Annotated in this window: 51 protein-coding genes and 2 pseudogenes (1 of these 53 running past the window's edge); 17 read left to right on the top strand and 36 right to left on the bottom strand. The window is 66.3% G+C overall.

Annotation, left to right across the window (positions count from 1 at the left end; genetic code table 11):
- Nucleotides 1-449 (bottom strand): annotated as a pseudogene (locus NG1_RS01575) (cytochrome P450); the annotation flags it as partial.
- 300 nt (nucleotides 450-749) lie between these two features.
- On the opposite strand from NG1_RS01575, the gene NG1_RS01580 reads away from it, so the two are divergent.
- The 7 genes from NG1_RS01580 to NG1_RS01610 all read left to right on the top strand — a co-directional run bounded on the left by NG1_RS01580 (nucleotide 750) and on the right by NG1_RS01610 (nucleotide 8,067).
- Nucleotides 750-2,219 carry an aldehyde dehydrogenase gene (locus NG1_RS01580; protein ID WP_062967248.1) on the top strand — a complete coding sequence of 490 codons (1,470 nt, stop codon included), beginning with the start codon at nucleotides 750-752 and terminating at the stop codon, nucleotides 2,217-2,219.
- Between the two features lie 33 nt (nucleotides 2,220-2,252).
- Nucleotides 2,253-3,005, top strand: coding sequence for an SDR family oxidoreductase (locus tag NG1_RS01585; RefSeq protein WP_040866630.1), 753 nt, complete (start codon nucleotides 2,253-2,255; stop codon nucleotides 3,003-3,005).
- On the top strand, nucleotides 3,002-3,880 hold the full coding sequence (locus tag NG1_RS01590; RefSeq protein WP_062967250.1) for an NAD(P)-dependent oxidoreductase: 879 nt from the start codon (nucleotides 3,002-3,004) through the stop codon (nucleotides 3,878-3,880). The genes NG1_RS01585 and NG1_RS01590 overlap by 4 nt, the downstream gene beginning before the upstream one ends.
- Nucleotides 3,877-4,281, top strand: coding sequence for a carboxymuconolactone decarboxylase family protein (locus NG1_RS01595; protein WP_062967252.1), 405 nt, complete (start codon nucleotides 3,877-3,879; stop codon nucleotides 4,279-4,281). The genes NG1_RS01590 and NG1_RS01595 overlap by 4 nt, the downstream gene beginning before the upstream one ends.
- 14 nt (nucleotides 4,282-4,295) lie before the next feature.
- A complete protein-coding gene (locus tag NG1_RS01600) occupies nucleotides 4,296-5,765 on the top strand; it encodes an FAD-dependent oxidoreductase (protein WP_062967710.1) in 1,470 nt (489 codons plus the stop codon).
- Nucleotides 5,766-5,796: 31 nt separating this feature from the next.
- Nucleotides 5,797-6,375 carry a TetR/AcrR family transcriptional regulator gene (locus NG1_RS01605; RefSeq protein WP_062967254.1) on the top strand — a complete coding sequence of 193 codons (579 nt, stop codon included), beginning with the start codon at nucleotides 5,797-5,799 and terminating at the stop codon, nucleotides 6,373-6,375.
- 105 nt (nucleotides 6,376-6,480) lie between these two features.
- Complete coding sequence (locus NG1_RS01610; RefSeq protein ID WP_062967256.1) at nucleotides 6,481-8,067, top strand: GMC family oxidoreductase; 1,587 nt, start codon at nucleotides 6,481-6,483, stop codon at nucleotides 8,065-8,067.
- Between the two features lie 22 nt (nucleotides 8,068-8,089).
- Here NG1_RS01610 and NG1_RS01615 read toward each other — a convergent pair whose 3' ends face one another.
- A complete protein-coding gene (locus NG1_RS01615) occupies nucleotides 8,090-8,437 on the bottom strand; it encodes a DoxX family protein (protein WP_062967258.1) in 348 nt (115 codons plus the stop codon).
- Between the two features lie 93 nt (nucleotides 8,438-8,530).
- Between NG1_RS01615 and NG1_RS01620 the strand changes: the two genes are divergently transcribed.
- Nucleotides 8,531-9,403 (top strand): sigma-70 family RNA polymerase sigma factor, encoded by an 873-nt coding sequence (locus tag NG1_RS01620; RefSeq protein WP_062967260.1) that lies wholly within the window; start codon nucleotides 8,531-8,533, stop codon nucleotides 9,401-9,403.
- A gap of 18 nt (nucleotides 9,404-9,421) precedes the next feature.
- Here the strand turns inward: NG1_RS01620 and NG1_RS01625 are convergent, their stop codons facing one another.
- From NG1_RS01625 to NG1_RS01630, 3 genes are read right to left on the bottom strand one after another with little or no spacing between them, the layout of a single operon-like run.
- On the bottom strand, nucleotides 9,422-10,387 hold the full coding sequence (locus tag NG1_RS01625; protein ID WP_062967262.1) for a helix-turn-helix transcriptional regulator: 966 nt from the start codon (nucleotides 10,385-10,387) through the stop codon (nucleotides 9,422-9,424).
- Nucleotides 10,388-10,396: 9 nt separating this feature from the next.
- Nucleotides 10,397-10,528, bottom strand: coding sequence for a hypothetical protein (locus NG1_RS38740; protein WP_281218022.1), 132 nt, complete (start codon nucleotides 10,526-10,528; stop codon nucleotides 10,397-10,399).
- Nucleotides 10,529-10,540: 12 nt separating this feature from the next.
- On the bottom strand, nucleotides 10,541-11,017 hold the full coding sequence (locus NG1_RS01630; RefSeq protein WP_062967264.1) for an HAD-IIIC family phosphatase: 477 nt from the start codon (nucleotides 11,015-11,017) through the stop codon (nucleotides 10,541-10,543).
- Between the two features lie 356 nt (nucleotides 11,018-11,373).
- Between NG1_RS01630 and NG1_RS01635 the strand changes: the two genes are divergently transcribed.
- Together NG1_RS01635 and NG1_RS01640 are read left to right on the top strand one after the other, a co-directional pair.
- Nucleotides 11,374-12,594 (top strand): PucR family transcriptional regulator, encoded by a 1,221-nt coding sequence (locus NG1_RS01635; RefSeq protein WP_062967267.1) that lies wholly within the window; start codon nucleotides 11,374-11,376, stop codon nucleotides 12,592-12,594.
- A gap of 664 nt (nucleotides 12,595-13,258) precedes the next feature.
- Nucleotides 13,259-14,620 (top strand): phosphatase PAP2 family protein, encoded by a 1,362-nt coding sequence (locus NG1_RS01640; protein ID WP_439956377.1) that lies wholly within the window; start codon nucleotides 13,259-13,261, stop codon nucleotides 14,618-14,620.
- On the opposite strand, the gene NG1_RS01645 is transcribed toward NG1_RS01640, so the two are convergent.
- From NG1_RS01645 to NG1_RS01675, 7 genes are all read right to left on the bottom strand, one after another.
- A complete protein-coding gene (locus NG1_RS01645) occupies nucleotides 14,536-16,023 on the bottom strand; it encodes an AMP-binding protein (RefSeq protein WP_084498629.1) in 1,488 nt (495 codons plus the stop codon). The two genes, NG1_RS01640 and NG1_RS01645, sit on opposite strands and share 85 nt — an antisense overlap.
- On the bottom strand, nucleotides 16,016-16,618 hold the full coding sequence (locus NG1_RS01650) for an energy-coupling factor transporter transmembrane component T family protein (protein ID WP_062967271.1): 603 nt from the start codon (nucleotides 16,616-16,618) through the stop codon (nucleotides 16,016-16,018). The genes NG1_RS01645 and NG1_RS01650 overlap by 8 nt, the downstream gene beginning before the upstream one ends.
- Complete coding sequence (locus tag NG1_RS01655; protein ID WP_062967273.1) at nucleotides 16,615-17,295, bottom strand: energy-coupling factor ABC transporter ATP-binding protein; 681 nt, start codon at nucleotides 17,293-17,295, stop codon at nucleotides 16,615-16,617. Before NG1_RS01655 ends, NG1_RS01650 begins: the two co-directional genes overlap by 4 nt.
- On the bottom strand, nucleotides 17,292-18,419 hold the full coding sequence (locus tag NG1_RS01660) for a thiolase family protein (protein ID WP_062967275.1): 1,128 nt from the start codon (nucleotides 18,417-18,419) through the stop codon (nucleotides 17,292-17,294). Before NG1_RS01660 ends, NG1_RS01655 begins: the two co-directional genes overlap by 4 nt.
- A complete protein-coding gene (locus NG1_RS01665; protein ID WP_062967277.1) occupies nucleotides 18,416-19,537 on the bottom strand; it encodes a class I adenylate-forming enzyme family protein in 1,122 nt (373 codons plus the stop codon). Before NG1_RS01665 ends, NG1_RS01660 begins: the two co-directional genes overlap by 4 nt.
- Entirely contained in the window at nucleotides 19,530-20,114 is a 585-nt protein-coding gene (locus NG1_RS01670; protein ID WP_174315389.1) for a biotin transporter BioY, read from the bottom strand. Before NG1_RS01670 ends, NG1_RS01665 begins: the two co-directional genes overlap by 8 nt.
- Before the next feature lie 95 nt (nucleotides 20,115-20,209).
- Nucleotides 20,210-20,965, bottom strand: coding sequence for an NUDIX hydrolase (locus NG1_RS01675; protein WP_281218024.1), 756 nt, complete (start codon nucleotides 20,963-20,965; stop codon nucleotides 20,210-20,212).
- A gap of 76 nt (nucleotides 20,966-21,041) precedes the next feature.
- On the opposite strand from NG1_RS01675, the gene NG1_RS01680 reads away from it, so the two are divergent.
- A complete protein-coding gene (locus tag NG1_RS01680) occupies nucleotides 21,042-22,778 on the top strand; it encodes a DUF3556 domain-containing protein (protein ID WP_062967714.1) in 1,737 nt (578 codons plus the stop codon).
- A gap of 24 nt (nucleotides 22,779-22,802) precedes the next feature.
- On the opposite strand, the gene NG1_RS01685 is transcribed toward NG1_RS01680, so the two are convergent.
- The 4 genes from NG1_RS01685 to NG1_RS01700 form a co-directional block, all read right to left on the bottom strand.
- Nucleotides 22,803-24,848: a TerD family protein gene (locus tag NG1_RS01685; RefSeq protein WP_062967281.1), complete on the bottom strand. Its 2,046-nt coding sequence runs from the start codon at nucleotides 24,846-24,848 to the stop codon at nucleotides 22,803-22,805.
- Nucleotides 24,849-25,231: 383 nt separating this feature from the next.
- Nucleotides 25,232-26,065: an aminoglycoside adenylyltransferase domain-containing protein gene (locus NG1_RS01690; RefSeq protein ID WP_062967283.1), complete on the bottom strand. Its 834-nt coding sequence runs from the start codon at nucleotides 26,063-26,065 to the stop codon at nucleotides 25,232-25,234.
- Between the two features lie 179 nt (nucleotides 26,066-26,244).
- Nucleotides 26,245-27,462 carry an FAD-dependent oxidoreductase gene (locus NG1_RS01695; RefSeq protein WP_168434044.1) on the bottom strand — a complete coding sequence of 406 codons (1,218 nt, stop codon included), beginning with the start codon at nucleotides 27,460-27,462 and terminating at the stop codon, nucleotides 26,245-26,247.
- A gap of 22 nt (nucleotides 27,463-27,484) precedes the next feature.
- Nucleotides 27,485-28,060: a TetR family transcriptional regulator gene (locus NG1_RS01700; RefSeq protein ID WP_210749893.1), complete on the bottom strand. Its 576-nt coding sequence runs from the start codon at nucleotides 28,058-28,060 to the stop codon at nucleotides 27,485-27,487.
- Between the two features lie 173 nt (nucleotides 28,061-28,233).
- Between NG1_RS01700 and NG1_RS01705 the strand changes: the two genes are divergently transcribed.
- Nucleotides 28,234-29,748: an MFS transporter gene (locus NG1_RS01705; protein WP_062967289.1), complete on the top strand. Its 1,515-nt coding sequence runs from the start codon at nucleotides 28,234-28,236 to the stop codon at nucleotides 29,746-29,748.
- 140 nt (nucleotides 29,749-29,888) lie between these two features.
- Here the strand turns inward: NG1_RS01705 and NG1_RS01710 are convergent, their stop codons facing one another.
- The 10 genes from NG1_RS01710 to NG1_RS01755 all read right to left on the bottom strand — a co-directional run bounded on the left by NG1_RS01710 (nucleotide 29,889) and on the right by NG1_RS01755 (nucleotide 43,187).
- Complete coding sequence (locus tag NG1_RS01710) at nucleotides 29,889-30,881, bottom strand: alpha/beta hydrolase (protein WP_062967290.1); 993 nt, start codon at nucleotides 30,879-30,881, stop codon at nucleotides 29,889-29,891.
- Nucleotides 30,882-31,226: 345 nt separating this feature from the next.
- On the bottom strand, nucleotides 31,227-32,219 hold the full coding sequence (locus NG1_RS01715; RefSeq protein ID WP_157113810.1) for an AfsA-related hotdog domain-containing protein: 993 nt from the start codon (nucleotides 32,217-32,219) through the stop codon (nucleotides 31,227-31,229).
- Nucleotides 32,220-32,242: 23 nt separating this feature from the next.
- Nucleotides 32,243-32,782 carry a carboxymuconolactone decarboxylase family protein gene (locus NG1_RS01720; RefSeq protein ID WP_062967294.1) on the bottom strand — a complete coding sequence of 180 codons (540 nt, stop codon included), beginning with the start codon at nucleotides 32,780-32,782 and terminating at the stop codon, nucleotides 32,243-32,245.
- A 109-nt stretch (nucleotides 32,783-32,891) separates the two neighbouring features.
- On the bottom strand, nucleotides 32,892-33,548 hold the full coding sequence (locus tag NG1_RS01725; RefSeq protein ID WP_062967296.1) for an HAD family hydrolase: 657 nt from the start codon (nucleotides 33,546-33,548) through the stop codon (nucleotides 32,892-32,894).
- Nucleotides 33,549-33,655: 107 nt separating this feature from the next.
- Entirely contained in the window at nucleotides 33,656-35,281 is a 1,626-nt protein-coding gene (locus tag NG1_RS01730) for an FAD-dependent monooxygenase (RefSeq protein ID WP_084498631.1), read from the bottom strand.
- Nucleotides 35,282-35,355: 74 nt separating this feature from the next.
- Nucleotides 35,356-35,835 (bottom strand): MarR family winged helix-turn-helix transcriptional regulator, encoded by a 480-nt coding sequence (locus NG1_RS01735; RefSeq protein ID WP_063910234.1) that lies wholly within the window; start codon nucleotides 35,833-35,835, stop codon nucleotides 35,356-35,358.
- 88 nt (nucleotides 35,836-35,923) lie between these two features.
- Nucleotides 35,924-37,510 (bottom strand): MFS transporter, encoded by a 1,587-nt coding sequence (locus NG1_RS01740; protein WP_245659750.1) that lies wholly within the window; start codon nucleotides 37,508-37,510, stop codon nucleotides 35,924-35,926.
- Nucleotides 37,511-37,778: 268 nt separating this feature from the next.
- Nucleotides 37,779-38,243, bottom strand: coding sequence for a cupin domain-containing protein (locus NG1_RS01745; protein ID WP_062967302.1), 465 nt, complete (start codon nucleotides 38,241-38,243; stop codon nucleotides 37,779-37,781).
- Nucleotides 38,244-38,349: 106 nt separating this feature from the next.
- Complete coding sequence (locus NG1_RS01750) at nucleotides 38,350-39,195, bottom strand: dienelactone hydrolase family protein (RefSeq protein ID WP_062967304.1); 846 nt, start codon at nucleotides 39,193-39,195, stop codon at nucleotides 38,350-38,352.
- Nucleotides 39,192-43,187: a type I polyketide synthase gene (locus tag NG1_RS01755; RefSeq protein ID WP_062967306.1), complete on the bottom strand. Its 3,996-nt coding sequence runs from the start codon at nucleotides 43,185-43,187 to the stop codon at nucleotides 39,192-39,194. Before NG1_RS01755 ends, NG1_RS01750 begins: the two co-directional genes overlap by 4 nt.
- Before the next feature lie 483 nt (nucleotides 43,188-43,670).
- Here NG1_RS01755 and NG1_RS01760 point away from each other — a divergent pair, with 483 nt between their 5' ends.
- Nucleotides 43,671-44,450: an AfsR/SARP family transcriptional regulator gene (locus NG1_RS01760; RefSeq protein ID WP_168434042.1), complete on the top strand. Its 780-nt coding sequence runs from the start codon at nucleotides 43,671-43,673 to the stop codon at nucleotides 44,448-44,450.
- A gap of 165 nt (nucleotides 44,451-44,615) precedes the next feature.
- Here the strand turns inward: NG1_RS01760 and NG1_RS01765 are convergent, their stop codons facing one another.
- The 4 genes from NG1_RS01765 to NG1_RS01780 form a co-directional block, all read right to left on the bottom strand.
- Nucleotides 44,616-45,521 (bottom strand): toll/interleukin-1 receptor domain-containing protein, encoded by a 906-nt coding sequence (locus NG1_RS01765; protein ID WP_062967308.1) that lies wholly within the window; start codon nucleotides 45,519-45,521, stop codon nucleotides 44,616-44,618.
- A 181-nt stretch (nucleotides 45,522-45,702) separates the two neighbouring features.
- The gene (locus NG1_RS01770) at nucleotides 45,703-45,909 is read right to left on the bottom strand and encodes a DUF5988 family protein (protein WP_062967310.1); all 207 of its coding nucleotides are present in this window, start codon (nucleotides 45,907-45,909) and stop codon (nucleotides 45,703-45,705) included.
- Between the two features lie 824 nt (nucleotides 45,910-46,733).
- Nucleotides 46,734-47,219, bottom strand: coding sequence for a hypothetical protein (locus tag NG1_RS01775; RefSeq protein WP_062967312.1), 486 nt, complete (start codon nucleotides 47,217-47,219; stop codon nucleotides 46,734-46,736).
- Nucleotides 47,216-47,926 (bottom strand): hypothetical protein, encoded by a 711-nt coding sequence (locus tag NG1_RS01780; RefSeq protein WP_084498633.1) that lies wholly within the window; start codon nucleotides 47,924-47,926, stop codon nucleotides 47,216-47,218. The genes NG1_RS01775 and NG1_RS01780 overlap by 4 nt, the downstream gene beginning before the upstream one ends.
- A gap of 142 nt (nucleotides 47,927-48,068) precedes the next feature.
- Here NG1_RS01780 and NG1_RS01785 point away from each other — a divergent pair, with 142 nt between their 5' ends.
- The 3 genes from NG1_RS01785 to NG1_RS01795 are packed head-to-tail and all read left to right on the top strand — an operon-like array spanning nucleotide 48,069 to nucleotide 50,982.
- The gene (locus NG1_RS01785; protein WP_062967316.1) at nucleotides 48,069-48,629 is read left to right on the top strand and encodes a hypothetical protein; all 561 of its coding nucleotides are present in this window, start codon (nucleotides 48,069-48,071) and stop codon (nucleotides 48,627-48,629) included.
- An 8-nt stretch (nucleotides 48,630-48,637) separates the two neighbouring features.
- Nucleotides 48,638-49,972, top strand: coding sequence for a Dyp-type peroxidase (locus tag NG1_RS01790; RefSeq protein WP_062967318.1), 1,335 nt, complete (start codon nucleotides 48,638-48,640; stop codon nucleotides 49,970-49,972).
- On the top strand, nucleotides 49,969-50,982 hold the full coding sequence (locus tag NG1_RS01795; RefSeq protein ID WP_062967321.1) for a hypothetical protein: 1,014 nt from the start codon (nucleotides 49,969-49,971) through the stop codon (nucleotides 50,980-50,982). The genes NG1_RS01790 and NG1_RS01795 overlap by 4 nt, the downstream gene beginning before the upstream one ends.
- 312 nt (nucleotides 50,983-51,294) lie before the next feature.
- Here NG1_RS01795 and NG1_RS01800 read toward each other — a convergent pair whose 3' ends face one another.
- Nucleotides 51,295-51,933, bottom strand: a complete 639-nt coding sequence (locus NG1_RS01800) for a TetR/AcrR family transcriptional regulator (protein WP_062967323.1) — start codon at nucleotides 51,931-51,933, stop codon at nucleotides 51,295-51,297.
- Nucleotides 51,934-52,325: 392 nt separating this feature from the next.
- On the opposite strand from NG1_RS01800, the pseudogene NG1_RS39295 reads away from it, so the two are divergent.
- Nucleotides 52,326-52,700, top strand: a pseudogene (locus tag NG1_RS39295) (bifunctional 3-(3-hydroxy-phenyl)propionate/3-hydroxycinnamic acid hydroxylase); the annotation flags it as partial.
- 141 nt (nucleotides 52,701-52,841) lie between these two features.
- On the opposite strand, the gene NG1_RS01810 reads toward NG1_RS39295, so the two are convergent.
- The 5 genes from NG1_RS01810 to NG1_RS01830 all read right to left on the bottom strand — a co-directional run.
- Entirely contained in the window at nucleotides 52,842-53,930 is a 1,089-nt protein-coding gene (locus tag NG1_RS01810) for an ABC transporter ATP-binding protein (RefSeq protein ID WP_062967327.1), read from the bottom strand.
- Nucleotides 53,931-53,943: 13 nt separating this feature from the next.
- On the bottom strand, nucleotides 53,944-54,810 hold the full coding sequence (locus tag NG1_RS01815; RefSeq protein WP_062967329.1) for a carbohydrate ABC transporter permease: 867 nt from the start codon (nucleotides 54,808-54,810) through the stop codon (nucleotides 53,944-53,946).
- Nucleotides 54,807-55,649, bottom strand: coding sequence for a carbohydrate ABC transporter permease (locus NG1_RS01820; RefSeq protein WP_062967721.1), 843 nt, complete (start codon nucleotides 55,647-55,649; stop codon nucleotides 54,807-54,809). The genes NG1_RS01815 and NG1_RS01820 overlap by 4 nt, the downstream gene beginning before the upstream one ends.
- A gap of 5 nt (nucleotides 55,650-55,654) precedes the next feature.
- Nucleotides 55,655-56,962 carry an ABC transporter substrate-binding protein gene (locus NG1_RS01825; protein WP_062967331.1) on the bottom strand — a complete coding sequence of 436 codons (1,308 nt, stop codon included), beginning with the start codon at nucleotides 56,960-56,962 and terminating at the stop codon, nucleotides 55,655-55,657.
- 327 nt (nucleotides 56,963-57,289) lie between these two features.
- Nucleotides 57,290-57,671: the 3' portion of an esterase/lipase family protein gene (locus tag NG1_RS01830; protein WP_062967333.1), read on the bottom strand. Its footprint extends 818 nt past the window's final position; only the last 382 of its 1,200 coding nucleotides appear in the window; the start codon falls outside the window, past its right edge; the stop codon is at nucleotides 57,290-57,292.

Below are 57,671 nucleotides of genomic sequence, written 5' to 3' on the forward strand. Positions count from 1 at the left end.
AACTCGGAGATCACATCCATCGGCAACTTGCCCGCGACCTCATCGATCCAGTCGAACGAGCCACCGGCCAGCGCCGGTTCCAAATACGACAGCGTCAGCTCCCGGATCCGCACTTCCATCTCCGCGACCCGCTTCGGCGTGAACCCCTTGAACACCAGTCGCCGCATCCGCATATGCCGCGGATCGTCCATCGCCAGAAACGACATCACCCGATGCGCATGCGGCCCCCACGCCGCCGGATCCAACGACACTCCATTGGCACTCGACAAACGCACACTGTCCCGAAACGCCGCGACCACATCCGCGTGCCGCGACAACGCCCAGAAGCCCAAAGCCGCATTGTGATACAGCGGCGCCTCGTCTCGCAGCCGCCGATACGTCGGATACGGGTCCTCGTGAAACCCATAGTCATACGGATCGAACGTCACCGGTTCCACCGCGGCGGTCATCGTCCACACTCCGAAACCGATAACACGTTCCGCCTCGCGGCAGCGTGCCGCAACCGGGGCGAAGACAGATAGCTGGACATGTGTCTGGACAGTACCACTGCCCCACTGTTCCCGACAATGCCCCTCGGAACACCAACCGTTTCGCCGTGCTGCACTCGACCCTCTCGCGCACACCCGGCCGGAGCACACCCCTTCCCGCTCGGCCCCGTCGAGAATGGCAGAGTTAGAACCTGTTATTGCCACGGATCGACGTCCCAGACTATATTCCGTACACGTGTCCAGACAGTATCGGAGTAATCCATGAGCAGCCTTCTGCCCGCCGACGGGTCCCGCCTGCTGATCGGCGGCAAGCTGGTCGAGGGCGCCGACGGTGTCTTCGCGACGGTGAACCCGGCGACCGAGGAAGTCCTGGGCCTCGCCGCCGACGCGAACGCGGCCGATCTCGACGCGGCCGTCGCCGCCGCGCGCACCGCGTTCGACGAGACGGACTGGTCGCGCGATCACGCCTTCCGCGCCCACTGCCTCGAGCAGTTGCGCACCGCGTTGCAGGCCCACGTCGAGGACCTGCGCGAGATCACGATCGCCGAGGCAGGCGCCCCGCGGATGCTGACCGCGGGCCCGCAGTTGGAAGGCCCGGTCGCCGACCTGGGTTACGCGGCCGGACTCGCCGGAACCTACGACTGGGAAACCGATCTGGGCGTGGCCGAACCGATGGGCATCAAGACCCGCCGGTTGCTGCGCCGGGAGCCGATCGGCGTGGTCGGGGCGATCACGCCATGGAACTTCCCGCATCAGATCAATTTCGCCAAATTGGGTCCCGCGCTGGCGGCGGGGAACACCGTCGTGCTCAAACCCGCCCCCGACACCCCTTGGTGCGCGGCGGCGGTCGGCGCCGTCATCGCCGAGGAGACCGACATCCCGGCCGGGGTCGTGAATATCGTGACCTCCGCCGACCACACGCTCGGCGCCCGGCTGACCGCCGACCCGCGCGTCGACATGATCAGTTTCACCGGCTCCACGGCCACCGGCCGCGCCGTCATGACCGGTGCCGCAACGACTTTGAAGAAGGCGTTCCTCGAACTGGGCGGCAAATCGGCGTTCATCGTGCTCGACGACGCCGACATCGCCGCGGCCTGCTCGGTCGCGGCGTTCTCGGTGTGCGTGCACGCCGGCCAAGGCTGCGCGCTGTCCACCCGGCTGCTGGTCCCGCGCGCCGCCTACGACCAAGCGGTGCAGGCGGCCGCGGCCACGCTCGGCGGGATCAGGCCGGGCGATCCCACCGACCCGCGCACGGTGTGCGGGCCGCTCATCTCCGAACGCCAGCGCGCCAGGGTCGAACGCTATGTCGACATCGCGCGCGCCGAAGGCGGGCGGATCGTGGTCGGCGGCGGGCGGCCGACCCGGCACGAACGCGGGTTCTTCGTCGAACCCACATTGATCGCGGACGTCCCCAACAGCTCGACCGTCGCCCGCGAAGAGATCTTCGGCCCGGTGCTGGTGATCATCCCGCACGACGGCGACGAGGACGCCGTCCGCATCGCCAACGACTCCCCCTACGGCCTGTCCGGTTCGGTCTGGGGAACCGACCCCGAGCGCATCCGGCGCGTCACCGAACGCGTGCGCACCGGGACGCTGGGCGTCAACGGCGGGATCTGGTACTCCGCCGACGTCCCCTTCGGCGGCTACAAGCAATCCGGCCTCGGCCGTGAGATGGGCATCGCCGGTTTCGAGGAGTACCTCGAGACCAAAGTCATCGCCACCGCGGTCTGACCGCCGCGGGACAACACAGAGGAGCTGAACTCCATGGCCCGTTTCACGGGAAGATCCGCCATCGTCACCGGCGCCGCTCAGGGCATCGGCGCCGCCTACGCGCAGGCGCTGGCCGCCGAAGGCGCGAACGTCGTCGTCGCCGACAAGAACGCCGAGAGCGGCGCGGCGGTCGTCGAGAAGATCGTCGCCGACGGCGGCACCGCGGTGTTCGGACAGGTCGACGTGTCCGATCCCGACTCCGCCACCGCGCTGGCCGATCTCGCCGTCGCCGAGTTCGGCGGCATCGACCACCTGGTCAACAACGCCGCCATCTACGGCGAGATGAAACTGAACCTGCTGCTGACCGTGCCGTGGGACTACTACCGGAAGTTCATGAGCGTGAACATGGACGGCGCGCTCGTCATGACCCGCGCCGTCTGGCCGCACATGTCCAAGCGTGGCAGCGGATCGATCGTCAACCAGTCCTCCACCGCCGCGTGGCTGTATTCCAGCTTCTACGGCCTGGCGAAAGTCGGCGTCAACGGGCTCACCCAGCAACTGGCCTTCGAACTGGGCGGGTCGAACATCCGCGTCAACGCCATCGCGCCGGGACCGATCGACACCGACGCCACCAAGGCGGTCACCCCGGAGGTGATCGTCGACGACATCGTCAAACGCCTGCCGCTCAAGCGGATGGGCACGCCGCAGGACCTGGTCGGCGCCTGCCTGTACCTGCTGTCGGACGAGGCGAGCTGGGTCACCGGGCAGATCTTCAACGTCGACGGCGGACAGATCGTGCGGTCATGAGCGCCCGCATCGGATTCCTCGGCCTCGGCAACATGGGCGCGCCGATGGCCGAGCGCCTGCTGCGATGGCCGGGCGGGCTGACGGTGTGCGACACGCGGCCCGAGGCGGTCGAGCCGTTCCTCGCGGCCGGGGCCGAAGCGGTCGCCTCCGCAGCCGAACTCGCCGGGCAGGCGGCGGTCATCTCCATCACCGTGGTCAACGATGCCCAGGTTCGCGACGTGATCACCGGTCCGGAGGGCATATTGCGCACCGCCGCGGCCGGCACCGTGGTCGCCGTGCACTCCACGATCAGCGATCGCACCGCCGAAGAGCTCGCTGCGGTCTGCCGCGACCGCGGCGTCGAACTGGTGGACGCGCCGATCAGCGGCGGCGCGCCGGGCGCGAAACGCGGCGCGCTCGCGGTCATGGTCGGCGGCAGCGACGCGGCGTTCGAGCAGGTGCGCGAACCGTTCGGTTGCTTCGCCGATCTGATCGTGCACGCCGGGCCGGTCGGCGCGGGCACGCGCATGAAACTGGCCCGCAACCTGTTGCACTTCGTCTCCTTCACCGCCGCCACCGAGGCGCAACGCCTGGCCGAGGCGGCAGGTCTGGACCTCACCGCGCTCGGCAAGGTGGTGCGCCACTCCGACGCGGTCACCGGCGGGCCCGGCGCCATCATGCTGCGCGAGACCACCGCCCCGATCCAGGACGGCGACTTCTGGCTGCCGATCCTGCGGCACGTGCGCGAGCTCGGGGAGAAAGACCTCGGTCTCGCCCTGGAATTGGGCGAACGGCTCGGCACCGAGTTGCCGCTGGCCGCACTCGCCATCGACCGGCTCGGTCCCGGACTCGGCGTCGGTACGGGCACCTTCGCATCGGAAAGGCAAACTTCATGAGCGACAACGGTTCCGGCGACACCGTGCGGCAGCGCGGTCTGGCCAAGATGGCCGAGGTCTACGGCACGGAGTTCCAGGAATACCCCGGCGCCCACTTCGCCGTCACCGCCGACCACCTCTTCGCCGACATCTGGTCGCGGCCCGGACTCACCATCCGCGACCGCAGGCTGCTGCTGCTCGGCGCGCTGGCCGCGCAGGGCGCGATCGACACCGCGGGCATCCAGATCGGGGCCGCGCTGCGCAACGGCGAACTCACCGAAGACCAGCTGCACGAGATCGCGGTGTTCCTGTGTCACTACGTGGGCTGGCCGAACGGCAGCAAACTCGACATCCTGGTGGGCACGATTGTGGCGCAGCAGAAGAAGGCCGCCCGCGCGCAGTCCGCGCCCGCCGAGCAGTGAAGGACTCGTTGACCATGTCTGACGCCACCACCATTCGCCCCCTGCGCGCGAGCCGGGTCGAGACCTGGGACCACCGGGCCGACGTCGTCGTCGCCGGATACGGCATCGCCGGGGTCTGCGCCGCCATCGAGGCCGCCCGCGCGGGTGCGGACGTGCTGGTCCTGGAGCGTACCGGCGGCTGGGGTGGCGCCGCCGCCCTCGCGGGCGGCTTCATCTACCTCGGTGGCGGCACACCGCTGCAACGGGCCCTCGGTTTCGAGGACACGCCGGAGAACATGGAGACCTTCCTGCTCGCGGCGCTCGGCCCCGGCGTGGACAAGGCGAAGATCGCCGACTATTGCCGCGGCAGCGTCGAGCACTTCCAGTGGCTGGTGTCCTGCGGCGTGCCGTTCCGCGAGGCGTTCTGGGGCGAGCCGGGGTGGGAGCCGCCGCACGACGAAGGACTGATGTACTCCGGTGGCGAGAACGCCGCGCCCTTCAACGCGATCGCCGAACCCGCTCCGCGCGGCCATGTTCCGCAGATGGCCGACAAGCGCACCGGGGAGAAGGGCGGCGGCTACATGCTGATGAAGCCGCTGGCCGACACCGCGGCAGCGCTGGGCATCCGGGCGGAGTACGACATGCGGATCGGGCGGCTGATCGTCGACGACGACGATCGGGTGGTCGGGGTGCTGGCCCGCCGCTACGGCAAGCCGGTCGCCATCCGCGCCGAGCGCGGCGTCGTGCTGGCCACCGGCAGTTTCGCCTACCACAAGGAGATGATCGAAGGATATGCGCCGCGACTGATCGGCAGGCCCGCCGCGGCGATCGAGGAACACGACGGCATCGGCATCCGGCTGGCGCAGGCGCTCGGCGCGGAGCTGGCGCACATGGACGCGACCGAGGTGGCGTTCTTCGGGGATCCGCAGCTGCTGGCCCGCGGCATCCTGGTCAACGGGCGCGGCCAGCGTTACATCCCGGAGGACACCTACCCCGGCCGGATCGGCCAGGCGACGCTGATCCAGCAGGACAATCAGGCGTTCCTGGTGATCGACGAAGCGTCCTACGAGGAGGCGCTGACGACCGAGACCTCCACGCCGTTCTTCCGCCAGCCCCCGACCTGGGTGGCGGAGACCATCGCCGAGCTGGAAGCGGAGATGGGCCTGCCCGGCCAGGCGTTGCAGGCGACCGTGGAGTGCTACAACCTGCACGCCGCCGACGGCGCGGACCCGGTGCTCGGCAAGAAGCCGGAATGGGTGCGCCCGCTGCGCGGACCGGTGGCAGCCTTCGACATGCGCGGCTTCACGGCCGGTTTCACCCTCGGCGGACTGCGCACCGACCTCGATTCGCGGGTGCTGCACGTCTCCGGAGAGCCGATTCCGGGATTGTTCGCGGCAGGCCGGTGCACCTCCGGCCTGTGCGCGGGCGGCTACGTCAGCGGCGCGTCACTGGGCGACGGCAGCTTCTACGGGCGCCGGGCCGGCATCGCGGCGGCCAAGAACTGACCCGCCCCGGCCGCTAGTAGGATCCAGACACATGTCCGAACCCGATTCCGTCATTCTCGAGGCGACCCGCCGCAGGCTGTCCGGCAAGCAGGCCGACACCGTCGACAAGCTGACCCGCGCGGCGGTGGAAGTGCTGGCCCGGGAAGGATTTGCGGGCATGACCATCCGGATGGTCGCCGCGGCGGCCGGGGTCGGGACGGCCACCGCGTACACCTACTTCTCGTCCAAGGAGCATCTGGTCGCGGAGATCTTCTGGCGGCGGCTGGTCGCGTCGCCGTCGCCGGTCAGCGAGGACGAGGATCCGACCGTCCGGGTGATCGCCGAGCTGCGGAACATCGCCATGCTGGTGGCCGACGAGCAGGAGCTCTCCGGCGCGGTCACCAGCGCCCTACTCGGCCGCGATCCGGACGTGGAGCATCTGCGCGGACGGATCGGGGCCGAGATCCGCAAGCGGATCATCCGCGCGCTCGGTCCGGATCCGGACCCGGATGTGGTCGAATCGCTGGAATTGCTCTACGCGGGCGCGCTGGTGCGGGCGGGCATGGGTTACGGGTCCTACTCCGAGATCGCCGACCGCATCGAGACCTCCGCGCTGCTGATCCTGCGATAGCGCGGACTTCGCCGCACGACTTCCCGCCGGGTTGCCCGAAATCGGCCACGCGACGCGGGCATGCTCGTATCTTTGCCGTAGTCGGTGCAGATCGGAGTGGGAACAGTGCAACCTGGTGAGCTTTCCGCGGACTACGTCGTCGTCGGCTCGGGATCGGCGGGCGCGGTGGTGGCCAATCGGCTCAGCGCCGATCCTGGCACCACGGTGGCGTTGCTGGAAGCGGGCCCGCCGGACAAGAACAAGTTCGCGCACATCCCCGCCGGGTTCGCCAAACTGTTCCGCTCCGAGGTGGATTGGGACTACCTCACCACGCCGCAACCGGAACTGAAGAACCGCGAGATCTACTGGCCGCGCGGCAAGATGTTCGGCGGCTCGTCCTCGATGAACGCCATGATGTGGGTGCGCGGATTCCGGGCGGACTACGACGAGTGGGCGCTGCTGGCGGGCGAGGAGTGGGGGTTCGCGGCGGCGGTCGAGCAGTACCGCCGCATCGAACGTGTGGAGAACGCCCAGTACCCAGACGAAGGCACCGAGGGTCCGCTGCACGTCTCCCGTCAGCGCAGCCCGCGCGGTCTCACCGCCGCCTACCTGGCCGCGGTGCAGGAGGCGGGCTACCAGGTGGAGCCGCCCAACCGTCCGCAGCCGGAGGGGTTCAGCGAGACCATGGTCACCCAGCGCGCCGGCCGCCGCTGGAGCACCGCCGACGCCTATCTGCGGCCGGCACTGCGTCGTCCGAATCTCGCGGTGCGCAGCGAGGCGCTGGCCACCCGGGTGCTGTTCGACGGCACGCGCGCGGTGGGCGTGGAGTACCGCCACGGCGGCGGCACGCACACGGTGACCGCGCGGCGTGAGGTCGTGCTGTGCGGCGGGGCGATCAACAGCCCGCAACTGCTGATGCTCTCGGGCATCGGCGATCGCGACGAACTGGCCCGCCACGGCATCGAGGTGCGCCACCACGCGCCGGAGGTCGGCGCGAATCTGCAGGATCATCTCGTCGCCGGCATCGGCTACGGCGTCGCGGGCGATTCGCTGTTCGGCGCCGAGCGGCCGCGCCAGCTGCTGGCCTACCTGATCCGCCATCGCGGCATGCTCACCTCGAACGTCGGCGAGGCGTACGGGTTCGTGCGCAGCAATCCGGATCTGGAGTTCCCGGACCTGGAGCTGGTGTTCGCGCCCGCGCCGTTCTATTACGAAGGACTTCAGGACCCGACCGAGCACGGGGTGATCCTGGCGACGGTGCTGCTGCGCCCGCAGAGCCGAGGACGGATCACCCTGTCCGGCGCGGACCCGTCCGCCAAACCCGTGATCGATCCGCGCTACCTGTCCGACAGCGCAGGGGCCGACCGCGCCGCCATCATGGCCGGATTGCGGGTGTGCGCCGCCATCGCCGCGGAGCCGTCGATGAAGGCGGTGCTCGGCCCGCTGATCTACCCGCCGCAGGCGCCCGCGGAACCGGAAGCCGTGCTCGAACTGACGCTCAACTCCTACGCCCACACGCTCTACCATCCGGTCGGCACCTGCCGCATGGGCACCGACTCCGCCAGCGTCGTCACGCCCCGGCTGGAAGTGCGTGGCGTCCAAGGGCTTCGGGTGGCCGACGCCTCGGTGATGCCGCTGCTCATCCGGGGCCACACGCACGCGCCCGCGGTGTTCATCGGCGAGCAGGCGGCCCAGTTCATCCTCGCGGCGTAGTGCCACGCGCGTCGCGGCGCCTCTACGCCGCCACGGACAGTCCCAGCGATGCGGCCGCCAGGGCCAGGTATGGCAGCGGGTAGCCGATGTGCGTGTACTGCCGCGCACGGACCACTGTCACCACCGCGCCGACGAAGTAGCCGACCAGCCCGGCCGCCGCGGCAACCGCGATCGGCGGGACCGCCAGGCCCACCAGCAGCCCGGCCCCGCCGACCGCTTTGACGACCGCGAGAGGCGTCAGCCACGACTGCGGAACGCCGTAAGCGCGCATGTTCGTCCGCACCCACTCGGCGCGGACCACGTCTATACCCGCCGCGAGCAATGCGGCCGCGGCCGCCAGCACGGTGGTGACGACGTAAGCGATGTCCATGGCAATACCCTTTCGTCAGGTGGCGCGCCCGGTCACCTGGGCGCTGTCCGATCCGTCATCTCGATGACGGACCATGGAGCGGAAAGGTGACCGATGCCCACCGAAGACGGTTTCGCGCGGGAATTCCAGGCCCAGCGCGGCCACCTGCACGCGGTCGCCTACCGCATGCTCGGCTCACCCAGCGAGGCCGACGACGCGGTGCAGGAGACCTGGCTGCGGCTGGCCCGCCACGACGTCGAGGACGTACGGAACCTGCCGGGCTGGCTCACCACCGTCGTGTCCCGGATCTGCCTGGACCTGCTGCGCGCCAGGGCCGCGCGGCGCGAGGAACCGCTCGACCACTCCGCCGTGCTGGAAAGCGGCGCCGACGAGAACGAACCGGAGCACGAGGCAGTCCTGATCGACTCGGTCGGCCGGGCACTGTTGGTGGTGCTGGACCGGCTCGGCCCCGACGAGCGGGTCGCGTTCGTCCTGCACGACCTGTTCGCGGTGCCGTTCGACCAGATCGGGCCGATCGTCGGACGCACGACGCCGACCACCAAGAAGCTGGCCAGCCGGGCTCGCCACCGCGTGCGGGATGCCGATGCCACCCCCGAACTCACCGCGCAGCGGCATGTCGTCGACGCGTTTCTCGGCGCGGCACGCGACGGCGACCTCGACGCGCTCCTGGCCGTCCTTGCGCCCGATGTGGTCCGCACGGCCGACGCCGCCGCGCTTCCCGCCGGAGTGGCCACGACCGTACGCGGCGCGGCCTCGGTGGCCGAAGAGACCGTGCTGCTCCGGCGGCGTGCACAGGTGGCGGCGCTCGCGCTGGTGGACGGTCACCCGGGCGTCGTGGTCGCGCCGCACGGCAGGCTGCTGCTGGCGCTCACCGTCACGGTGCTCGGCGACCGGGTGGCGGGATACCGGGTGATCGCCGACGCGGCCCGGCTGCGCGGCCTGTCGATCAGCCTGCTGCCCGGCTGATTCCGGATGCCCTCCGGTTCAGGACGTGGGCACCGGCTCACGCGCGTCGCCCGGCAGGGCGCGTTCCGCCGCTCGGCGCCGCCGGAAGTCCCGCGGCGTCTCACCGAAGCGCGCCTTGAACGCCGCGGAGAACCATGCCGGGGTGAACCCGGCGCGGACCGCCAGCGCGCTGATGGGATCGTCCCCCCGCGCCGGGTCCTCGAGCAGGTCGCGTGCGGCGCGCAGGGCTTCGTCCCGCCGCACGTCGCGGTAGGTGGTGCCGGCCTGCTGCAGTACCGCGCGCAACTGCCGGGGCGACCAGCCCAGCGCGTGCGCCACCGCAGGCAGGCGCACGTCACTCCGGCCGACATTGGCTCTCACGTACTGCCGGATCTGCGCGACGACATGGGCGTGATGGGTTCGCTGCGGACCGGTCTCGCCGAGCGAGATCAGGCTGAGCAACTCCGCGATCCGGTCGCAGACCGCGTTGAACTCCAGGTCGGACAGATTCGCCTGTTCGTCGTGGGTGCTGCGGATCATGGCCTGGGTGATCCGGCCGAGTCCGGAGTTCAGGTCGATCGTCATACCGCGTTCGGCGAGCGGTCCCGCGCGATGGTCCAGTTCGGCACGGGGCAGCTGGAACGCGTAGGCCGACAACAGCGGGATGTGGATCTGGCACAGATCGTCGAGCGCGGTCACCGCCGCCTGTTCGGGTCGCGCTCGCGTCTCCTCCCCGCGATAGCGCACCGAGTACACGCCCCGCTGGGGGACGACGACCCAGTAGAAGTCGTCACAGGGACCGTGGCGGATGTTCGTCCGGGTGCGGTAGGAGGTACTGGTTCCCCGCTGCTCCCAGCGCAACAACCGGTAGACGGCCGACTCCTGAACCGTCAGTCCCGAATACCATCGATCCGGATCGCCGTAGCGATAGTCCATGGGAACGAAGCTGTTGGCGATCTCGGTCCACGATTCGGCATCGCTCGCGGTTACGCCATAGCACTTCATGGTGACAACCTATCGCCGCCGATTCACCGATACCGCATTGTCCATCAACACGATACGACTCCAGCGCGCCTCCTCGCGCAGCTGGGAAGCCTCCGGTGCGGTCACGCGATCCCGCAGGCCGGGCGCGTATTTCATGGTCACACCGCGCTCGTCTCAGCGCGCGGGCACCCTGGCGAACCCGAGCGGCGGCGTGGGAGCGGGACCGGTGCGCAACACCGGGCGGAAGTCCGGCAGCACCGGCAGGACATCGGCGTTGCGGGCGGCGTAGCAGCGCACGGCGGGCAGCGCACGGGCGACCTCGGCGCGCTCCACCGGCTCGTGGTCGATGAAACCGATGGCCTCCGGCCCGAGTCCGAGGGTGCGCCCGATCCGCACGATCGCCGAAGACTTAGGGCCCCAGCCGATCTCGATGGCCGAGAACATCTCGTAGACGCCGTACCGGTACAGCTTGTCCAGCGTCCACTCGCGCTCGCCGCGGCTCGCCACGGCATGCCAGATCCCGCGCTCGCTGAGCACGCGCAGGGTGCGCAGGGCGGCGGGTCGCAACGCGCCGACGGTCGCGTCGCACACGGCGCCGTCCCACAAGGTGTTGTCCAGTTCCCAGACAAGACATCTCAGAGCCGGTGTCATCGCCCTGCCCCTATCGTTGCGTCCGCACTGCCTTTCCGCCGTGGCGTGCGCGACGGATGGGCACTGCACACCATCCAGGACACGACACGTGCCGGACAAGACCCTCGTTACATGGCCATGCCCGGCGCGGGTGATCCTACCGGCATGTCCGTCCGCGCTCGCGGCGACGACCGAACCCGGCGCCGCTCGCCGCGGGGTCGGTGGCCGCGGTCCGGCCCGGTCCTGTGACCGCTCACAACCCCGCACCGACCGGTCCCTCCCAGCTCTCACAGAACCGGTCGATCGGGTCCGCGAAGGAGATCTACCGATTAGTGTGAATGCGCTGCACACCAATCGTGGGCGGAAGGGAGTCGCCAATGTCCGTCGACAGTTCGGCCCGGCCGAGCCTGACCCTGTCGGGGAAGCCGATGTCGTCCCCGCTGAAGGATGTCCGCGGGCTATCGCGTCAGATGGTCGGGCACTTCGTCGAGAACGTCATCCCGTGCGGGACGCTACCGGGTGACGCGATCGCCGGCGACGTCACCACCATCACCCGGGTCTGCCTGGAGCTGGCGGTGAGCATGCTCGACGGGAAGGACCTTCCGGAGAAACTCCAGCGGCTCGGTGACGCGGCCGCGGGGTGGGCGCGGGAAGGGGTGCCGATCGACACCATCCACCACTCGATCCACGAAGGCTTCAAGATGGGCCTGGACCTGGTGGTGTCCGACGCGACGATGAAGGACTACGACGATCTCGTCGACGGCGCCAAGATGGTCGTCGAGATGCTCGACATGATCAACTCCGCTGTCTCCATGGCATACGTCCGCGAGCTGCGCGCGGTGGTCAGTGAGCACCACACCGCCGTGCACACGCTGACCTCCGCGCTGCTCGGCGGGCACAGCACCTCCACCATGGCGCGCGAGTGCGGCATCGCCATCGCGTCGTCGTACGCCGTTCTGGCCGTGGCGATCCCGCCGCACCGCGAGGAACACAACCCGATGGTGGACGGCAAGGTCGTCGCGCGCCGGAAACTGCGCCGGGTCCAGGCCGAACTGGCCACACGCTGCGGCGAGGCCGTGCTGTCGCTGCTGAGCGTCGACGGCGGCACGGTGCTCATCCCGTCCGGCCATCTGGACAACGAGCAGTTGGACGCGCTGGTCACCCAACTGTCGCACGCCGCGCAGGTGGGCGTCACCGCGACCATGGTCGAGGCGACTCCCGAGAAGATCCCCACCGCCGCCGATCAGGCGCACGAACTGCTCGATATGGTGCAGCGATTGCAGGCGGTGGCCGGGCTCTACCGCTTCGATGAACTGGCACTGGAATACCAGCTGACCAGACCCGGGCCGGGCCGCGAGTATCTCGGCTCGCTGCTGGACCCGCTGGACGCGCATCCCGAGCTGCTGGAAACGCTGCAACGCCACATCGGCAACAACCTCAACCGGCAGCGCACGGCACGCGTGCTGCACGTGCACACCAACACCGTGGACTACCGGCTCAAGCGGATCGGACAGCTCACCGGTTTCGACCCGTCCCAGCCGTCGGGCCTGTGGTACCTGCGCTCGGCACTCGTGGCCCGCACCTATCGCACGACCTGATCATTCGGCCCCGATCGTCGCGGTTCCCGGCCCGCGAGCGCGGGACCGCGGCGATCTCCGGCGCGACATGCTCTCCGTCCGGACAAGCTCGCCTGCGTCGAGAATGCGAGGTACTCCCCTGTGTCGCGCCGCTCGTTCCCGTGCGCGGGAACGACAGCGCTGGTCGTTGTGGGTTCACCCGTCGGCGATTACCGTGGGCGGCGAGTCGCGAAGGCCGGTGGCGAGACCACACTGCCGGCGGTCGCCGCACAGCTGGAGCGGATTCGTCCGTGGCAACGGCACGCTCCCCTCGGCGACGAGGCGATCCGTTGAGCGACCGCTACGCCTGAGCGGCCCCGGGGCTCCCACTGGTCTCCGCCCACAGCGCCGTGGTTTCGGCGGGTGCGGTGTCGAACCTTCCGGCGGCGGCGCACATCGACAACGCGGTGTGCCCGCCCGCCTCTCGGATAGCCGCGGTCGAACGGGAATGCCTCCAGCACACCTTCCCGGGGCGGCAGCACAGTCATCGCGGGTGTCCGTGCACAGCCCCCTTCGCGATTTCAGCGCCCGTCGTTCCGGTTGATCCGGCCGCGCATCGCACGCCCTCCGGCACGGCGCCCGTCGGCGTGTAGGCATCTCCCCGTACATGCGTCGTTAATGTCGTGTTTACGATGTCTCGGTGCTTGTGAACGACGTGCGAGGGAGCTTGACCCCACCGGGCGAGCGAGTGGGTATCGAAGAGCTCCGAGAGCGTCGGTTCCGGCCGGTGGTCGTGTGGTGCGGTATCGCGGCCATCGTGCTCGCGCTGGTCGGTGGTGAGCTGATGGCCGCGCACATCGGGGCGCTGGGGCCGCTGACCAGCCTGCTGCGGGACTACGCCGGAACGCCGAAATCGGCGACCACGCCGTGGGCCGGGTTCCTGCTGGCGTTGGTCGGGATCACGGCTCGCGCACGGGTCGGCGCCGTCGCCGCGGCGATCGCCATCGACCTGGTGTTCGTTCTGATCAGGGCGGCCGAGGGACGGCCGTTCACCGTCGGCAACGGTCCGACCCTCGTGCTGACCGCACTGGCGGTGATCGCGTTCGTGCGGTGGGACGAGCAGCGACGCCGCACGGCGTTGCGCACCATCGCCTTCGGCGCCCTGCTGATCTGCGCGACGAAGGTCAGCGAGATCTGGTTGGACATCACCGCGTGGGCCTGCCCGATGGTTCTCGACCCGTACGTGCAAGTCGCCGACCGCGCTCTCGGCAGCCCGTCGTGGCTGGTCGGGCACGCGCTCGACGCGGCGGGACCGCTGGCCACGGGCGTGGTGCGCTGGGTGTACTTCGAGCTGCCGCTGGCGGCCGTGCTGGTCGCGGCGTGGCAGTTGCGCGGCGTGACGACCGGTGCGTGGCCACGGCACTACCTGGTGCGAACGTTCCTGACACTCGGAGTCGTCGGGCCGATCTGGTATGTGGTGTTCCCGGTGGTGGGGCCGGTGCTCGCGTATGGACCGCAGGGGCTGGGTTTCGAGATCGTCGACGTCTGGCCGAATGTCGTTCCCGCGGTACCGTCCTCACTCGAAGCGCTGCGCTTCGACGGCATCACGCCGCGCAATTGCATGCCCTCGCTGCACACCGCCTGGGCACTGTCGCTGTTCATCCACTCCCGGAGCGGCCCGCTGTGGTTGCGCTGGGGCGGCGCGTTCTGGCTGGTGTGCACGCTCATCGCGACACTCGGCCTCGGCGCCCACTACGGCGTCGACCTGATCGTGGGCGCGGCACTGTGCCTGACCGTCGAATCCGCGCTGCGCGAACCCGACCGGGGCTGGGATCGCCCGCGCGTCCGGATCGTCGCCATGGGGGTCGCGGTCTGCACCGGTGTGCTGCTGTGCATTCGGTTCCTCGCCGCGCAGATGGCGGCGTACCCGATTCCGTCCGGAATCGCGCTCGTTGCTTCGCTCAGCGCGCTGGCGATCATGTTCTACACCACGTGGTTCGGCGCGTCATCGGTCGAGCCGATACAGGCGAGCCCTTGTCCATCGGAGCGAAGCGCCGACGGTCGGTGATCGGCCTCGGCAGCGCGGCCGCCACGACGGTGCGCGGCCAGCGTCGAGGCCAGCGCGGCACGATCCAACTTGCCCCGCGGGGTGCGCGGCAGGCTGTCCACGACCAGTACCTGCACCGGCATACTCGGACTCGGTAAGGTGGCGCGCAGCCGCCGCCAGATCTCCTCGGCGCCCGGTGCGGCCGCGCCAACCACGATCGCCGCCGCGGGCGCCTCCCCCATGCGTGCGTCGGGCACGCCGACGCACGCGGCCTCGGCGACACCCGGTATCGCCATGAGCGCCGCTTCGACAGCGGCGGGTTCCACATTGAGACCGGCCCGGATCAACATGTCGCTGTCCCGGCCGAACAGCCGCAGCTGGTTGCCGATCACCTCGCCCCGGTCGCCGACCGTCATCCACCCGTCCACCGGACCGCCGACCACACCGTCCTCGGTGAGATAGCCGTCGAAGAGCATGTCACTGCGCACGTACACCAAGCCGTCGCGAACGCGCGCCCGGACACCGTGGAACAGTTCACCCGCCGACTTCTCGTCCGTGCTGCCGAGCCCGCGATCGAAGGAGACGAAGCTCAATTCGGACGCACCGTAGAAGTGCACGAGCGAGGCGTTCGGCAAGACCTCCTGCAACGCTTCCCGGCCCGTGCGCGGCCACCGGGCCGCCGAGGACAGCACTTCCCGGACACCGCCGAACCGGCCGGTAGCCGCCCGCACCACGTCCCCCGCGATCGTCGGCACCGCATACAGATGCGTCGCACCGTCTTTCAGCGCATCGCCCACCGGCCGCAGATCGACCGTCGCGCCCCGGCTCAAGGCGTGCAACGCGCCGTAGAGGAAATGGGTGTGGTCCAGCACACCGGGCACCGAGACCCGGTCACCGGCGCCGATGTCGAATGTTCGGTCGGAGCGATCCGATGTCGTGGCCCACGACCGTTGGTCGCGCACGAAGAGTTTCGGTTCGCCGCTGGTGCCGGAGGTGATGCCGACCAACAGTTCGGCACCCGGCTCCACCCGGCCCACCGCACCATCGGATTCCAGTGTGGCGGCGGTCCGCACGATTCCGTCGTATCCCAGCCGCCGTAATCGCCGGTGCTGCTGCGGCGCGGCCACGACGGCTCCCGGCTCGGCGAGCGCGAGTACCCGGCTCAGCTGGGCGGGCAGCAGATGACGATGCAGCAGCACGACGCTCACCCCGGCGTACATCGCCGCCGTCACCGCCACCAGCGATTCGACATCGGAGGTGGGGAGCACGGCCACCCGGCGCATGCCGCCGAGCCCGGCCGCGACCCGAACGACCTTCGACCAGAACCGCTCGTAATCCACCCGCTCGCGTCCCGAGATCACCGCCGACGCGGCCGGGTTCGCGGCGGCCTGCCGGGCGATCCGCGCGGCGAGCAGTTCAGTCATCGTCCACCCCTCGTGCCGCGAGGGCGTCGCCCATCGCGTCGGCCGTCCGCAGCGCCCGCACCAGCACCGGGGTGACCAGCGCCGTCATAGACCATTGCAGGCCACGCGCGCGCCGCGCCTCGGCGACGTCGTGCACGATCCCCGCCAGCAACGGGACACACCGGATGGCCAGCGCCAGCAGCAGGCCGATCCGCTCCGGATCGACACCGGCCCTGCGTAGCGGCCCGAGCCACCGGGTCACGGCGTCGAGCATGTCGGTCACCCGCGTGGTGAGGGTGAACAGCGCCGCGAGCGCCACCGAGACCACCAGCGCCCCGCACACCACCGCGGCTCGCGCGGGCGAGGTGATCAGCACCTGGAAAACGGCGATGAGCAGCAGCATCCACACCAACGGACGCAGTTGTGCCAGCGCGACGCGCCAAGGGATCCGGGCCACCGCGAACAGGACCGCCACCGCCCCCGCGGCGGCCAGCACCTGGAGCGGAGTCCGCGCGAACACCGTGGTGGCCAGGATCGATCCGAGCAGCAGCACCAGCTTCACCCCGGCCGGTATCCGGTGCAGCGGCGAATCGCCCGGACAGTACAGGCCGATCATTCGACCGCTGCCCGGTATGCCGCGACGGCGCCGCCGGGTGTTCCGTCGAACGCCACGGCGCCGTCATCGATCACGATGACGCGTTCGAAGCTCGCCAGCAACGACAGCTGATGGGTCACGACGATCACCTGCTGATCCACGTTGTCCAGCGCGTCGGCGACGACCCTGGCGTTGCGCAGGTCCAGCAGCGTGGTCGGCTCGTCCGCCACGATCACCTCCGGCCGCCGGATGAGAACGGCGCCGAGGGCGAGCAGCTGTTTCTGGCCGCCGGACAACAGATGTGCGGGGTGCTCGGCGTGGCCCGCGAGCCCGAACCGTTCCAGGATCTCCTGGACGCGCGCCGCGATCTCCTGCTTACTCGACCCCGACCGCCGCAGGGAGAAGGCGAGATCCTCGGCGACCGTGGGCATCACGATCTGGGTGTCGGGGTCGGTGAAGACGAACCCCACCTTCCGCCGCACCTGCGCGCCCTTGCGGGAGGCGTCCACGCCGTCCACCGTGACCGTGCCGGAACTCGGCGTCAGCAGGCCGTTGATCATGCGCGCCAAGGTCGATTTGCCGGAACCGTTGGACCCGATGATGCCGACGCGGCGCTCGGTGATCCGCAGGTCGATGTCGCGCAACACCTTCCGCTCACCGAAACGGTGGTGCACCGAGTCGAAGACGATCTCACTCATGACACTCGCTCCACGAGCACGGCGATTCCCTGCCCGCCGCCGATAGCGCAGGCCGCGAGACCGAGCGCCGGGCCGTCCGCCCGCAGCATCCGACTCGCCAGGCGCACCAGCAAGATGGCTCCGGACGCCCCCCACGGGTGTCCCATCGCGATGGCACCCCCCTGCGGGCAGATCGTGGACTCGTCGAGGCCCAATTCGTCCGCCACCGCGAGCACCACCGAGGCGAACGCCTCGGTGATCTCGATGACGCCGAGGTCCGCCACACCGGCGCCGGTCCGGCGCAGCAGTTTCCGGATCGCGGGCACGGGCCCGAGACCGGGAAACGCGGGATCGGATCCGGCGACCGCGCAGCCGAGGATGCGCAATGCGGGCAGCCCGGCGGCCATCGACTCGCTGGTGACCGCCATGACCGCGGCGCCGTCGGAGATGCCGCAGGAATTGCCCGCGGTGGCCGTGCCGTCGACGCCGAAGCTCGGGCGAAGGCGCGCGAGCCGGGCAGTGGTCATGCCCGCGCGGATACGTTCGTCGCGGTGCACGTCACCGATCGGCACGATCTCCGCGGAGAAGTCGGCGGCCGCGGCGAGCGTGTGTGAGCGGGCCGCGTAAGCGTCCTGCCGTTCCCGGCTGATGCCGCGCGCTCGCGCGAGATCGTCGGCGGCCGCGCCCATGTCCGGATCCGGAAAGCCCGGTGGTGCGAAGGGAGCCCGCGTGTACCGCACGGGCTCGGCGCCGGCCACCGGCGGCCAGAAGCGCCACGGAGCGGTACTCGCCGATTCGACGCCTCCGGCGAGGATCAGTTCGTCCGCGCCGCTGCGCACCCGCAACGCCGCCTGCATCACCGCGTCCAAGCCCGACCCGCACTGCCGATCCACGGTGACGCCAGGGACGTGCACCCCCAGCCCCGCCCGCAGTGCTGCGACCCGAGCGGGATCGCCGCCGGGTCCCAGGCAATTGCCGAGCACCACGTCGTCCACGTCCGCGTCCACGCCCGCGCCGCGCAGCGAGGCCAGCACGTCGCGCAGGACCGGAGCGGCGAGGTCGGTGACGGTCAGGTCCGCCAATCCATGTCCCGCGTTGCCGATCGGCGTGCGGCGCGGCGCTACCAGAACGGGAACCGGGCTCATGTCAGCAAGTCTTTCAGCCTGCCCCTGGCGACCTTTCCCGCGGCGGTTCGCGGCAGCGCGGGCAGTGGCACCCACCGGCGCGGCATCGCCTCCTTGGCCAGCACGCGACGCGCTCGCACCCGGATCTCGTCGAGTCCCGCGCCGTCGTCCAACTGCACTGCGGCCGTGACGGTTTCACCGAAAACGGCATGGGGCGAGCCGATCACGGCCACCGCGACGATGCCGTCGAGCGATTCGAGGACGCGCTCCACCTCCTCGGCGACCACGGTGGTGCCACCGACATTGATCGCGCAGTCGCCCCTGCCCAGGACGGTCAGCTCGCGATCGGGGCCCAGTTCGGCCAGATCGCCGACTCCGAACCAGTCGGGCGCGCCGAGCACACGGTAGGGCGATCGAACGAAGAGCAGTCCGTCGCGCACTTCGGCCTCGACTCCGTCGAGCAGCCGCATCGGCTCGGGAACGCGGCGTGCCGCCACCAGCGAGACCTCCGAGGACCCGTAGTACTCGACCACCTCCACCTCGCCGGCCGCCGACAAGGCGCCATCGTCCAGCGCGATGCCCGCGACGATCGCCGTACGCAGGCGCGGGCAGGTGCGCACCACCGCACGCAGTACCGCGGGAACCGCGTGCACCACCGTGGCTCGCGCCGGATCGTCGGTGACGCACGCGCCGCGCCACAACGCGTGCAGTGCGCCGAACAGGTGCATGGTCGCGTGCAACGGCCCGGTGATCAGGACGCGGTCGGCCGGTTCGACGCCGGTGAGCGCCGTGAACGCCGGAAAGCTGTCGTACCAGGAGGCGGCCGTTCGCGCGAGCGGCCTGGGACGGCCGGTCGAGCCCGAGGTCGCCACCAGCAAGAACGCCGCCGGCGGTATGCCCGTCCGGTGCGGGCGGGCTTCGGGATTCTCCACGAAGACCGGGATACCGCGCCGTGCCGCGGCGCAGACGCAGACCAGCGCGTCCGCGACGGGTAGGGCCGACGCGTCGTAGACGGCCGCGTCCGGATCCCGGGCGATCCATCGCTCGATGGCCCGGTCGAGTTCGCGGTAGGTGTAGGCGTGGCCGTCGAAGTCGAGGGCAGGCGCGTCGCCCGCGCCGCCGAGTTCACGGCTAGGCACGGATCACACCGGGATACGCGCGGTGCACTCCTTTGGCCACGACGCTCGCGACGACGACTTTGAGCAGGTCACCGGGAATGAACGCCCAGTTGGTGGTGATGGCCGCTCCGACCCCCAGGTCGGTGCGCAGCAGCAGGCCCACCGCGCCGAACAGGTAGATGATCAGCAGACCGCCGATGGCGTTGATCAGCAGACCGAGCGCGATCGGGTATTTCGGCAGGATGCGGGCGGTGCACAGTCCGATGAACAGCGCCGCGGGGACCCAGCCGATCAGGTACCCGGCACTGGGACCGGCCAGTGCCGTCAGACCGGTACGGCCGCCGGACAGCAGCGGCAGGCCGATCATCGTGAGCGTCAGGAAGACCACGACCGCGGCCGTCCCTTTGCGTGCGCCGAGCACCGCACCCGCCAGGATCACACCGAGGGTCTGCACCGTGATCGGCACACCACTGAACCCGACCGTGATGGCGCCCGGCAAGCCCAGCGCCGCGATCAGCGCCGCGAAGACGGCGATCTGCGCCATGTCCCGCGCGGAAATACCGACCCTCGGCTCCCGAGAGTCCTCGACACCCTCCACGACAACCCTCCGCATAGAACTTGAACGACGTTCAAGGTAGCAGGCCCGAGATGCTCCCGCGCCGTGGACCTCCCGCGCCGGACCTGGCAGGAGGCCTACCGATGCGTCCAATCGGGCTGGGTGAAGTGAGCGACTCGGGCCGCAGCAGGCGCTGTACCGAGCAGGACGACTTCGCGGAACTGCCACAGCAGTGCGCCCGTCGGTGCGTGGATGGTCATCTTCGGGCCGAGCCGCATCTGCAGCAGGCCGGCTTCGTCGGCAGGCGCGGCATCGTCGCGCAGTTCCGCCTGCCGTACCGCGTCCTCGGCCCGGACCCAGCGCGGGGTGTCCTCGGCGGCGAGCCGGGCGAGGTCGACCAGGTGCACCGAGTGGACCTCGTCGGGGTTCGGCCGCAATCGCGTGGCGTCGGTCAGCACCAGAACGAGAGGTGTGATGGTGAAGCCGGACGCGGCGGGAAAGTCGTCGAGCGCGCCGAGCAGATCTTCGGGACGCGCGCGCAGCCCCAATTCCTCGTGCAGTTCACGCAGGGCCGCTTGTTCCGCGGTCTCGCCTTCGTCCAAGCGGCCACCGGGCAATCCCCACTGTCCCGCGTTGCGGCCACGGTAGGCCCGCTTGATGACGATCACCGCCGGCGGACCATCGGGCTCTTCGACCACGCACAACACCACCGCCGCGCGGCGCACACCGGGCGCGTCGGCGACCTCGATGCGCGGGAATCCCGCCAGCCGGGAGGTCGCGAGCACGCGGAATTCGTCGATGCTCCTGGGCAGCGGCGCTTTCGGAGTCGGCTCCATGGCCTCGATCTTGCCCGAACCGGACACGAGGGGCGACGCGGGAGTCGTTGACAGCAAATGCCGCACCTGTCACCGTATCGGGAACCTCGGGGCCCCGGCCGTGCCCCGGGCGTTCGCGATCGGAGCGTGCTTGATGGGGTTTCTCGAGCCCGACCTGCCCGTGGTCGACCTGGCGGAATGGAGCAAGGGCACGCGCGGCGAGCGCATCCGCCCCATGGCCCGGCACTGGGCCGAAGTGGGCTTCGGGACACCCGTGGTGCTGCACCTGTTCTACGTCGGCAAGATTTGCCTGTATGCGCTCGGCGGCCTGCTGGTCGCACTGACCACCGCGGGCATCGACGGATTCACCGACATCGGCGCCTGGTGGACGGAACCGATCGTCTTCCAGAAGATCGTGCTGTACACGCTGCTGTTCGAAGTGGTGGGGCTGGGCTGCGGCTTCGGCCCACTCAACAACCGATACTTCCCGCCGCTGGGCTCGATCCTGTATTGGCTGCGCCCCAACACTATTCGGCTGCCACCGTGGCCGGATCGGGTACCGCTCACCAAGGGCGACAACCGCACCCCGGTGGACATCGCTTTGTACGCGGCGCTGCTGACGACGACAACGGTCGCCTTGCTGTCCGACGGCACCGGCCCGATCCCGGAACTGGACACCACCGTGGGATTGTTGCCGCACTGGCAGGTCGCGGCGATTCTCGGGCTGCTGGCCGTCATCGGCCTGCGCGACAAGGTGATCTTCCTGGCCGCCCGGGGCGAGGTCTACGCCACGCTCACCGTCGCCTTCCTCTTCCCCGGAGCCGATTCGATCGTCGCCGCGAAAGCGGTTTTCGTCGTGATCTGGATGGGCGCGGCCACGTCGAAACTGAACAAGCACTTCCCTTTCGTGGTCTCCACGATGATGTCCAACAGTCCGGTGTTCCGGCCGAAACCACTCAAGCGCGCGTTCTTCGAACGCTTCCCCGACGATCTGCGGCCAGGGCGGTTGTCCCGCGTGTTCGCCCACGGCGGCACCATCATCGAGATGTGCGTTCCGCCGGTGCTGTTCTTCTCCCACGGCGGGTGGCCGACCGCCGTCGCGGCGTTCGTCATGGTGTGCTTCCATCTGGCGATCCTGACCGCCATTCCGATGGGCGTGCCGTTGGAATGGAACGTCTTCATGATCTTCGGCATCGCCGCGTTGTTCGTCGCGCACGCCGACCTCGGCCTGAGCAGCCTGCGAAATCCGGTACCGGTCGCAGTGCTGTTCGGCGTGGCCGCGAGCATCGTGATCGCCGGGAACCTGTTCCCGCGCAAGATCTCCTTCCTGCCGGGCATGCGCTACTACGCGGGGAACTGGGACACCACGATGTGGTGCATCAAACCCTCGGCCGCGCAGAAGATCGGCACGAGCATCGTCGCCATCGCGAGCATGCCGCAGGCGCAGTTGGAGCGGTACTACGGAAAGGACCGCGCGCAGATTCCGATGTACCTGGGATACGCCTTCCGAGCCATGAACACCCACGGCCGCGCACTGTTCACGCTCGTCCACCGCGCCATGCCGCCCGGCCGCCAAGACGAGTACACCGTCACCGACGGCGAACGCATCTGTAGCACCGCCGTGGGCTGGAATTTCGGCGACGGCCACATGCACAACGAACAACTCATCGCCGCGATGCACCGGCGCTGCCACTTCGAACCCGGCGAAGTACGCGTGGTCCTGCTGGACGCCCAGCCGATCCACAAGCAGACCCAGCAATACCGCCTCGTCGACGCGGCCACCGGCGAATTCGAACGCGGAGAGGTGAAAGTCGCCGACATGGTCACCCGCCAGCCCTGGGCCGACGATGTACCTGTGCGGGTGCACTACAGCGCCAGTGACCCGGGCTAGCGATTCACCTGGCGGCGAGTAGGTTCAAGCGTCGACTGGCGCCGAGCCATCGGCGTCGGACAGCTCCGGTTGTTTCGGGGCAGGCGGCACCCACCCGCGAAGTGGCTGCACAACCGCTCCGTAGAAGGTGTCAGTAGCGGCTGTCACACTGGCGATGAACGTCGCGGCGGTCCCCGAACCGGATCGCCGGTTCCCCATGGGAAAAGTCTTCTCCAGTGAAAATGACACGATCTCGCCTGCGCGGCCGTCCGTGAGCAATTTCGGATTACCACGCACTGTGTCGAGGTGCTCACATGCTTCATTGCCGCGCACCGAGAACACCGCTTCGACCTGCAGGTCACCCGGAGCGTCCGCGAGTTGCCTGAGCAACCACGACAGCCGACGACCCGAGGCACCCTCGTTCGGCGCGTCGACGCTGGTACGGCAGCGAATCCTATTCGTTCGTACGTCTGCGATCACCATCAGATCGCCGGCGGTGTCCGGGATGCGCAACACAGTCTCGAAAATGCCCTCGCCCGCCAGTTTGTCGGCGACAGCGGCACTGCGTGCCGCCGGATCGGCGCGGTGCCGACGGGAAAGGACGTGTTTGACGCCCACTCCGAGTTCGGCGGTCAGTCGCAGGGCGAGGTGACGTGACAGCGACATCCAGGCATCCGCGACGGTGAGAACCTTTTGGTCGCCGGCGCGAAGAGTACCTGCCATCACCGCGTCACGGACCGCAACCCAATGCCGGCCCATGTCGACGAACTCGCTGGCCCCGGAGCGGGGATGGCAGAGGTAACGCAGGAATTCGCTCAGGATCCAGATCTGCAAGTCATCATCGATACCGCCGTGCGACAGCAGCATTCGCGCTTCATGCATCACCTCCGCCCACGACAAGTGCCGCAAGGCGACCTTCGCGAGCTTACGGCGATCCACCTGGACGGGAAGTTCTCCCGGCCCGGCGGGTACATCATTCGACAGGCTGACCACCACGTCGTACTTGTTCTTGCGCGCTACTTCGAGGTAGCTCTCGAGCTGCTCCCGCCTCAGCTTTCCGCTGCCCGTTTTGACCTCGAGCATGCCGGTCCAAACACGGCCTCCTCGAACCACTTTGAGCACCGCATCCGGGATGACCGTCGATTCTCCCCGTTGATACTGCACCTCGACGTACCCCTCGAACGAACCCGCCGGAGCTCCCATCCGGGCACACAGCGCCCGCGCGAAGGGACGCACGGCCTGCATCGTGGCGATCAACGCCGAGGTGGCGCGCCGTTCCTGCTCCTCTCCAGCGCCGACACCGAAGACCGAGAACAACCGAGCCGGCTGCCACGCCTCATGTTCGGCGAGTTTGAACTCCATCGGCTTTGCTTTCCTGGCAACCCGTTTCGCAGTGCGCACACCTTTGCTCCGCGTCACCGCAGCATCCACTGGGGCGGAATTTCCGCCGTTGACCTCCGGCGGGGCGAGATCACCCGGCCCCACGAGCGCGGGAGCGGCGGGCTCCTGTTCCGGCACCGGCGTGCCGCCGAGTGACTGCTCTGTCGGATCCTGCTCGGAATCGTCGTCGACTTCGACACCGAAATCCATCGCCAATCCGGCCAGCCCGGACTCCCAGCCTTGGCCCACTGCCCGGACCTTCCACTGAGCACCACGGCGGTACACCTCACCGAATACGAACGCCGACTCGCTGGTGGCATCGGCGGTGATGTACTCGGCGAGGGAATGTCCCGCGCCATCCACCACCCGGAACGCGAGTTTGCCGAGTTGGCCGAAGGTGCCAGCACCGATACTCCCGGCAAGCGCCACGGTGTGAACGGTGTCCGCAACCATCGACAGGTCGATCGCGATTCGGGCCTGCGTCCCTTCCTCGGTCGCGCTCGTTCCCAAGAAGCGCACCGAACCGTCCGGTGATTCGGGCTGATTATAGAAAACGAAATCGCTATCGGAGCCGACCTTCCCGTCCGCCCTCAGCAATAGCGCGGACGCGTCGACCTCGATCTCCGCCTCGGTCCACCCGAGCACGACATCGATGCGGACGACATCATCCGGCAGCGACACGTTCTGCCCTTTGGCCAGAATCGACGACATCAAGGCTCCACCCTTCTACAACCCGAAACGCGCAGTCACAGGCAATTTCGCGATCGGCCGGTCCAGATCCGGCCCCCACTGCATCGCAGGCACACGAGGTGCGACTCAACTGCTATTCGGGTGCCACAATCCCGCTGTTACAGGTACGCGACGGACGGCCAGGGTGCCGCGGAGTTCCGACCCGCATGGACGCTGTTCCGCCTCCTTGTTTTCGCAGATCGCGATAGTCCGGCTTGCGGCAGTCAGGCGCGGTCCTTAACACACATAATCAGATATGCATATCTATATTGCTTCATTATTTAGCCACGCCAGTCCAGAGCCCGAGGCGAAATGCAAATCTCGGGCCTTCTGAGCCGGGCTCGACGCCCGGGCAACGGCAGCTCTCAGCTGCCGGGGCGTGCACCACCCTCGCGATCGCCGGACCCTGCGTGGATCGCAGCTTCCTCGACGCGCTCCCCCACCCAGGTGAGGAAAGTTCGAACGTCGGTCGCGGGCAGCGGAAGCGCTGCCGAGCGTGGGTGCTGGAAGCTGCGCAGCGCGGTTTCGACCAGGGGGCGGAAATTCTCCTCGGATGTGGTGATCATCTGTGCCGCTTCGCGTTTGGCCGTCCAGCGACCAGTGCGGCAGAACGCTGCCGTCCGGCAGCCGTTCAGCACCCGGTTGTCGCTCAGATGCCCCGCTCCCCCGGCGTGCTCCCGGACCGAAGCCCGCATCGCCGCGTACAGGTCGCGCTCCGACGGTGCCGCGAGGACCTGCCGTACAGGGGTGCCGTACAGGAGACGCCCGGCCTGGTGAGCGATGGAACGATCGATGACGTACCAGAAGTCCGATGATTCCGCCGGATCGAAGCTGACGCGGTTCGGCAACATCGGGCCGGTGTTGAGGTCCATGAGGTAACCAGCCGCGCCGGATGGTTCGGCGACGAAGTCCGCGCCGTAGACCACCAGCTCCAGCCCGGCCGCAGGGCAGGGCAGCGAGGCGTGGGCGAGCGATTCGGCCAGTTCCCGCAGTACCCGTACGGAGATCGATGGGTCGGCGACGATTGTCACGTCGACGTCGCTGCGCCCGTGCCTGTAGTCGTCCAGCGCGATCGACCCTACCGCGAAGACGCTGACCAGATGACCTCCACAGACGGCGCGGGTGCGACGCACGAGACCATCCAGATAGGGACGCAACTCAGCCGGCAGGGAGTGCGAGTCCACCAGGGCATCGGTCATGCGGGCCAGTATCCGCCACGGCCGGGTTCCGGGCCTACCGCCTGCCGCCGGACCGGAGCTTCACAATTTCGGAATCGGACCATTCGACACCGGCGCATTGCTCGCTCCTGTGCGGATCGCCGAGACTTACCCGATCCCGATGCCGGATCGAGCTGCATTGATCGAGAAGCCCAGAGCATTCAGGCGATCATGCAGTGGCACCGCTTGGTACTCGAGTTCGGCCATGCTCGATTCCGGTGCACGCGAAGGTGGCGCAAGGCGGAGCCCGGGGCGTCGGGCGCTACCGCGTGGTCGAGGCCGTCGGCTGCCCAGACTTGTAGATCGCGGCTGCGGGTGAGCATCGACTCTTCGTAACCGCGCAGGGCCGCATCGAGACTCGTTCCCCGGTGCAATGATTCCGCTATGCGGGTGCCGGCCTCTGCGCCGTCGAGCATCGCGAGGTTGGCTCCCTGGCTGAAGAAAGGTGCCGTCATGTGCGCGGCGTCACCGACCAGCGTCAACCGCGGATGGCCGCGCCAGGTGAACGATGCCGGGAGCGCGTACGCAGGGTGGATGTCGAACGCGATCCGTCCGTCGAGGAGCTTGCGGAACGGAGGCGCCCAGTCGTAGAAGATCGCGTGCAGGGCAGCACTGGCCGCTTCGCGTCCGGCCTGTTCGAACGGACCGTCTATCAGCCAATTCATCCCCGCCCGGAACCCGGCGACGACGCGGGTGGCACCGCGGGCCGGGCGATAGACGAACAGTGCCTTGTTGTCGGACAGGGCGAAGGTGTCACCGTCCCCGATCAGCTCGTCATCGAGGAGACCGCTGTCCTCGCACCATCCCACGGCGAACACGACGCCGAGATAGCTGGGATCGACCGACGCTACGGTCTCGCGAACCCGAGACCAGCCGCCGTCGGCACCGACCACCGCGGCGACCCGCACCGAGCGGCCGTTGTCGAACCGCAGCAGCAAACCGTCATCTCGCTCGTCGCGGATGGCGGTCAGCCGGTGCGACCATCGAACAGTCCCGGGAGTCAGCGAATCGAGCAGGGTTGCTTCGAGAACATGTTGTGCGACCTCTGGATTCGCCCGTGCGTCGCGGCCGCCGTCGTCGGCGTAGTGAACGGTTCCGTCTCTGCCGAGCAAGCGCACACCGGTGCGTTCGGGTACGGACTGCGCCACGATCGTATCGAGCAGGCCGGTATACCGCATGGCGCGCCGACCGGAATCAGGGTGCAGGACAAGGGTTTCGGATGCACTGCCCGAAAGCCCAGGGCGACTGTCGAAGACTGCTGCCGAAATGCCGTGACGTTGCAGTACGCGGGCCGCGGTCAGTCCCCCCGGGCCCGCTCCGACGATACCCACCACCGCACGCTCGTCGGTCGCGCCGACGCTCGGTCCCGTCGAACGCACGTCCCTTCCCTTCATATGATGCCTACCCCGACGACGGCTGGGCGCCGAAATCCGCCCAGCCATGGCGGAGTTTGCCGAAGACGGCCCGCAAATCCGCCGGCGAATGCGCACCGTACGTGGCGAGGAACTCGGCGTCGAGAACGTAGCGAGCCAGGGTGGTAGCCAGCAGGTCGTCCGGCGGCAGGCCCGCCTCGTCGGCGAGGGCGACGGCGAGGGCGGTCTCCCATCGGTGGCGCATCCGAGCGGCGTAGTCGAGCAGCGCCGGGGTGGCCTTGACCAGCTCGACGAACTCCGCGCCGGAGGGGCCCTCGACGGCCGGCTGTTCCGGCGGCGCCAGGTGCTGCTCGAGCGCGTCCAGGATCGAGACGCCGGCATCGCGTTCGCGGACCGCCGCGGTCAGCGCCTGCTCATAGGCGTCGCTTTCGTCGAAGACGAGCGCTTCCTTGCTCGGGAAGTAGGCGAACAGCGTGCTCACCGCCACTTCGGCGGCGTCAGCGATCTCCGCGACGGTCACATTGTCGAAGCCTCGCTCCCGAAACATCTCGAACGCGGTGTCGGCCAGCCGCTTACGCGTCTGCGCCTTCTTCCGTTCTCGCAACCCTGGCACCTTGCCAACCCCTCGTGTGTGCAGACGTCACTACCTCGTTGTCGCGCCGAGTCTACCGCGACCGCGAACCGACTATCGAAGACGATCGACTCCGTATTGACACTTTCACTAAATCAGTATTCACTACAAACTCGTAGTTACTATGATAGTCTGAGAGGACTTCGATGGAAGTGACACCACTGCGCCGATGGCTGGCCCTCGGTGCGCTCGCGCTGGCGATGTTGACCGTCGGGCTGGACATGACCGTGCTCAACATCGCGTTGCCGACACTCGCGCAAGATCTGGACGCCGGTACCGCTGCGCTGCAGTGGTTCAGCACCGCCTACACGCTGGCGGTCGCGGCCGTGATGCTGCCCGCCGGTGCACTGGGTGACCGGTTCGGACGGAAGAAGTTCGTGTTCGGCGCCCTGCTGCTGTTCGGCGCGGCGTCCGTCTGGTGCGCGCTCGCCTCGACTGCCGGTGAGCTGATCGCGGCGCGTATCACCCTGGGAGTCGCCGCGGCGGTGCTGATGGCACTGTCGATGGGGATGATTCCCGTCCTGTTCCCCGACCCCGCGGAACGCACTCGGGCGACGACGGTGTGGGTTACGGCGGTCACGCTCGGGATGCCGCTGGGCCCGATCGTCGGGGGCCTGCTGCTGAAGAACTTTTGGTGGGGCTCGGTATTTCTGATCAACATTCCTATGGTGCTGATCGGTGCGGTGGCGGTCGGCCTGCTGATACCCGAGTCCCGCAGCCTGGTGCGCCGTCCCATCGATCCCATCAGCGTCGTACTGTCCGGTGTGGGACTGGCCGGCTTGACCTACGGCTTCATCCGCTTCGGCGAGAACAGCTGGAGCGACAGCGCCGCATGGATGACCGTGCTCGGGGGTATCGGACTCCTGGTCGGCCTGATCGCCTGGCAACGCAGGCTGGTTCACCCCCTCGTCGACCTCGGACTGTTCGCCGACCACGGGTTCCGATGGGGCACGGTCTTCCAGTTGTTCAGCGCGTTCGCCATGTTCGGGTTGTTCTTCAGCATTCCGCAGTACTTCCAGGCGATCCTCGGCGTCGATGCCCTCGGTAGCGGCCTACGGATGCTGCCGATGATCGGCGGTCTGCTCCTCGCCTCCAACTTCCTCGAAGGATTGCGTGACAGAATCGGCGTCCGGCCGACCTTGGTGGCCGGGTTCGCGCTGCTGGCGGTCGGTATGGCGGCGGGAGCTACCACAGGTGTCGGTACGGCCTACTGGTTCATCGCGGTGTGGATGGCGGTGGTCGGGCTCGGCATCGGATTGGTCCTGCCCACCTCCATGGCTCTTGCCGTGGGTGCGCTCACGCCGGAGCGCGCCGGGGCGGGCTCCGCGTTGTTGTCGGCATTGCGCCAGGCCAGCGGCACGATCGGAGTGGCCGTGCTGGGTACCTTGGTGTCCGTGCGGTACCACTCGGAACTCGGTCCGCTGAACCACGAGCCGATCAGTGCCGGAGTCGGCTCCGGAGTCGCCCTCGCCCGCGGCATCGGAGATGACGCACTGCTACACCACGTGCAAGCGGCCTTCATGAGCGGCATGAGCCTACTCATGTGGGTATGCGCCGGGATCTGCGTCGCAGCGATCGCGCTGGTGGCGGCCACCGGAACGCGGACGACCTCGGATACGGAACCAGGAGCTTCCGAACCGGAATCCACCCGAGTCGGCTGAATCGTGCATCCGGCGTGCGATGACTTCTCGACAGAAGTCGAGCAGCATTCGGCCGCCGGCGAGAAATCCCGAGCCCGTATGTTTTACGAGTCCGGAGGGAGGAATCGCGCGATCGCTGCTCGCCCTCCCTCCCCGGGTCGTCAGTGCGGCAGGTCCAACCCTTCGGCCAGCACGGGCCACGAATTCTTCAACGCCTCCTGCCAGTAGCCCCAGGAATGGGTCCCGGTGGGCTGGAAATCGTAGGTGGCGGGGATACCGAGGGCATTCAGGCGGTCGCGCATGTTGTGGGTGCACCAGTTCACCGCGGCCTCGATCACGCCGCCCAGCACCAGCTGATTGAGGTAGCCGCGCGGTCCCGGCTGGGCATATGCGCCGTTGTATGTGTCATACATGCCCGGCACTCCGGTCCCGGTCGACAGGAACAGGCGTATGCCACGGAGTTGGTCGGCGTGCAGGTACGGGTCGTTGGCCGCCCACATCTGGTCTTCCGGCGGGCCGTACATGTTCTCGGTGTCGCCGCCGCCCCAGCTCTCGACTGCCAGTTTCACGAACTCGCGGCCGATCGGGTCGCTGATCTGCGCACAACCGCTGTACGCCGCGACCGCTCGATACAGACCGGGTTTGGCGATCGGCAGCTGCAGTACCGAGGTTCCGGAGGTGGACAAGCCCGCGATGGCGTTCACGCCGGTGGTGCCGAACTCGGCGTCGATCAGCGGCGGCAACTCCTCGGTGAGGAATGTCTTCCACTTGTACACACCGAGTTTCGGGTCCGGGGAGCGCCAATCCGCGTAATAGCTCCAGCGGCCGCCGACCGGCTGCACGACGTTCACGTCTTTGCCCGCGAGGAAGCTCAGAACGTCGGTGTTCTTCTGCCAGGTCGCGCTGTCCTGGCCACCGCCGCCACCGTTCAGCAGATACAACGTGGGCCGAGGCACCGAACGGTCGGCCGGACGCAGCACCTTCACCATGATGTCCTGCCCCATCGCCGCGGAATGCACCCGCAACTGCACGGTCCGGTCGTCCTCCGCCCACGAACCGGTGATCGACGGCGAGTCGGCGCTCGCGGCCGGTGACGCCGCGATCACCCCTGCGGTCAGGGCGGACACCGCCGCCAGCACGCCGAGTGCGTGCATCCCGAAGCGGAAGACCGACCTGATCCTTGCCTGCACGCTGCCCGAATCGGCAACAGCCGCAAGCCCCGCGCCGACGTGGATACTTCGTTTCATCGCTTGCTTCCTCCACAACCGCAGCGTTCGTCCACCGGCGCCGTCGTAGCGGCTCGACAGCGCCGAAGCTCGGATAACGCTAGAACCGAGGAAGGCATGGCGCTCCGCCGGTAAGCGTGGTCTGGACACCTCACGAATCGGACCGATCCCGCTAGGTGCGGGACACAAGCACAGGCGTGCGGCAATGATGAAAGCCGCCTTCCGCCCGCGAAGAAGTGCTCCCTCAGCCAACCGAACTGGTTGTGCGATGCGTCAGCGATGCATGCCTGCCGCAGGATCCGGTGCGGGCGACAGTTCCATCGTTCCCTCAGCCAACTCTCGCCCCTTCTGATGCAGACCGACTTCGACCGTGGCCGCACCGGAGTCGCCACCTACGACGGTAGCCGAGCACTCCAGGAGAGCATCGAGTTCGCCGAAATGCGAAAATGTCACATCACATCCGGTTACGACACACGCCGGTGTGTCGAGGGCACCGGCCCTCGTTGCCGCGACGATCGAAGCCTGCCGGAAACCTTCCACGAGAAGTGGTCCAGGCGCGTGATCATAACTGTGATCGAAAAACGATGGGTGGCCGAGGTCCACCACGAGCGGGAAGCGCGAACCGAGCTGTTCTGCGCAATCACCGATCACGATGTTTCGAGGATCGGAACGCCCGACAACCGAGGGATCCAACCGCTTCGGCAGATTCGCCGCATCCGGCCCGGCAGACGTCATTCCCGAACGGTGGAAGTTCCGAATCGCAGCGTAATCGTCCGGAGGGAAGAAGACTATCTCTGCGTTGGCAGTCATCGCCAGCTCGCCACCGATGGTGACTCGGCCTTCCAAGCCGAGTTGCTCGAAGTTCGATCCCAAACCGACCCGCTTGCCGACTCGGTATCGCACAAAACCTTCGATGGGTGTGCGTTCATTGTCGGCAAAAAGACCGATATCCACGACGCCGAACTGCCATTTCTTCAGACTGAAGGGCAAACCCAGTGGAACACCGCAATGGCGATGGAGGGCGACGAATGTCCCCTGACGCGCCGCCTCGGCCACCGACAGCGGGTCGTGGATCGCGATGGACCTGTCGGCCCACAGGCTATGCGCGCGAGGTAGCTGGATCGCGACCCACACGTCGCCGTTGGTGAGTCGCGAGGAATCCGTGACGAATACCTCCCCGACCGCTCGCCGATGCGCCAGTCTACACGGAACCGTCTGATCGAACGTCAATCCGATTCCAGCATGATCCGAAGTCGTTTCATTCATATCGAGAGTCACCACCCTACGAACTAGTTGAAATCGCTCTCGATACCGATCGATTCGATGGTGGCTGCCAGCGAGTCATAGAATCCGGCCAGGAGACAGAATTCCAGTAGCTGAGATTCCGAGTAGAACTCCGCCAGACCTTTCCACGCGGTATCGTCGATGCGACGATTCAGAACGAACGCATCCACCGCTGTGATGATTGCACGCTCACGAGCGCCCAGCCCGGCTGCGTCGGGCCCTTCGATAACACGGGCCTGAAGCTCGTCATCGATGCCCGCCTTACGTCCGATGATTCTGTGATGCTCCAGCTCGTACGCACAACTACGAAGATGCGCCAGTCGCAAGATCGCCACCTCTTGGTCGTAGCTGCTCATGCTTCCGAACATCATCAGCCGCGTATACAGGTGGAACCAGCCACGGAACAAGCCGGCTCCCCGCGCGAGAGTGCTCAGCAGATGCGCGTCGGGCACCCCTTGCCTGCGGGCTCCGAGGCGAGCGATCACCCAGTTGATCAGGCCCAGTTGCTTGTACTTACCTGGCATGATATGCGGAGAACTACCCATTTTCCGACCTCAAATCAAATAATATCTATCGAATCGGACTTCTTAATTAGGATCCGACTCGAGAATCGCACGCCGCGCCGACCGCGGCTCGGCATGTCAGAACACCTGGCTACGGAGTGCGCCCGAACCAACTGTCGATGGCCCGCACAGCCGACTGTGTATCGGTGAACCGATGGAACACCATTCCCAGCTTCTCGGCCGCTTCTCCGTTCGCGAGGTCATCGTCGACGAACAGGCAATCTGCCGGATTCGATGAAAGACGCTCTACCGTGACTTCGAACATCCCGAGGTCGGGCTTACGCATTCCCTCGTCCGCCGATATCACCGTGACGTCGAAAAGCCCGTCCGGGACGATGGACCGCCACTGCGACTCCCACTCCTTCACGTTGTTTGAGAGTAGCGCCAGAGAATAACCTTCCGATTTGATGCCGGCCAGATATTCCAGAAATTCCGAGTTGGGCCGCCGACCCGCGAACCAAACGTCACGGAAATCGCCCATATCGCGTTCCACGCCGGTGATATCGGCGAGTTCCTTGCTGATTCGCTGCGTAAATTCGGCCTCAGATATCACACCCCGCTCCAAGTCGCCCATAATTGTCTCGCCGGGCACATTCGACGCCTTGACGAGCGACTCGATGAATTGCTGCGGGGTGAATCCCATCTTCGTGGCGAAATGCACGATCGTTTCCTCGACAGGGTTCGTGAGCACGCCGCCGTAGTCTACGACGAGTGCTTTACCGGATTTCACATGAGCAGAGGTCATCATTCACCAATCAGATCATTGTTGGAACATACTCGAACACGCACAAGACATGCGCGAGGTCTCGACAGCCGTCAACGGCCCACCATCACAACACGGCGGTCGCGGCCGAATCAGATACTCAGCAGCCCCGCAAGCGTCAGGACTTCATCGACGTCATAAGAATCCGCCGCGTCGGCAACGTATCCATCGGGGCGAACGAGAACAAGTTTGCAGTCTTTCAGTCCACCAGAAAGAACAAAGTCCTTCGGCAGCACGTACGAATACCGGTCGAGGTCCGGCAATCCGTCGGCCTCGACAGCAGGCGATCTTGCCTGATCGGAAGCCGAGAAGACACAAATATCGACGGCCTCCGCCTCCGCGGCTCGATTCAGCAGCCCCAGCACTTCGGAATCGATACCAGCGGGACCCGTGAACACCAGCAGCGTGTGGCGCGGCCCCTTCAGGAGATCGCTCAACCACACGATGGATCCGGCTTTCGATGTCACCTTCGCATCGACGAATCCGTGGCCGATCGCCCGCCGCCCTCCACGATTGCCGACCGTAGGGCTGTGGCGGTAGTCCAGGTCGAACTGTGCCATCGACGGCACGATCTTTCGCTCCATGAGCCCCGTCCGACTCATCCCGCCGAGAAGCAAGTTTCTGATGCTGCGCCCCAGACCGGATTGGACGGTCCACAGCTTCGTCTGCTGGTGCGAGGCCTGCATGACGCGTGCGGCCACCGGCTTGCGCTCAGCTTCGTAGCTGCTCAACAGCTCATCGGGGTGTCCATGGCCACCGACCGCCAGACCGATCTTCCATGCGAGGTTGGCGGCATCTTGGATTCCGGTGTTGAGCCCCTGTCCTCCAGCCGGACTGTGCACATGAGCGGCGTCGCCGGCAATGACACACCTGCCCGACCGGTACGACGCCGCCTGCTGCATGTGGATCCTGAAGCGCGTACTCCAAAGCAGTTCGTGGATCTCGAGACGGTATGGAGCTCGCTCGTTCACAAGATCCTGCAGCTCCTCGACGGAGAAAGGAGCATCGGACGCGGACATCGCCGTCGCGTCGGCGAATACTCGTACATTCCCGTTCGGCAACGGCAGGGTGACCAGTACACCCGCCGGATGCAGGTGATAGTGGGCTTCACCAGGGGGTATAGGCGCATCGATCAACCCGTCGCCGAGGATGAACGATTGCGGGTACGGCGCGCCTTCGAAGGCGATTCCCGCCATCTCACGGACGGAACTGTGCATTCCATCGCACCCGACAACCCACCGGGCCTCGAGCCGCTCGATCCCCGAGGGCGTCTCCATCGTGACTCCGACCCCGTCGCCGTGGTCTTCAAGGCTCGCCAACCGGGTCTTCCACTCGATGTCCACACCCAGCCCGCCGAGACGATCCGCCATGGCGGACTCCACTGCCGGTTGGGTGATGACGATCGGAGACGCCTTGGCAGCGGGGTTCCCACTCAAATGGAAGCTCGCGATAGAACTCTTGCCGGACCAATATCGAATCACCTCCAGCGGCAACCCCTCCGCACGTACGCGGTCAGCAGTTCCCTGTCGCCGCAGTACATCCATGGCGCCGTCCCAGAGCGTCACCGCACGGGCCTGGTTCATCGGACGATCCGACGCTTGGTCGATAATTCGGCAATGAAGCCCTTGTCGACGTAATTCGGTCGCCGCAGCCAGTCCGGTGGGACCAGCTCCTACAACCAGGACGTCCAAATTCGGTTTCACCGCATCCCCTCCCACAGGATTCCATCACTCGACCAGCACTGAGCGCTTCCCCTGCTGTCCAAAAATAAAGATAGCCGTCGTGCGCGGTTTCACTGCATTCCCGGCTTCGTGCAATCCGGCGACTGCCGTTCGAGAATCGCCGTCAGCATTTCGTCGAGACGAGTCTTGTTCTCCGCCGAAAGCACCGAAAGCAGTTCGCTCTCTACATCATGCACGATGCACGCCATCGCCGCCAGTGCAGAATGTCCGCTGTCCGTGAGATTGAGATCGTTTCGACGTCGGTCATGTGGATTGCGAGACCGCTTGACATGACCGTTCTTTTCCATCTTGTCGACCAAATCCACAATAGTCGTTCGATCGATATCGAGAAGTTCGCCGACCATCCGCTGAGAGGTATCCGTTCGGCTTCCGAGCAGTTCCAGCACGAGGAGGTACCTGAGTCCGGCGCCCTCGGCTTCCTCCAACGCGGCCTCGGCCGCCTGCACCAGGAGAAGCCCCGATTGGTACAGCAGGTACCCTGTGCGACCGGTCAGAGCTTTCAGCGAAGCGCTGCCCGTAGGTGATGGCATGCAAGTACTCCCATTCCGTGCGGCCGAATGCAGCACTTCGCCGAAACGTCTTTCTCGGTATCATACCCCTTCAGGTCGGCACCGAGCGCTATACAGAAGCTCGAGCGGGTTCGGTTTCAGGCGTCGCATAGAAATCACGCTCCCGAATGAATGCGAATGCCACGACAGCGGCTACGAGAGCAAAGGCGGCAGCCGCGAAGGAAACTGTCTGCAATCCGTCGACCACCGCGGTATTGGCCGCCGTATGAACGTCTCCGAGCATCTCATGGGGTATCGAGGAATCCAATCCCGGGGTACCGCCCGCCGCGATCGCGCCGCCGATATCGGTCGCGGAGTCGCCCAGGGTGTGGCCGACGCCGGACTCGGCGAATCCGTCCTTCACCCGATTCTGGAAGAACGCGCCCACCGACGCAATGCCGACCGCGATTCCAACCTGTTGGAACGTTTCGTTGACACCCGACGCCATACCGGATTTCTCCGGTGCCGCAATCGCGATCGACAGGAATGCACGGGGCGGATTGAACAATCCCATCCCGACTCCGATCACAAGCATGGCCGGCAGGAGTGCGGTCCACTCGCTGTCGGCGTCGACCAACACCGTCAGCGTGAGGCCGACGGCGATCAGAGTCATAGATGCGCCCATGATGATGCGTTGCGGCACCTGTGTCGTCAACGTTCCCGCGAGAGCGGCGGCGACGAACAGCGCAAGCGTGAGCGGCAGGAACCGCAAACCTGTCTCCCAGGCCGAGTAGCCGAGGATGTTCTGCATGTAGGAGATCAGCAGGAAGAGCACGGACATGGTGACGAGTCCGCAAATCATCGTCACCGCGGAGGTGCCGTTGAACGTCACGTTGCGGAACAGTGTCAGATCGAGCATCGCCTTCTCACCTCGGCGACGCTCGATCACTCCGAACACAAGGATCAGCACAGCCGCCGCCACGAACATGCTGACGATCAGAGGACTGGTCCAGCCATCGGTCTCGCCACGCAAGAAGGCGATGACAAGGAAAGACAATCCGGCGCTGAAGGTGACAAGACCCGGCCAGTCGACGGGCGGCGGAGTAGCCGCACGCGATTCCCGCATACGGTAGGCCGCAGCGGCCAGCGCGAGGATCCCGATCGGCACATTGAGAAGGAAGATCGCCCTCCAACTCATCGAGTCCGTGATGCTGCCGCCGATCATCGGACCGAAGGCGATCGCGAGGCCCGCGACCCCACCGAAGATTCCGAAGGCCTTGCCTCGGTCGTTCCCTTGATACTCGTGGCCGATCAGCGCGGGCCCGATGGCGAACAGGGTGGCACCGGCGAGTCCTTGCAGCAGCCGAGCGATGATCAGCAGCGTCACATTCGGCGCCAGACCGCAACCCAGGGACGCGACGGTGAATACCGCCAGGCCGATCATGAATACCCGGCGACGGCCCAGGATGTCAGCCAGTGATCCGCTGGTCAGCAGGAAGACCGCGAGGCCGATAGCGTATGCGTCGAGTACCCATTGCAGGTCCGCGAACGATGCGCCGAAATCAGAGCGAATATCCGGCAGCGCGACATTCACGACTGTGATGTCGAGCATCAGCATGAAGGTCGCCATACAGACGACGGCCAGCGTCCATCCCGGCCGGGCCACGCCGTCACCGACCTTCGCGGTTTCGGCCGAGTGTTTCTGTCTCGTTACCACTGAGGCTCCTATTGTTCGGTTCTTGCCAAACCTGGCTGCATCAATTTCTGCGGGCCCCACGCCCGCGAACTCCCCCGGCAGCACCACGGCCTGAGGCGTCTCGGCACCTGCCGTCGATAGTCAGTGCTACTGATGATCTACTGAACTGATCATCAGCTGAACCTAACATACCTCGAACATGCGGAACGCGCGCTTCGAAACTTCGGGTCATCCCCGCACCGCCGTGCCACATCGCGCAGGCGGGCGCTCAGTAGGAGCGAACGAGCAACTAGCTGGACATCCTGCTGATCCCGCCGTCCAGATACCGGAAGAGGCGGACAGCTTCACCCAGCTGCGGGGCGCCCGAGATGCCCTCCCTGGTCATGATCGTGTGGAACAGCTCGAAGAGTTGCTCGTGATGGAGAGCGGGCCTGTTCTCCTGTCGCCATCGCAGGACGTCCGGACCGTCATTGCTGAAGTCATGATGTTCGCCAGGGGCAACGGTGACACTCTCCCCGGCACGCAGAGGTCTCGTGGATCCGTTGAGCGTGAACGTCATGACACCCGCCAAGACATGGAAGGACTCGGTCATCGAGGTGTGCCAATGGGGCGGCGGACCGCTCCATACCGGTGCGGACCACTCGGTCACAAGCAGCTGACCGTCGGTTTCGGCACCGGTGGTGATAAACCTCAAGGTGAATTCCGTGTCGGGGATAACGAGCATGTCGCCCGGCTTTGCCATCGTCAGCACCATCTTTCGTTCTGAGCCGCCACCATTCGGTGGCCTTGGTAGTTCGAGAGCGAGAACGCACGTCACCGCGACACAACGTGAATCCGTAGCCTAGACCCGCTCGCACCCCCTACGAGCCACTTGTTCGGCTCGGGTCTTCGGTTCGCAGCACCAACTTTTCGCGCAGCAGGCTCAAGACCTGATCCAACGCATCACGCGTGGGTTCGCCCGGCTCGTCGATCAGATGCTCGGTAAGCACGGAGTGTGGCCTCAGAGGCGTGTCAGGATTCGCCGCCGAACTGTCCAGCACGATCGAAGTGAACGAGTCGCCGAGCCGCTCATGCAAGAAGTCGAAACGGTCGGCGGGAACAACAGGATCGTCGGCGAACCGAATCCCGAGCACCTCCAGTTCCTTCGACGCACAGCGTCGCCGGACGATCCCCAGGTCCTCCTCGGACACGTCGATTGTCCGTTTCCGGCTGTTCGTGATCGCGAGAGGCAGCGATGGCTGGGACATAACCGCAGCCAACATGTGTTCTTCGACCGCCATCGCCAGAGCGAACCCCCCGGTGAAGCACATTCCGACCACACCTACCCCCGGCCCGCCGCAGCGCTCGTGCTCGCTACGCGAAAGTGCTCGCAGCCAATCAACCACCGGCGAAGTTCGTCCTGTTGCGAACAGGACGAACTCCCTGCTGACACATGCGGGCACGATTACCGAGGCGCGATGCACCGCAGCCGCGACCCGGCCGCTCTGCGCCGGATCCCATCCGGGCGTGCCGAACAGGTGTGGCACCACGGCGGTACACCCGGTCTCCGATACGCGCCGCGCGAAGTCGAGAACCTTCGGCGTTATGCCCGGTACTTCTGCCAGCACCAGCACCGCCGGACCCGTTCCCCGCCGGTATACCGTGCGAGTTTTTCCGCCATACGAAAAACTGTGTCGCTCGAAATCATTCAGCATTTCATTGCTCATATCATCGACCGGTTTCGATGAATTCCACCTGCGAGAATATTTTCGATCCACCGTGCGACCACGGACGCGGTGTGAGCGGCACCTTCCTCCATCATGCCGAAGTGATCGCTGCCGACGACTTCGGTAGAGGAACCGAGGTTCCCGAGTTCGACCGCCGTTCGAGTCTCCGAACCACTTTCGACGATCAGTAACGGGCCCGCACCCTCCGCCATCCGCCATCCGGCGAACAGGTCGAGATAGGCGCTCATCGCGGTCAGTTGGACAGCACCCACCGCATGAAGCGGATGCTCGTTCTGGATGATCCGGGCAACGACGGCCTCGCGAAGCTTTGTCATCGTCTGCCCGTTCGGGGCATGCGTGTCGATGAGGACTGTGCCGGCGGGGGCGAGGCCGCGTTGTTCGAGACAGTCGGCGACGGAACTGGCGAGGTACCCGCCGGACGAGTAGCCGACCATGAAGTAGGGGGAACCATCCGAGGTACGTTGGACAACCTTGGCCAGCAATCGCACGATCGCGTCGGCAGTTGCCGGTAGCCGCTCTCCGTCCTGGAATCCCGGCGGGGGCAGGACGACGACTTCCCCGTCTCCATCGAACGCCTCGACGAAGCGCGTGTACTCGAACACGCTCGACAGCGCTGTCACCGTAGGAATGCAAATCACGCGGAACCGCTGCGATCCATTCTTGAGCCGAATCAAACCGGGCGCGACTTCGAGATCCGGATCGTCGAACATCGGCCGCAGACGTGACGCCGCGAGCAGCAAATTCATTCCGTCGTCGATCTTGCCCAATTCATGAGATCTACGGAATAGTGAAATTATCGTATCCGCGTCAGGACTATCCATTCGCCGTTCGAGAGTCTCGTCCGCCGAGGTCGACACCGGCGCCGCGGCCTCTGAACTCAACGGGCTGTAGAGGTTCGTCAGAGTCGCCGCACGGATGTGTTGGCCGAGTGTGTGTGGGGTGGGGTGGTCGAAGATCGCCGACAGCGGGATTCGCAGTCCGGTGGCCGCGCTCAACCGGTTACGCAGCTCGACCCCGGTCATCGAGGTGAAACCGAGATCGGTGAACGCGCGAGTGGCCTCGATCATGCCACCGTCACCATGTCCGAGCACGATCGCGGCCTGGGTCACCACCAACTCCACCACCAACGCCTCAGCCTCGAGATCGGACAACCCCTCCAAGCTCAACGGTGGTACGACAGCCTCGGTGACCGACAGTTCGCTCCCCACACCCGGACCACGATGCCCGGTCACACCCAAACCCGCCGCCGACACATCCCCCGCCGACACCGGCGTATCAAGCCAAAACCGCTGACGATCGAACGCATACGTCGGCAGCTGGACCCGACGCCCACCCGTGACCACCGCATCCCACCGCACATCCACACCCGCGACAAACGCCCGCCCCACACCCTCCAGCAACGCCGCGACCTGCGGACGATCCCCACCCTGAGTCGCCACGAACACCGTCGCACCATCACCACTGACGCACCCTTGACCGAGAGTGGTCAACGTCGCATCCGGACCCACCTCCACAAACCGCCTCACACCACGGTCCTGCAGCCACCGCACCCCATCCAGGAACCGCACCGTCTCCCGCACATGACGCACCCAATACCCCGGCGAACACAACTCCTCGACCGTGGCCTGCAACCCCGTCACATTCGACACCACCGCAATCCGCGGCGCCGCGAAACTCAACCCTTGCGCGACCTGCTCGAACTCCCCGAGCATCGGATCCATACACACCGAATGAAACCCATGACCCACCCGCAACCTTTTAGCTTTACCCCCTTGCGCTTCCCACCTGTGGACCAGTGGGGTCACCGCATCGTGTTCACCGGAAATCACCACCGACGACGGACCATTCACCGCCGCAATCGACACCCGCCCCGCACAACCGGCCAGCAAGGCCGCTGCCTCGGCTTCGCTGCCCTGCAACGCGACCATCACCCCACCCCCAGGGAGGGCTTGCATCAAGCGACCACGCGCAGCCACCAACACACACGCATCCTCCAGACCCAACACCCCCGCCACATGCGCCGCCGACAACTCCCCCACCGAATGCCCCATCACAAAATCCGGACACACACCCCACGACTCCAGCAGACGAAACAACGCCACCTCGATCGCGAACAACCCCGACTGCGTGAACACCGTCCGATCCAACAACCCCCCACCGTCGTCGTCGGCGAACACCACCTCCCGCAACGACCGACCCAACAACCCATCCATCACCCCACACACCGCATCAAACGCCTCAGCGAACACCGGATAAGTCGCATACAACTCCCGACCCATCCCCGCACACTGACTGCCCTGACCCGAAAACACCAACGCACTCAACCCCGCAACCGGCACACCCCGCACCACACCAACCGCGTCCCTGCCCTCAGCCACCGCCCCCAACCCAGCCAACAGACGCCCACGATCCACCCCGAGCACCACCGCACGATGCTCGAACACCGACCGCGTCCTCACCAACGAAAACCCCACATCCGCAGCCGACAGCTCCAGATCAGCCGCCACGAACTCACCCAACCGCCCCGCCTGACCACCCAACGCCCGCGAAGACTTCGCCGAAACTACGATCGGCACAACGGTATTCATAACTTTGTCACTCACAGGTGACGGCGCAGAAACGTCCTCGGACCGGTCGGTGTCGTCGGCGGGTACTGGCGTCCCGAGCTCGACCGGTGCCTGTTCCAAAATCACGTGAGCGTTGGTACCGCTGATCCCGAACCCCGAGACCCCTGCGAGCAGGTTTTCCCCACTCCGAGGCCAGGAACCCCTCCGCGTCTGCACCTTCAGGTTGAGATCATCCAGCGGAATATTCGGATTAGGCGTGGCGTAATTCAGGGAAGGCACCAGTTCCCCGTAGCTCAGACTCAGAGCCACCTTTATGATTCCCGCGATACCTGCTGCGCCTTCTAGATGACCGATATTCGTCTTGACAGAACCGACCATCAGCGGGCGGTCGTTCGGCCGTTCTACGCCCAGAGCCTGTCCCAGCGCCGCCGCCTCGACTGGATCTCCGACACTCGTGCCTGTCCCGTGCAGCTCGACATACTGGACATCTTTTGCCTTGACGCTCGCATCGGCCAGTGCGGACTGTATTACAGCGACCTGCGCCGCACGACTCGGTACGGTCAACCCGCCGGCGTGACCATTATTATTCGTCGCCGTTCCCCGCACAACGCAATAGATACGGTCGCCATCCGCGACTGCCCTATCGAGAGGCTTCAGGACGGCGACACCGCCGCCCTCCCCTCGCACATAGCCATTTGCACGAGAATCAAAAGTGAAACACTGCGAATCCGGCGAAAGCGCTCCGGCCTTCGCCATGGCCACCGAACTCTCCTGCGCGATTATCAGACCGATCCCCCCGGCAAGCGCCATGGCCGATTCACCGCTGCGCACGCTTTCGCATGCGAGGTGAAATGCAACGATGGACGAAGACTGTGCGGTATCGACGGACAAGCTCGGACCCGTCAGATTCAGCGCATGAGATATGCGATTTGCGATGGTCGCTCTGCTCGACCCCGTTGCCGAGTGGAGCTCGATGCCTGACACTCCTGCTCTGACCGATAACTTGGAGTAATCATCCGAGGACACCCCGATGAAGACTCCGACGCGGTCATTGCGCCGATTGTCCGACGTTATCCCCGCATCCTCGAAAGCTTCCCAGCCCAGCTCGAGCATCAGACGTTGCTGTGGGTCCATCACATGCGCTTCCCGCGGAGAAATCCCGAAGAAACCGGGGTCGAACCGATCGACGCTATCCAGGAATCCCCCCTTCAGAAGATTCACTCCGTCGACGATGCCAAGGGCATCATCCGAGAAATAGCCGGCATCCATGCGGGCTTCCGGAATGTCACCAACGGCAGTTTCACCAGATCGCAGAAGACGCCAGAACTCCATCGGATCGGCCGCTCCGGGAAATCTGCACGCCAGCCCGACGATCGCAATATTCTTACGCGACTCACCGCTCATAATCCACCCCGATCGATCGACCACTCACAACCGGCTCGCATGCGCACACGAAGCACATCCGACCTCAGGTCCCGCCGGTGCGATCCATCGATCCCGCCGGCCCTCGAAGAGGCAAAAGCCCCTCACACATGCCCCTTCGCAGCGTGATGCTCCCAACATAGAGCCTGGTGCTTAGGGATCTCTAAAGTCTGTCCAAAGCGACGTACTCGACCAGTTGGTCACCTAATCCAGGCACCGACCAGCGGGTGAACCTGCGATTCCAACCGCTCCTTGATGTGATCTATCTCTCACGTGCCATGAGCTCGCCGCACTGACCTCTGTTCCGACACCTCGCTAGAATCACGGGTAACATATCGGCAACAGTCGTTCCGGCTTTACGTTTGCCGTAGGTAGAGGCTTCAACTAGCTTCGAGGGTGGGAGTTATCTATCTAGTCGGATGCATGCGCCGAGGGGGTGGCAGTTATCTATCCAGGGAAAGCTGCATGCGTCAAGGGGAGAATACCGTGCATTACGAAATACTCGGGCCCATTCGTGTCTTCGACGGTCGGACCGAATCTCAGCTCAATGCCGAGAAAATAAGAACCCTACTTTCGGTGTTGATCATCAGACGCGATCAAATCCTTACCAAGGAACAGCTCATCGCCGAGCTCTGGGCCGATCGAGCGCCCCGCAGGGCTTGCGCGTCACTGCACGTCTACATTTCGCAGCTGCGGAAGTTGTTCAATCGCACCATCGACACCGCCAGCGGCATCACTACGTACGCATCAGGCTATGCGTTTTCGCTCGGCAGCGACAGTCTCGATCTGATCGAATTCAAGAAGTACACGGACAGAGGACGGCGCTACCTCCAGATCGGCGCGTCGGCCGATGCAGATCAGGAACTCACCGCAGCTCTGCAACTGTGCCGCGGTCCGGCACTTGGCGACCTGCGCGCCGACGGTCCGATTATTCGCGGGTTCGTCGCCTGGGCGGAGGAGGCCGAACTGGAAGCACGGAACCTATGGATCGAGACACAACTTTCACAGAAAAACTATGGCCAGCTCATCAGTTCTCTGTCTCAACTCATTTCCGAGTATCCATTACGTGAATCATTCCACCATCAACTAATGGTCGCCTTGCACCGTTCCGGCCGGCAACACGACGCGATAAATGTTTATCAGAGATTCAGCGAGAGCCTGAGCAACGAACTCGGCATCGGACCTTCGGCGACACTGCGATCGCTATATCACTCGATCATCGTAGGCGATGTCTCAGATGTCTGAGAACCTGCGCGCAAACGATTGAAACAACCATTGGAGTGGGCATCGAAGTCGGCTCCGAGCAAGTGCACTCGCCGAGCACCGGCGCAGCGACCGGCGCCCCCCGAGCACCATCCCGGGCAGCGAGAAGTAGCCCGGCGTACGCGCCTGAAGCTGCAGGCCGGTCCGTCATCCGCCACAATCGTCCAACGAATCCGCGGGCGCCCAGCGGCCGAGTGGAGCCACACCGTTCCGGTCCATGAATTCCAGCACGTCGCGACGCTGGGGTTTGCCGAGCTTCGGATGTAGACGGTCCAGCGCGGCCCATTCATCGGAGCATCCGGTCGCGCCGCGCGGCATCGCCTTGACGATCTGCAGGCAGATATTGCGAATCTCCGCCCTGTTCTGCATATGTTCGCCGATCCGTGCCGCTTCTCCGAACCGCCCGAGATCGACCAGGTGCACGGCGATCTGTTTCTGCTTGACTTGCGCGGCCTGCGCCGAGATCGCGATCGCGATCAGATCGTCCAGGCGATCACGAGCGATGAGGGCTCGAACGTCACCGGCCCGCACATTGGTGTGATTCGCGGTGACGGTGCGTTTCAGCCGTTCCAGGGTGCGCTCCAGATCAGCTACGGCCTGCCTCTCACGGATGCGCGGAATCTCCTTGACCATCTGGTGCGCTACAGGAGTAACACCGGAGGTCGGTTCGCACCCGGTTCGGTCGGCGATGGTGCGAAGAAAGCGGGTCAACGACGAGACGTCGAGCAGGTCGACAGTTTGGAATGCGCGCATCGGCTCCCACAACTGGTCGACGCCGACCTCGAGGAGCAGCGGTGTCGTCGGCTTACCCTGCATCCAAAAGCATGCCCACTCGGCCGAGACCCAAGGGCGGTGCACCGACTCCGGGGTGATGACGGTGAACAATTCGTCACTGTTCTCGATACCCAGCTTGATCTGTTCGATCCACGGGAGACCGTGCGGCGCGTCGTCGGGGAGGAGGAAGAACTCGACCCCGAGATCGTGTTCCAGCAGGCTGCGCAAGTACCTGACCACTCCGGCGTCGTAGCTCGTGTGGCTGAGGAATACCCTCATTCCGCTCCCCCTGCGCGGTTCGAGCGAGGTATCCCCGAGGCTCGGAAACCCCCCGCATCCTGTTCGATCCGGCTCGCCCGCTCGGATCGAAGCGAGCCGCGGGATCGCCTCACATCATGACACGAGAGCCGCAGATAGCGATGGAAAGTGCAGACTGTGCCGGGACTTGGTGCCGGAGAGCCTACGAGCTTTTCGGCGATATGGTCCGGTAGGTCCACTCGAATACACGCGCGCGGCCTATCGCGGTATTGCGAAACCGTGGTGTCGGGATGAAGTGCTCGTAGCCGCCACGATAGGGGATCTTGATTTCGGCGGTCGGCGCAAGCGGCAGAGCGTGTTCGGCCAGACCATCCGGTCCGCCTTCGAGATAGATGTTCAGTTGTGGCATGGCATGCCTCCCGTCGACGAAACAACGCACACGGGCCCTGATTGCCGATACGTCTGGCGGTACGGGGGCATCCCCGGCGCCGGGAAGGCGGAATCCGGGGATGCCAGGTCGTCTATTCGCGACTCCTTCCGGTTTGCGTGCAGACGTTGTCCGGTGGTCTCAGATGCACCAGACCACGCTGCCCAGGGGGAAGCAGATTGCCACTGATCCCCATCCTGATCCTGTTCCCCCGGCAGGAACGACCGCTGTGGATGTCGAACTGGCGGGCGCCGTTCCAAGAGGGGTGGCCGAAGCCGCCGGAGCTGCAAGAGTGGCCAGGGGCAAGGCAATAGCGGTTGCGGCGACGAACTTGCTCATTTTGCTGGACATATTTGTTGCCTCGATATCGAGTGATTGGTTCGATGCGCGTGCATTCCAGCCGACCAGCGATGTGGTGCCGTCGAACCAACATGACGGCTGGCGGGTGAGCGAAATCTGCCGAGACAGACAATGCCCGGCCGCGCCGACGATGACGCGCTTGTTTTGTTCTCGACCCCGACCCGGTTGTTATGGTCTCGCACGGCGAGCGTCAACCGTGCGGCGAAATTGCCGAACCACACCCTGTGCAGGACGGTCCGGCGCCAAGTCCTGTCGCGATTGCGTCGACCTGGCAGCTTCGACACCGGTACTCCGGCCGAAGCGATGACTTTTTCCGCGACGATGAGGAAAGGACGTGATTCAACCAGGTTACTGCGATCGGCCGGAAGCCACTAGAGGACGGGATGCGCCAGATGCCGGGAGTCTCCGTTTCGGGGCCCATCGGCGCCCGGCCGGGTGAGATCCGCTCACCGGGCGAGGCCGACGAGTGTCCGTAGGATCATGAAGACGGCGGCCAGGCCGAAGCAGGCGAGTCCGACGATCCAGACCGTGAACATCTGCCGCATCGGTATCAGGTTGCCCACCCATCCGGCGTCCAGGTCGGCGATGTCTTGTTGTGTTTCGAATGCCGTGCCGTGTGCGCCCCAGGTGCCGACCGCGAGTTCGTTCTGTTCGAAACGCTCCAGCCAGAGCACATCCTTACGTGCGGCGAGGCGATGGCTCGCCATCAGCATGATCGAAATGACCGACACGTTCAGCGCGAGCAGCGAGGAGGCGATCCGCGCGACGGCGTCGTTGCCTGCTCCCATCGAGATACTGAACAAGAAGGCCTGAGCTGTGAGGCTGACGGCAGGCACCTGCCAGAGCAGGTTGTCGTGTTGCAGGTGTCGGTCCGCCACCGCCTGATAGAGCATTTTCAATTCGGGCGAATGCCGCGACGGTGACTCGTTCATGAAAGCTGCCGCCGAGATTCGCCGCGCTCGTCGCGCTGCTGGTCGATCAGTCCGGCGCGAGCCAGGAGCAAGCCGCTGACCACGAGCACCCACACCGGGAACACCAGCGTCACCCACCGGTTCATCTCGCTGGCGACCAGCAGCGCCACAGCGAGCAGGTAGCTGAGACCGACGAGCCAACGGGGCATCAGCCTGGTCTTCGCCCAGATCGTCGCGAGCGAGATCATGAATACCGCGGCCATCCGCAACGCGTAGGTCTGGCTCGCCGAAACCACCACCATACGCCCGTAGTTGATCACCTCGGCGCGGGCGCCCTGGTCGGTAACGCTGTCGTTGCTCATCACCAGTCCCGCGGCACCAGCGGTCGCGACGAACATCATCGCCAGGAAGAGCAGTCCGCTGCCCAAGAATACCGACAGGAAGAACCGGTCTTCATACTGTCCGAACCCGTCGCGCACGACGCCTATGAACCACAGAAAGCTGATTCCGGCGAAGGGCATCAGGACTGTTGCCGTGGTGATCACGCCGTGCCGATCCTGTAGCCATTGCGTCGAATTCTCGGCATGTTCCGGCATCGTGATCCGAATCAAGACCAGCGTTGTACCGAGCAATGCCGCGAAGACCACCCCGGCCAGTGCGGCAGCTCGCGGCGTTGACAATCGACGCAGGGGCGGCGCAGGCTTGGTGTGTTGCGACGGAGTCGGCATGTAGCCATCCTGCCAAAATCGGGTGCCAGCCGACGTAATTTCGCGGGCGCGGCGATGCGAACGCCGGGCCGCGTCAGGAATCGAAAACGATTTTCGACTTCTGGGCCTCGGCTGGCTCACGCAGCGAAGGTAGGTGCACAATATGCCGGACGCCGATCGGGACTGGAGCAAACCAGCGGCGCTGGCCATTCCAGCAGAGGGCTACTTCGAACTGCAGCGCGGCCGATACGGTCCCATATATCCACGAACTCCGGCCTGCTACGGGTTCTCGATCATCGCCAAGGTCAAGCCCGGCCGGGAAGAGGCCATCCGCGCGCACGGCAAGCAGATCGAAGACGCGGTAGCCGCAAGCCCGGACGTACTGGCACCGCTGCGGCTGCACTACCTGCGGTGGCTGCTGTTCGACGTCGGTTTCGGACCGTATTTCCAATATCAGGGCATCTTCGATACCGATTTCGACAAGTACACCGAAGACGCCGTCATGCTGTTCACGCAGACCGGTATAGACACCGTTTTCACCAACCTCGAGGGATTCCCGGAGGATTGGAAGGAGAATCCGGATGCGTTCGTCGAATTCGTTCGTGAACATCAGTTTCCGAGTTTCCTCGAGTACGGCGAGTACCCTTACGTCAGCACTGAGGAGATCAAGAAGGCGCTGCGGTTGAAGGCGGCGTTCTCCGACATGCTCGATCAGATGCAGTAACCGGCGCCATGCTCGAACTCGACGATATCCAACACATCCTGCTGACCCGCACCCCAGCGGTGACCGGCCGCTATGAGTTCCTGTCCTTCGACGACCCCGCCGGGGGCCGAGCCTGGTTGACCGCGCTGCTGGACCGGGTGCAGTCGGCCGCGGACGTGTGCGCCACCATGGACAGCTCGCAGCGCTGGGTCACACTGGCCTTCACCTGGAACGGGCTGCGGGCGCTCGGGGTGCCGGAGCAAGCGCTTGCCACCTTCCCCGACGAGTTCCGTGAGGGCATGGCCGCCCGCGCCGACATCCTGGGCGACACCGGCGCCAATCATCCCGACAACTGGGTGGGCGGGCTGGCCGGTGACGACCTGCATGCCATCGCAATCCTGTTCGCCCGCACCGAGGCCGAACGGCAGCGGTGCACGACCGAACACGAGAAACTGGTGGTCGGCTGTCCGGGTGTGCGCGTGTTGTCGTTTCTCGATTTGAACGCGACACCGCCGTTCAACTACGCCCACGACCACTTCGGATTCCGCGACCGGTTGTCCCAGCCTGCGATCGAAGGGGCCGGCGAGGACCCGACCCCCGGCTCTGGCGCGCCGTTGCAGCCCGGTGAATTCATCCTGGGCTACCCCGACGAGGAAGGGCCGCCCCGGGGGCAGCCGCAGCCGGAGATCTTGTCCCGCAACGGCAGCTACATGGCCTACCGGCGGCTGCAAGAACACGTGGGCGCATTCCGGGACTTCCTGCGCGAGCACGCCGACACCCCCGACGGGCAGGAACTCCTCGCCGCCAAACTCATGGGCCGGTGGCGCAGCGGCGCCCCGCTCGTGCTTTCGCCGGACCGCGACGACCCCGAGCTGGGTGCGGATCCCTCACGCAACAACGACTTCAACTATAAAGAGATGGACCCGCACGGTTATGCCGTGCCGCTGGGCGCGCACGCGCGGCGACTCAATCCGCGTGACACCGCGGTGCATATGAACCGGCGCAGGATGATCCGTCGTGGCGCCACCTACGGGTCCGCGCTGCCACCGGACGCCTCCGACGACGGCGCGGACCGAGGTATCGCCGCCTTCATCATCTGCGCCAGCCTGGTTCGCCAGTTCGAGTTCGCCCAGAACGTCTGGATGAACGACAAGTCGTTTCACGAACTCGGCAACGAGCACGATCCCATTTGCGGCACCCAGGACGGCACCCTGGAGTTCACCGTCCCGAAGCGGCCGATCCGCAGGGTGTTCGCGAGCCTGCCCGCGTTCACCACGCTCAAAGGCGGCGCGTACTTCTTCCTGCCCGGTATCAGCGCCCTGCGCTACCTGGCCGGGCTAGACAGCCCAGAGGTGACCTCATGAGCGGTCTGCCGACGGCACGCACCTACAACCAGAGCCACATGCCGCGCAAGGCCGACGGGCGGCGGCGGATCAGCATCTACTGGACGTGGAGTTACCCGTGGGAAGCCCAACGCGACCCCGCCGAAATCTACAACCGCTTCTCCACGATGACCGAAGTCCGCAACGCCACGTGGCCGGCCTACGAGACCCCCGACTACGACAGAACGCATTTCCTGCAAGGCATCGCAGGCACTCTCGAACTGTTCCACCGCTCGACATTGGATTTCCAACGGCTGGCCGGGGAGGCCACCGGTCATCCCGTCGCGGTCTTCCAGCGCATCGACCAAGCCGGTTACACCCTGCCCATCGACGAACGCATCCTGGCCGACACCGACACCCTGATGATATTCGGGCTCGACCACATCCTCTCCGAACAGCAGGCCGCACCCGAGGAGAGCGACGCCATCGGTGAGTGGCTGCAACGCGAGGGCACCTGCCTGCTGCTCGCGCCGCACCACGACGTCGGCTTCAGCGACGACAACGCGCAGCGGCAAATCGAATACCGCCATCACGGCGATCCGCTGGTCCCCCGCCAGCAGCGATTCGGCCAGTACACGCGCTCGCTGATGAAAACGCTCGACGTGCCGATCCACAACACCTGGGGCCTACGCCCGGCGGTCGTGAACGGCACCGATCAGATCTCCCCCGTCACCGCCTACCGCGACCTGGACACACCCCGGCTCCTCGACCAGGTCACCACATTCAACTTCCATCCCCATCTGCCGCACTACCAACTCACCGCACCCGAAGACGACTCGCTCCGTGTGCTGGCCCGCCAGCGCGTCGACCCCACCCGCCCCCACCCCTTCACCACCGCGGGCAACACCGAATTCAACGCCCTGATCTGGATGCCGCCCACCGGGCGACGCACCGGCGACATCGTGCTCATCGACTCCACCAACTTCACCACGCTCTTCGGCGGCACCGACAGCCTCGAACACCTCTGGCACAACCTCGCCACCATGAAATGACCACGACCAGCCCGGCGAGGAGGCTCGTTGTGAACAGCCCGGACGACCCGACAACGGTGGTGCTCCGATACGTCGACGCCTTCAACAACGCCGACCCGTGCAGATACTCGACGGAATGTCGCCACATGTGTGGCACGAGCCGACAGCCAGTGAAGATTGGAGGAGGGACGTACAAAAGGAAGGCAGCTGACAGCCTGGGCTCGGGCGAAAGGCGCCTGACCGGGGCTGCTCGACGACGATCCTCCGCGACCGGCGCCGGGCCCGGCTGCTCCAGGCGTGGCACGAGTTCGAGGCGGCGGCTGGGCGCGCCGCTCAGAGCTGCGGGATGTCGGGAAGGTCGCCGGAGCTGAGACGCTGCGCGGTCCGCTTGTTCATCCCGAACATGCGCAGGATGCGGTAGGTCATCTCGTCCGACAGCGCGTCGGCGTCGGCGGACGGGTCGGCATCGAGCAGTTGCAGCAGCCCCAGCATCGCACCACCGGCGGCCATGACAGCCAGGTCCGGATCCATCGGCTCGAATCGGCCCGCCTCCTGGGCCGCGCGGATGTCGCGGCGGGCGCGTGGCGCGAGGCCCTCGTCGAGCAGCATCACGGCCATGCCGGAGTTGAGCACCACACGCACCATCTCCGGGATGCGCCGCTGCAATCGACCGGTCATCCGGAAGCTCACGGCGAACACTTCGGCCGGGTCCTCGTAGAGGGCCACGATCTTGTCGCGCATTTCACTGTAGACCTGCAGCGCCGAGCGGACCGCCTCGTCGAAGAGCTGGTCCTTGGACTCGAAATGGTTGTAGAACGAGCCGAATCCCACGTCGGCGGCCTCGGTGATCTCCTGGATGCTCACCACCGATCGCCCTTCGGACAGGAACTTGCGCGCCGCACCGAGCAGGGCGTTGCGGGTGCGCTCACGGCGGCGATCGGTGCGGGTACGCACCACTGGTTCGGCAGTCATCAGACCTTTCCTGTTCGTTCTAGAGAAATCATAACTGAGGGATCAGTCAGTTACGATTCGCGAGGCAAAGCAGGTTCTGATCGAATCCTCAATATCGGGTTGACAGATTCCTCCATCGTGACTGATGATTTCATCACTAGAGCTGTGGAGGTGGCCGTGCCAAGCACTGACAACGGAGTCGAGGCCGGGCGGATGGTCCGGGTCGGCGACCGCGGCGTGCCGATCGAGGAGGCACCGCCGAGCAGACCGCGCTGCGCGGGGTGGAACGCCTGTGGCGCTTCCCGGCCCGAAAGGCATCGCCACCGAGCCTCGGTGGATGGATCCGCCAGGCGAAGATCAAGCCCGCCCCGCGCTTCCGCCGCGGCGCCTAGCTGGGCCTGCCTCGCCCGCTGATCCGCGGAGTTCAGGGCAGACTCGCGCCCCAGCCCGAGATCCGCACGTACCAGGGCAGGCACCAGCGACTCGACGACACGCTCGGCCTCGGTTTCGCCGTCCTGGGTTACGGGTCCGACCCACGCCGCGCCTTCTCCCCCGCGGACCTGGACGTTCTGCGCGCCCTCGACACCCGCTTCGTGACGGTCTACCCGCTGGGCGGCCGCCCGCAGGGCGAACCGGGCGACGGCCGCGGCGACCTCACCGACATCGAAGACCACACCGGCGCGCTGGTGCGCTGGTTCCGCCGCGCCCGGTTGCGTCCGGGCGGAGTGGTCCTGCTGCGCCCGGACCGGTACGTCTTCGGCACTGCCGAACCGTCCGAGACCGCCGCACTGATCGCGCGCTACGGCGTCAACTGCACCTGCCGACCCCGCCGGCCGGGCTCACACAGCCCGCCTCGGTCCGGTTGCCCGAGCCTGCCGCACCGTCGGCCGAACCCACATCCGCCTAGTGCAAGGCGGACAGTTCGGTGCTCACCCGACCGGCAGGAGCATTCCGGTTTCCGGGTCGTACCAGCGGCATGCTCCGGGAGGCAGGTGCAGATTCGCTGTGCCGCCCTCGGCGGCGCGGAAGCCCGGCGGCGCTTGTACTTTCACCGTCTGCCCGCTGAGGCGGGTGGTGAGCAGGGTCGAGGAGCCGAGCGGCTCGAGCACTTCGAGCTCGGCCCGCACTGTCGCGTCCGCTGGGCCGTCGGCCAGCACGACGGCCTCGGGGCGGATGCCGAGCCGTAACGTCTTGCCCTGGAAGGAGGACAGCTCGGGAGGAACGGCGAGCGATTGCCCGCCCAGGTCGATGCGCGGCCCGGCTGCTCCGGCGGCGACGGTGCCGGTGAGGAAGTTCATCGGCGGGCTGCCGAGGAAGCCCCCGACGAATTCGGTGGCGGGGTCGTCGTAGACCTCGGTGGGCGGGCCGCACTGGACGATCGCCCCGGCGCGCATCACGGCGACGCGGTTGCCCAGCGACAGCGCCTCGATCTGGTCGTGGGTGACGTAGATCGTGGTGGTGCCGAGTTCGGCGACGAGTCGTTTCAGCTCGGCCCGGAACGACAGCCGCAGCAGCGCGTCCAAGTTGGACAGCGGCTCGTCCATGAGCAGCACGTCGGCGTCCATCACGATCGCACGCGCTACCGCGACGCGCTGGCGCTGCCCGCCCGACAGCCGCGCCGGGTAGCGGTCCAGGTAGGGCGTGAGCTGCAACAACTCCGCGGCCCATGCGACTTTGCGACGGATCTCGTCGGCGGGCACGCCGTGCACGCGCAGGCCGAAACCGATGTTGTCGGCGACCTTCTTGTTGGGGAACACGGCGTAGGACTGGAACACCATGGACAGATTGCGCCGCCGCGGCTCGAGATAGGTGACGTCCTTACCGCCGATCACGATCTGACCCGAGTCCGGCAGCTCCAACCCGGCGATCATGCGCAGCAAGGTGGTCTTGCCGCAGCCGGACGGTCCGAGCAGCACCATGAACTCACCGTCGGAGATCTCCAGTGAGACCTCGTCGGTGGCGCGCGCCGTACCGCCGGGATAGGTTTTCGCCAGATCCCGGACCACCACTTCAGCCATCAGCGAACCCCTGTCATCGCAGCGTCGTCCCCCACATGTTCACCAGGTAGCGCCGCATCACGAAGATGAACGCCAGCGCCGGGATGATCAACGCGAAGCCGCCCGCGAAGCGGTACGCCGTCGACGCCTCGTCCAGCGCGGTGAGCACCTGCGCGGGCAGCGTGCGGTGCCCGAGTGTCACGATCGTCGCGCCGAGGATCTCGTTCCACGACAGGACGAACGTGAAGATCGAGGACGCGGCCAGCCCCGGCAGCGCCAGCGGCACCACGATCCGGCGCGCGGCCTGCCAGCGGCCGCATCCGAAGACCTGGGCCGCCTCCTCCAGATCGGGCGGCACCGCGACGAAGATGCTCGCCGTGATGAGCACGGTGGTCGGCAAAGCGAGCGTGGTGTGTACCAGCGTCACGGCCAGCACCGTGTCGTACACGTCGACGCGCAGGAACATCGTGGCCAGCGGCACCGAGAGCACCACGATCGGCAAGGCGCGCACGAAGAGGATGAAGACCTGATAGGTGTCTTTGCCACGAAACGCGTGGCGCGCGAGCGCATATCCCGCGGGCGCGCCGATCACCAGGGACCAGAACACCGTGTAGAGGCCGACCAGCACCGAGTTGCCCAGTGCGGGGGCGGTTCCCGTCGCCCGGAAGAACGCGACCAGCGTTTCGGTGGAGAAATCGCTGGGGATCAGCGGCTTCGGGAACTCGTTGAGCGCCTCGCGGGAGGAAACCGCGGCGAGGCCGATGAGAACGATCGGCAACGCCATGAACAGGCTCACGGCCGAGCAGGCCACCTGCACCCACACCGCGCGCCTGCGCCGCCTGCGCAGCGGCGCGCGATCGACGGGTGGCAGTGCGCGCGACGGTGCGCTGTCCGGGTTCATCGCGTCTGCTCCGGCTGCCGGACCGCCCGCAGGTAGAAGGCCGCGGTGGCGAGCGAGATCGCGAGCACGATCAGCGAGACAGCGCTGGCGACCGCGGGATTCTGCAGATTGGCGTACCACTCGTAGGTCTCGCCCACCAGCAGCGGAAAGTCCCGCCCGGTCAATGCCTGCGCCACGGCGAACGCCTGCAGGGCCAGGATGGTCCGCAGGATCAGCGCCACCTGCAGACTCGGCCCGAGCAGCGGCAGCGTCACGTGCCGCAGCCGCTGCCAGAAGTTCGCGCCGAACACCTGCGCGGCCTCGTCGTAGTCGCGCGGGATCATCTGCACGCCCGCCACCACGATCACGAACACCAGCGACGTCGCGCGCCAGACCTCCGCCACCACCACGGCCAGCAGCATCGTGCCCGCGTTCTGGTAGCCGAGCCAGTGCACGCCGTCGTCGGAGACTCCGAGGCCGACCAGCAAGGAGTTCAGATAGCCGCGGTTGTCGAAAATGGACAGCCAGACCAGGCCCGCGGCCAATTCGGAGATCGCCAGCGGCAGGCACCACAGGTAGAAGTGGCCGCCGGCGAACCGCGGCCGCGCCTGCATGAGCAGCGCCATGCCGACGGCGAGCGCGAGCTGGATCGGCACGACGATCACGATCAGCAGGACCGTGTTGCGCAGTGCGGTGAAGATGTAGGGATCGTCGAACAGTCGCTCCCAGTTGGCGAGGGTGAGTCCGTCGTCGCCACGGAACGCCTCGAGCACGCCCTGCACGAGCGGCCAGCCGAACAGCGCCGCCATCAGGACGATCGAGGGCAGCAGCAGCATCCACGGGGAGCGCAGTCGCGACATCACGGTCAGCCCACCCGGCAGAGTTCGGCGGCGGGATCCGGAGCCCAGCACGGCACCTTCAGGTCGTCGAGGATGCCTTGCAGGACCCGAGCCTGCTGATCCAGCGTGGCGCGGATATCGGCTCCGTCGAGCACGATCGAGCGGAAACTGTCTTTGAAAACCTTGCTCACCTCGCCTTCACGCTGTCCGAGACCCACCGGTGGCAGCGAAAGAATGGCGCCGGGCGCCTCTTGCTGCCTGCGCACCGCGTCGGCCTCCAGCTGGATGGCCGGTGGCAGGTCGCCCGGGATCGCCGTGTCGACCGACGGGAAGAAACCGTTGGAACGCAGCAGCCGCAGTTGAGTGTCCGGGCGGGTGAGCGTGCTGATCGTCCGCTGCGCCAGTTCGGGGTCCGGGCTGCCCTCGGGAATCGCGAGTCCGGCGATCACGGCCATGTAACCGAGTCCGTGCGAGCCACGGGGCGCGGGAAGCATCCGCCAGTTGCGCGGGTCGCGCTCGGGGGCGTGGACCACGCGCACGACGTGGTCCCACGCCAAGCGCACTTCGCCGCTGTCGAGCGGCTCCTGCATGAAGTCGAAGTTCGTACTCGCCGGAACGCAGTTCGCCCACAGCTCACGCAGGTATCGCCACGCCGTCACAGCCTCGTTCGAGCGGAAGGTGGTGATCTGCCTGCCGGTGAACGAGGGCAGCAAGAAGCCCTGGACGAAGCGGTGCAGCAGGCCCTTGGGTCCCGCGGGCAGGCCCAGCACGGGACGATTGCCGTTGGCGCGGCGCGCGGCGATGGCCCAGTCCAGGAACTGGTCATAGGTCAGCGACGCGGCGTCGGCGCCGGACGGCAGATGCTCCAGCGCCTCCGCATGCGCGGCAAGGACATAACTCGCCGTGGCCCACGGGATGTACCACGTGCGGTCGGTGCCCACCCTGGCCAGTTCCAGGTAGGCGGCGGGCCAGCCGCGGGGGCCGAGGTCGGCGACCAATCCGGTGAGGTCTTGCAAATAGCCGTCGGCGAGCGGCGCGATGTCGCCGTGCAGGCCGCCGAGCAGGCCGATCTGCGTCGCTCCCGCGTCGACCTGGCTGCGGACCTGGCTCGCGAACGGGCTCTCTTCGATGGTCACGTAACCGACGCCGGGTGCGGCATCGGCGAGCAGGCCGCGGAACCGTTCGGCCTCGTCGGCCGGACGGAACTGCGTGGACAGGAAGATCATTCCGCCGTTTCCGCTGGTGGCGAATCCGGTGCAGGCGGCGGACAAGGCCGCCGCGCCGAAGCCCGCCGCGCGCAAGAAGGATCTGCGCGTGGAACCGGATACCAGCATGCATGGCTCCTGTTCGGGCACAAAGCGGTTCGGACGAACATCAGGTCGGTCAACCTTATGGCGCTGAAGGACATTGTCGATTGCCAATGTTGGCGATAGTGCACGGAACGGAACGTCGCGGAACACGCCGATGCCCACCGAGCAGCGGGTGCGAGGGCCACTCGGTGGGCATACCGCCGCGCGCCGGGGACGTACGCGCCGGACAGGGGCGGGTTGAGAGATCCCGTCCGGCGGGCAGAAACGCGTGGCGGCCGGTGCTCCCGTCGAGCAGGCGGGCGGAGTCGGGGCACAAGCCACGCCGCTCGACGGGAGCAGGTCATCCGGTGATCACAGCGAGCCCCCGCCGCCGAGCAACCACGGGTTGAAGGTGCACTCCAGATTCGGATGGCCGGCCGGGTCCAGCGCGCGCAGCGCGATGGACAGCGCCCGCGGTGAGTACATCATCGTGAGGTGGTCGGACACGTCTTGTTCGCATCCGTCCTGCAGCGTGATGTTCTGCACCGTGACGCCGGGCGCCGGCTTCAGGAAGGTCAGATCGTAGGGATTGGTGATCTCGTCGTAGCGGGTGCCGACCACGGTGTAGTCGACCCCGGAGACGGTGTCGCCGTTCTCGTTGAGCTTGTTGACGAAGTCCGAGCCGATCGTCTGCTGGATGCCCGCGTGCCCGACGAAGATCTCGATGAAGCCGAGGATGTCGATGCCGAAGTTG

The organism is Nocardia gamkensis NBRC 108242 (assembly GCF_001612985.1).
Lineage (GTDB): Bacteria > Actinomycetota > Actinomycetes > Mycobacteriales > Mycobacteriaceae > Nocardia > Nocardia gamkensis.

Coding starts and splice junctions, on each gene's coding strand:
- NG1_RS01715 (WP_157113810.1), bottom strand. CDS start 32,219: ATGAATGAAACGACTTCGGATCATGCTGGAATCGGATTGACGTTCGAT.
- NG1_RS01825 (WP_062967331.1), bottom strand. CDS start 56,962: ATGCTGGTATCCGGTTCCACGCGCAGATCCTTCTTGCGCGCGGCGGGC.
- NG1_RS01720 (WP_062967294.1), bottom strand. CDS start 32,782: ATGGGTAGTTCTCCGCATATCATGCCAGGTAAGTACAAGCAACTGGGC.
- NG1_RS01630 (WP_062967264.1), bottom strand. CDS start 11,017: ATGACACCGGCTCTGAGATGTCTTGTCTGGGAACTGGACAACACCTTG.
- NG1_RS01710 (WP_062967290.1), bottom strand. CDS start 30,881: ATGCACGCACTCGGCGTGCTGGCGGCGGTGTCCGCCCTGACCGCAGGG.
- NG1_RS01775 (WP_062967312.1), bottom strand. CDS start 47,219: ATGAACGAGTCACCGTCGCGGCATTCGCCCGAATTGAAAATGCTCTAT.
- NG1_RS01750 (WP_062967304.1), bottom strand. CDS start 39,195: ATGAGCAATGAAATGCTGAATGATTTCGAGCGACACAGTTTTTCGTAT.
- NG1_RS01800 (WP_062967323.1), bottom strand. CDS start 51,933: ATGACTGCCGAACCAGTGGTGCGTACCCGCACCGATCGCCGCCGTGAG.
- NG1_RS01820 (WP_062967721.1), bottom strand. CDS start 55,649: ATGTCGCGACTGCGCTCCCCGTGGATGCTGCTGCTGCCCTCGATCGTC.
- NG1_RS01790 (WP_062967318.1), top strand. CDS start 48,638: ATGCTCGAACTCGACGATATCCAACACATCCTGCTGACCCGCACCCCA.
- NG1_RS01660 (WP_062967275.1), bottom strand. CDS start 18,419: ATGAGCCCGGTTCCCGTTCTGGTAGCGCCGCGCCGCACGCCGATCGGC.
- NG1_RS01755 (WP_062967306.1), bottom strand. CDS start 43,187: ATGAGCGGTGAGTCGCGTAAGAATATTGCGATCGTCGGGCTGGCGTGC.
- NG1_RS01770 (WP_062967310.1), bottom strand. CDS start 45,909: ATGCCACAACTGAACATCTATCTCGAAGGCGGACCGGATGGTCTGGCC.
- NG1_RS01815 (WP_062967329.1), bottom strand. CDS start 54,810: ATGAACCCGGACAGCGCACCGTCGCGCGCACTGCCACCCGTCGATCGC.
- NG1_RS01605 (WP_062967254.1), top strand. CDS start 5,797: ATGTCCGAACCCGATTCCGTCATTCTCGAGGCGACCCGCCGCAGGCTG.
- NG1_RS01765 (WP_062967308.1), bottom strand. CDS start 45,521: ATGAGGGTATTCCTCAGCCACACGAGCTACGACGCCGGAGTGGTCAGG.
- NG1_RS01625 (WP_062967262.1), bottom strand. CDS start 10,387: ATGAAGTGCTATGGCGTAACCGCGAGCGATGCCGAATCGTGGACCGAG.
- NG1_RS01635 (WP_062967267.1), top strand. CDS start 11,374: ATGTCCGTCGACAGTTCGGCCCGGCCGAGCCTGACCCTGTCGGGGAAG.
- NG1_RS01735 (WP_063910234.1), bottom strand. CDS start 35,835: ATGCCATCACCTACGGGCAGCGCTTCGCTGAAAGCTCTGACCGGTCGC.
- NG1_RS01705 (WP_062967289.1), top strand. CDS start 28,234: ATGGAAGTGACACCACTGCGCCGATGGCTGGCCCTCGGTGCGCTCGCG.
- NG1_RS01785 (WP_062967316.1), top strand. CDS start 48,069: ATGCCGGACGCCGATCGGGACTGGAGCAAACCAGCGGCGCTGGCCATT.
- NG1_RS01650 (WP_062967271.1), bottom strand. CDS start 16,618: ATGATCGGCCTGTACTGTCCGGGCGATTCGCCGCTGCACCGGATACCG.
- NG1_RS01680 (WP_062967714.1), top strand. CDS start 21,042: ATGGGGTTTCTCGAGCCCGACCTGCCCGTGGTCGACCTGGCGGAATGG.
- NG1_RS01645 (WP_084498629.1), bottom strand. CDS start 16,023: ATGACTGAACTGCTCGCCGCGCGGATCGCCCGGCAGGCCGCCGCGAAC.
- NG1_RS01745 (WP_062967302.1), bottom strand. CDS start 38,243: ATGGTGCTGACGATGGCAAAGCCGGGCGACATGCTCGTTATCCCCGAC.
- NG1_RS01590 (WP_062967250.1), top strand. CDS start 3,002: ATGAGCGCCCGCATCGGATTCCTCGGCCTCGGCAACATGGGCGCGCCG.
- NG1_RS01580 (WP_062967248.1), top strand. CDS start 750: ATGAGCAGCCTTCTGCCCGCCGACGGGTCCCGCCTGCTGATCGGCGGC.
- NG1_RS01585 (WP_040866630.1), top strand. CDS start 2,253: ATGGCCCGTTTCACGGGAAGATCCGCCATCGTCACCGGCGCCGCTCAG.
- NG1_RS01615 (WP_062967258.1), bottom strand. CDS start 8,437: ATGGACATCGCTTACGTCGTCACCACCGTGCTGGCGGCCGCGGCCGCA.
- NG1_RS01780 (WP_084498633.1), bottom strand. CDS start 47,926: ATGCCGACTCCGTCGCAACACACCAAGCCTGCGCCGCCCCTGCGTCGA.
- NG1_RS01655 (WP_062967273.1), bottom strand. CDS start 17,295: ATGAGTGAGATCGTCTTCGACTCGGTGCACCACCGTTTCGGTGAGCGG.
- NG1_RS01595 (WP_062967252.1), top strand. CDS start 3,877: ATGAGCGACAACGGTTCCGGCGACACCGTGCGGCAGCGCGGTCTGGCC.
- NG1_RS01795 (WP_062967321.1), top strand. CDS start 49,969: ATGAGCGGTCTGCCGACGGCACGCACCTACAACCAGAGCCACATGCCG.
- NG1_RS01600 (WP_062967710.1), top strand. CDS start 4,296: ATGTCTGACGCCACCACCATTCGCCCCCTGCGCGCGAGCCGGGTCGAG.
- NG1_RS01725 (WP_062967296.1), bottom strand. CDS start 33,548: ATGATGACCTCTGCTCATGTGAAATCCGGTAAAGCACTCGTCGTAGAC.
- NG1_RS01620 (WP_062967260.1), top strand. CDS start 8,531: ATGCCCACCGAAGACGGTTTCGCGCGGGAATTCCAGGCCCAGCGCGGC.
- NG1_RS01690 (WP_062967283.1), bottom strand. CDS start 26,065: ATGACCGATGCCCTGGTGGACTCGCACTCCCTGCCGGCTGAGTTGCGT.
- NG1_RS01810 (WP_062967327.1), bottom strand. CDS start 53,930: ATGGCTGAAGTGGTGGTCCGGGATCTGGCGAAAACCTATCCCGGCGGT.
- NG1_RS01760 (WP_168434042.1), top strand. CDS start 43,671: ATGCGTCAAGGGGAGAATACCGTGCATTACGAAATACTCGGGCCCATT.
- NG1_RS01685 (WP_062967281.1), bottom strand. CDS start 24,848: ATGTCGTCGATTCTGGCCAAAGGGCAGAACGTGTCGCTGCCGGATGAT.